The sequence below is a fragment of the Jannaschia sp. M317 genome, from assembly GCF_025141175.1.
In the GTDB taxonomy this organism is placed as follows: Bacteria; Pseudomonadota; Alphaproteobacteria; order Rhodobacterales; family Rhodobacteraceae; genus Jannaschia.
Map to the genome: position 1 here is coordinate 2,901,783 of NZ_CP081155.1, position 55,191 is coordinate 2,956,973.

Below are 55,191 nucleotides of genomic sequence, written 5' to 3' on the forward strand. Positions count from 1 at the left end.
CGTGTCACCCTCCCCCGTTATCCGCTGGCCCCGGAAAATCCCTGGCCCACCCAGAGGGACGCAGCCTTGGCTGCGATCGGGGGTCGCGACGTCATTCTGGCCGGCGACAGCGCGGGTGGCCACCTGGCGCTTGTCACGGCCTTGGCGCGCGGCAGGTCCGGCCAGCCGCCCCGCGGCCTTCTGCTCTTTTCGCCGAACGCCGATCGCAGCGGCCTGAGCGACACGCGGCAGGCAAATGACGCCCTCGATCCGATGGTGGATGATGCCGGGGACGCGCGACTGGCGCGGCTGTGTTTCGGGGACATGGCCAGGGATCATCCCGAAGTTTCCCCGGTGCGCGACGATCTGAGCCTGCTGCCGCCAACCTGGCTGGAGGTCGGCACGCAAGAGGTGTTGTTGGGCGACGCCCGCGCGCTGCACCGTCTGGGCCGTGCCCAGGGCGCGGACGTCCGGATACACGAGGCGGACGACCTGCTGCACATGGCGCAACTCTGGGCCCCGGAATGGTCGGTCGCAGGGGCGTCCCTGGATCGTGCCGCCGCGTTCGCGCGGCAGATTGACGGCTAGCGCAGGCCGCGGCGCGCCAGGTTGACCAACCGACCCGCGCGCCGCGCGGCCCCCGCGCGTCGACGCCCGAGAAACCGCGTGGCCCCTTTCCAAAACAGCACTTTGGCGATCATGCGTAGCATCCGACGTCTCCCGTTGCGGCGATTGATCGACCAACGCCGCAACCGGCGTCCCGGTTCACTCCTCCGGCGGGCTGGGCGTGAACATGTCCTCCTGGCCCGCGTCTTCCTCTTCCGGTGGGGCATCGGGTGGGGGCGTGCTGTCCAAGAGGCCAGCGGCCCGCAGCTCCTTCAAGCCGGGCAGGTCGCGGGGGCTTTCCAGACCGAAGTGATCGAGAAACCCGCGCGTGACGACAAAGGTGATCGGGCGCCCCGGCGTTTCGCGCCGTTTGCCCAGCTTGATCCAGTCGAGTTCCAGCAACTGCTCCACCGTGCCCCGGCTGACGGAGACGCCGCGAATTTCCTCGATCTCGGCGCGGGTAACGGGCTGGTGATAGGCGACGATGGCAAGGGTTTCGATGGCCGCGCGGCTTAGCTTGCGCGTCTCGACCGTCTCGCGCGTCATCAGAAACGCCAGATCCGCCGAGGTTCGGAACGCCCAGGCATCCCCCACACGCTGTAGCTGCACGCCGCGCCCGTCATAGCGTTTCGCCAATTGCTGCAAGGCCGCGGCGGCGTCGCAGCCGTGCGGCAGACGCGCGTGCAGGTCGGCCACCGTGATCGGCTGGGCCGTCGCGAACAGGATGGCTTCGACCATCCGCTCCTGCTCGGCCAGGAGCGGCGCTTCGAACAGGCTGTCGGTTTCGCTTGCCCTCTTCATCCGCGCCTCCGGATACGGATCGGGCCAAAGATGTCATCCTGCCGGATCTCCAGCCCGCCCCCCTTGGCCAATTCGAGGGTCGCGGCAAAGGTCGATGCGGTGGCGGATCGACGGCGCGCCGGATCGGCGTCCCAGCCGTCGGGCAAGAACGCCAGGATGTCGGTCCAATCCAGCGTCGTGCCCATCAGGGGGCGCATCCTCTCCAACGCTTCTTCCATGGTCCAGACGCCGACGCGGTCCATCACGAAGGGTCGGAAATCGTCGCGCGTGCGCAGCCGGGCATAGCCCTGCATCAGATCCAGCAGCGTCGCGGTATAGGTCACACGGCGGGCGCGGGACATGTTCTGCGGCTCGCCCCTGGCAAAGATGTCGCGGCCCAGCTGGTCGCGGGCCATCAGCCGGGCAGCGGCCTTTCGCATGGCTTCCAGCCGTTCCAGCTGAAACGCCAGATGCGCGGCCAGGTCTTCGGCGGACACCTCCTCGGTCGGGTCGGGGGGCAACAGCAGGCGGGATTTCAGAAAGGCGAGCCAGGCCGCCATGACCAGATAGTCGGCGGCCAGTTCGATCCGCAATGCCCGCGCCTTTTCGACGAAGGCCAGGTATTGCCGTGCCAGATGCAACACCGAGATCGTGCGCAAATCGACCTTCTGCGTGCGTGCCAGCGTCAAGAGCAGGTCCAGCGGCCCCTCGAAGCCGTCCACGTCGACGATCAGCGCCTCGGCGGCCAGACGCTCCTCGACCGAGGTGGCGTCGCGCGGCGGCCCTTCGGGGAAGTCATCGGTGGCGGTGTCGGACAAGCTGCGGTCTCCGGGGATGGTCGCGCCACGGTCCGGCGCGGCCCCCAGGATGTCAAGGCACCCGGCCCGCGCCTCAGCCTACGAGGGCAGACAGTTCGGCCCGCGCCGCGTCCAGGTCCATCTCGACCGGGCGGCGGCGATCCTGCAACGCGCGGTCGGCGCGGTCGAGGGCGAGACCCTGCAGGACCGGACAGGTCGCAGCCACGATTTCCATGTCGCGCCCCTCGCCGTTGCAATGCAAGACCACGTCGCAACCCGCCGCAATGGCCCCCGCGCAGCGGCTGGCCATATCGCCCGGCAAGGCCCCCATGGAAATGTCGTCGGTCATCAACAGGCCGTCGAACCCGATCCCGTCGCGGATGACCGCCTGCACAGGCCCAGAGATCGTGCCCGGCAAGGCGTCGATGTCCGAATAGACGACATGCGCGGTCATCCCCAGCGGAAGGTCCGCGAGGCGGCGGAAGACCTCGAAATCGCTGGCCTCCAGATCGGCGCGCGGCGTGTCGACACGTGGCAACGACAGGTGGCTGTCGGCCCCTGCGCGTCCGTGGCCGGGGATATGCTTGACCACCGGCAGGACGCCGCCTTGCAAACACCCTTCGGCGTTGGCGCGGGCGCGTGTTGCCACCTCTTCGACGGTGCGGCCATAGAGACGGTTGAACAGGAACGGATGCGTGCCCTCGCCCGCGATGTCGGCGGTGGGCGTGCAGTTTACGTCGATGCCCACGCCCCGCAGCTCCCGCGCGATGAGGGTGGCGCGCAGGAACATGGCGCGGACAGGATCACGGGCGCGGTCCATCGCCGTCAGGGGCGGCAACCAGTCGGACCAGAACGGCGGGCCCAGGCGCTGCACGCGGCCGCCTTCCTGATCGACCAGGATCGGAGCGTCGCGGCCCACGGCATCGCGCAGGGCCGTGGTCAGCGCGCGCAGCCGGTCGGGCGTGTCGATGTTGCGGGCAAACAGGATAAAGCCCCAAGGGTCGGCGGCGCGGAAAAACGCCGCCTCGTCGGGGGTCAGATCGGGGCCTTCGCAGCCAAGGATGAAGGCCCCGGCCATGTCAGCGAACGGTGACCGGAATGCAGGCCGCATCCTTGGCCAGCAAGGCCGAGCAGAAGCGGCGCGCGTCCGACCCGTCATCAAAGCCCACGACCCGCAGACGCCAGAAATCGCGCCCGCCGGACCGGGCCTTCTGGACCAGGCGCTGCTTGCCATCCATGTAGTCGCGGAAGCGGCCATTCAACCGTTCCCATTCGGACCGCGCGGCGGCCTCGCTGTCGTAGGCCCCCAGCTGCACGACACGGGTGCCGGGGGCGACGCTGGCGGGATCGACGTCCAACGTGCCCCCGGCACGTGCCACCTGTTGCGTCGGGGCCTGTTCGGGGGCGTCGGTCGGCGCGATCACGCGGGCGGGTGCCGCAGCGGCCCGCAGGCCCGCAGGCCGCTGGCTGGGCCGGACCGACCGGGCAACACCGGGGCCGGTCGGGCGCGCGGGGGCGGCGGCGATCTGCGGCTCGGACGGGGTTGCCTCGGGCGTGATGACGGGGGCGTTGACGACAGGTGTGCTGGCGCCCACGATCTCGTCCAGGGGTTCGTGCGCCTCGGCCAGAGCCGCCGCGACCGAGCTCAGATCAACCGGTTCCGGGGCCGCGATGGCGGGCTCTGGGGGGGCGGTGGCGACGACGGCCTGGCGCACCGGATCGACGGGGGCCAGACCCAGGGCCTGACGGCGATCGGCCAGCGACGGGGCCTCCAGATCAACCGGAGAGGGGGCCAGGACGATTTCCTCGGGCGCGGGGGCGGCGGGGCCACCGGACGTGATGTCGGAAATGGCCATGCCCTGAAACGGCGCCTGCAATCCGCCGGGATCCTCGGGCGCGACGCGCATGTCCCCTTCGATGGCCGCGATGACCGGAACGTTCGACATGTCGCGGAAGGTCAGATCGACCGCCCAGACCGCCATGCCGCCCGCCAGACCCAGCGAGGTGATCGCCCCGGCCCAGTTCACCAGACCGAATCCGCGCATCGCCTCTGCCAGGCGATTGGGCGCTTCTACGCCGTAATCGGCACCGTAATAATCCAGATCCGCCATATGCCTGCCCTCCGTCCGGGCGCGGGCGTCGCGCCGGACTGTTGTGTACTGCCCTGATCCGCCGAGGTTTTTCCCCGGTCGCATCGCCTCTGATACCGACTGTGCCGTGTCCGTCTGCCGCGGACGCTCAGCGCATTTCCTGTGCCGGTTCGACCCCAAGGATACCCAATCCCGCCGCAATGACAACGGACACCGCCCGCGCCAAGGCGATCTTGGCGGCAGATGTGTCCTTATCGTCCTGCAGGAAGCGGAGACCCGTCTCGTCGTTGCCCCGGTTCCACAGCGCGTGGAACGCCTGCGCCAGGTCGTAAAGGTAGAACGCGACCCGGTGCGGCTCGTGCCCCTTGGCGGCGATTTCGACCAGACGCGGCCATTCGGCCAGCTTGGCGGCCAACGCCTGTTCGGCGACGTGGTCCAACCGCGTCAGGTCGGCCTGTGCCAGCGCCGCGTCGCTGGTGTCGATCCCGGCATCAACTGCCTTGCGCAGGACCGACATGACCCGCGCGTGGGCGTATTGCACGTAATAGACGGGGTTGTCCTTGGATTGCTCCAGCGCCTTGTCGACCTCGAAATCAAGCGGCGCGTCGTTCTTGCGGGTCAGCATGACGAACCGGGTCACGTCGCGCCCGACCAGTTCGACCACGTCGGCCAGGGTCACAAAGGTCCCTGCCCGCTTGGACATCTTCAACTGCTCGCCGCCGCGCGTCAGCTTGACCAGCTGCGTCAGCTTGATGTCCAGCGGCACCTTGCCATCCGACAGCGCGGCAACAGCCGCCTTCATGCGTTTGACGTAGCCGCCATGATCGGCCCCGAAGACGTCGATCAACGCGTCGAAGCCGCGCAGCGTCTTGTCATAGTGATAGGCGATGTCGGGCGCGAAATAGGTCCAGCCCCCGTCCGATTTCTGGATCGGGCGGTCGACGTCGTCGCCGTAGTCGGTGGATTTGAACAGCGTCTGTTCGCGTGGCTCCCAATCCTCGGGCAGTTTGCCCTTAGGCGGCTCCAACGTACCGCGATAGATCAGGCCCTTGGCGTCCAGCTCTGCGATGGCCGCTTCGATCTTGCCGGTGCCGTACAGCGCCTTTTCGGACGAGAACACGTCCATCTTCACGCCCAACAGGCCCAGATCGCGGCGGATCAGGTCCATCATCGCCTCGGTGGCGAAATTGCGCACCTCTTCCAGCCAGACGTCCTCCGGCTGGTCGATATAGGCCGCGCCGACCTTGGTTTTCAGCGCCTCACCGACCTCGATCAGGTAGTCGCCGGGATAGGTTCCCTCGGGCCAGTCGACCGTCAGATCGTGCGCCTCCAGGTAGCGGTTGTAGACGGAGCGGGCCAGCACATCGACCTGCGCGCCGCCATCGTTGATGTAGTATTCCCGCGTCACCTCGTAACCGGAATAGGCCAGCAGGGACGCCAACGCGTCGCCAAACACCGCACCGCGCGTATGCCCCACGTGCAGCGGGCCGGTCGGGTTGGCCGAGACGTATTCGACGTTGACCTTCTGCCCCTTGCCCATGTCGGAACGGCCGAAGTCTGCACCCTGCGTCAGCACGGCGCCGACGATGTCCTGCCAGACCGACGCGGCCAGCCGGATGTTCAGAAACCCCGGCCCCGCCACCTCGGCAGAGGCGATGCGTGGGTCGGCGGTCAGACGCGGGGCCAGGGCCTCGGCGATGTCGCGGGGTTTCATCCTGGCCGGCTTGGCCAGAACCATCGCCGCATTCGTCGCCATGTCGCCGTGCGCCGGATCGCGCGGCGGTTCCACCGCGACGTTGCCTTGGGCCAGACCGGCGGGGATCACCCCCTCGTCGGCCAGCGCGTCGAGCGCGGAAATCGTGAGGGCGCGAATATCGGCAAAGAGGTTCATGGGGGACCGGTCCGTGTCTGGGGCTGCGGTCCCTTTAGCGCCGGGCTGCGCGGGCCTCAACCCGCGCCGGGTGGCTGTCTCTAACCCTTGTGTTGCATCACAAAGGACGTGGCCAGCGTGCAGCCCTCGGCGTCGATCATGCCGCCCTCTTCCTCCATCATCTTCTGGACGTCCATGTTGACGCGATTCTGGATCTCCGTTTCGGACAGCAGTTCCATGGTCGCGATCACCGCTTCCTTGCCGGGGCCCGACAGGCTAGCGCGCCAGGTGGTGTCGTCAACCTGTTCCCAGGCGACCGGCTGTCCGTCGGGGTTCAGGCCGCTTGCCAGATTGGGGTCGAAGGCCCCGTTCCAGTCGACCTCGAACACGTTGCGCCGACCGATATTCGCAACCATCTGATCGGCCATTGGCTGAAACATCGCGGGGCAGACCTCTGCCATCTGGGCCTCGACGGATCGGACGGTCCAATCCCCGTTTAGGGGCACGATGTCCGCCAGGGCGGGCGTGGTGAGCAGGCAAAGGCACAAGGCAAGGCGGCGCATCGAAATCTCCGGTCGGATGAAAGACATGGCCGCAGTTTCGCACCCCGCCCGCGACCGGGGCAAGGTCAGGTTTTCCTACCCCAGCAGACGCTCGTGTTCCTGCAGGGCAAACCGATCCGTCATGCCCGCGATATAATCGCAGACGATGCGCGCCAGCTCCGTCTCGTTGGCGACCTCGTCGACGTCCTTGCGCCACTGCTTGGGCAGGTGTTCAGGGGCGGCCAGGAACAAGGGAAACAACTCGTCCACCACCTGCGTCACCTGTTTGCGGACCTCGACCACCGCGGGGGCGCGGTACATGCGTTCGAACAGGAATCGGCGGATCACCTTCAGATCGGACCACAGCGCGGGCGTGAACTGCACCATCATCCGCCCCGCATGACGCACGTCCCCGGCCGAGCGCGGCTGCACCTCGGCCAGGTTCGCCTCGGTCACGCGGATCACATCCTCGACCAACACGCCAAAGAACCGGCGCAGCGCCTCGTGCCGACGGCGGTAATAGTTGAGACCGGGATAGACCCGGTCCACCTCGGCAAAGCAGTCGTGCAGAACCGGCAATTCGGCCAGCTCATCGGTCGAAAACAGCTCGGCCCGCAGGCCGTCGTGCAGGTCGTGGTTGTTGTAGGCGATGTCATCGGACAGGGCTGCGACCTGGGCCTCGGCGCTGGCATGGGTGGTCAGTTCCAGATCGTGCCGGGCGTCGTATTCGGCCAGGGCATAGGGCACCGGTGCGCCGACGGGTCCGTTATGTTTCGCAATGCCTTCAAGGGTTTCCCACGTCAGGTTCAGCCCGTCCCATTCCGCATAGTGCCGTTCCAGCCGGGTGACGATGCGGATCGCCTGCGCATTGTGGTCAAAGCCGCCAAAGGGGGCCATCAACCTCTGCAGCGCCTCTTCGCCGGTGTGACCGAACGGCGGGTGGCCCAGATCGTGGGCCAGCGCGACGCCCTCGGTCAGTTCCATGTTCAGGCCCAGATGTTTTGAAATGGTGCGCGCGACTTGCCCGACCTCGATGGAATGGGTCAGGCGGGTGCGAAAATAATCGCCCTCGTGCTCGATGAACACCTGGGTCTTGTGCTTGAGCCGCCGGAACGCGCTGGCGTGGATAATGCGGTCGCGGTCACGCTGAAAAGGAGAGCGGAAGGCGCTCTCTTCCTCCGGGAAAAGGCGCCCGCGGGTGGCGTTGGGGTCGCTGGCATAGGGGACTGTCACGGCGGCTCTCTTGGCAGGCGGGCGTGGCGTCCATATATCGGGGGTGACGGAATTGCACGAGCTTATAGGTAAGCCATGGACCTCTCCCTGCCCCCCCGCGTGACCCCCCGCGCATTTGAACGTCTGGCCGAGATCGGCGCGAACGACGCGGGCAAGGCGCTGCGCGTTGCCGTCGAAGGCGGCGGCTGCTCCGGTTTTCAGTATCAGATCGACCTGGACGAGGTGGCCGAAGGCGACCTGATCCTGGAAGGCGAAGGCCAGAAAGTCGTGGTCGACGAGGTGTCCTTGCCGTTTCTGGAAAACGCCGTGATCGACTTTACCGAAGAATTGGTCGGCTCTCGCTTCACCATCGAAAACCCCAATGCGTCGTCCAGCTGCGGCTGCGGCGTCAGTTTCTCGATGTGATCAGGGGCGGACCCGCGCGTCCGCCCGCACCAACGACACGAACCGCCACCCCAACGCCAACGCGGCTGCGGCCAGTCCGACCGTCAGGCCCAGCCAGATCCCGCTGGGCCCCCAGCTGAAAACGAAGCCCAGCACGTAACTGGCCGGCAGGCCCAGCACCCAGTAGGACACGATGGCCAGAACCATCGGCGCACGCGTGTCCTGCACCCCGCGCAACATGCCCAGGGCCATGACCTGACCCGCATCGACCAGTTGGAACAGCGCGGCCAGCATCAGCAGATGCACCCCCAAGACCAGGATCGCCGGGGCCTGCGGGTCCGCCGAATCCAGAAACAGCGCCACGATCTGCGTGCCCGCCCCCAGATAGAGCGCAGTGGCCACCAGAACCGCGACGGCAGACAAAAGCGACGCGGCAACGGCCGCGCGGATCACGGCGGGCCGGTCCCCGCGCCCCCAGGCATGGCCCACGCGCACCGTCGCGGCAGCCGATAGCCCCATGTGAACCATGAACCCGATCATAGCGACCTGGATGGCGATACCATGGGCCGCCAGGGGCACGGTTCCCAGCCACCCCATCATCAATGCCGTGGCGACGAACAGCCCGCTTTCGGCCAGATGCGTCAGACCGATAGGCCAACCCAGGCGAAAGATCTCTGCAAAGATCGGCCAATCGGACCGGTGCAGGTTTTTCAGCAACTCGAACCGCGCCATGCCCGGCCCATGGGTCGCATAGCGCGCCAGCACCAGCAACGTCAGCGTGTGCACCCCCAAGGACGCGATGGCCGCGCCCTCCAGTCCCAGCTCCGGGAACCCCCAGTTGCCAAAGATCAGCAACCAGTTCAGCCCGCCGTTCAGCGCAGCCGCAGCCAAGGTCGCCCAAAGCACGATGCGCGTGTGTTCCAGCGCGCTGAGATGGCTGCGCAACGTCGCGGTCAACAGCGCCGGGATCATGCCCAGCCCGGCAATCCGCAAATAGGATTGCGCGTCCAGGGCGACCTGAGGGTCCTGCCCTGCCGCGCGCAGCAGCAGGCCGGACCACCAGAATGCGGGCAGCACCAGCGCCCCGAACAGAACCGACAGCCACAATCCCATCCGCGCGACCCGCCGCGCCCGCACCTCGTCCTCGCGGCCGACGGCCTCGGCGGACATGGGCAGGACAGCATAGGCAAAGCCGGAGCCCACAACCATGAAAACAAAGAAGAAAGACGCCCCAAGCGTCACCGCAGCCAAGGCCGGGACGGAATACCAGCCCAGCATCACCGTATCGGTCAGACCGACCAGAACCTGCGCCAGTTGACTGCCCACCAATGGCAGGCCCAGCGTAAGCGTACGGCCGAAATCACGTTGCAAAGGAATGCCCATGCCGCCGCGCTATAACGGCAGGGCGGGCCTGTCCATCGCCGTGTTCAGGCCAGCCGGTCCAGGTCTGCGACCAACTCGTCGGCCAAGGCCCGCGCATCCACACCCGGGCGTTCCGCCGTTGCGCGCAGGCCGGTCAGATCGGCTTGGTAGCGCCGCGCCAGCCGCCGCGGATCGTGATGCCCCGCCACTTCTCCCGCGGCCTGCGCGGCGGCAAACAAGGCGGCAAAACGGGCCTCCATCCCATCCAGGTGGGCGGCAATTCGGTCCGACAGGGCCGGGTTGCGTGTCCCGATTTCAAGCAGACCCTTGACCAGCATACAGGCCTGCGACGGACGATTGCCCGGTTGCGCAAAGCTCAGCAAATGCGCCTTGAGCGCGTCCAGGGGGGTGCCATCGCGCGCCCACCGCGCCAGGGTCGCCGCGCCATCCTGCGCATAACGGTCCAACGTCAGGCCGAACAAGGCATCCTTCGATCCGAACGCCGCGTAGAAACTGCCGGGGCGCATGTCGAGCGCCGCCTCCAGGTCCTTCATCGAGGTGCCGGCCCACCCTTTTTCCCAGAACAGGTCGCGGGCTCGGTCGATCAGGGCATCGCGGTCGTAGGCGGGGGGACGGGGCATGGCATCACATTTACTTGAACAACTGCTCAACATTTATTCTTGAACGATCATTCAATCAAGCCTAACTCCGCTGCAACACAAACAGGAGCTTTCCATGACCGACTTCCCCTCTCACGATCTGACCACCGCGCCCGAGGCCTCCAAGCCGCTGCTTGAGAAATCGCAGGCCGCCTTTGGTCGGTTGCCCGGCCTGCACAAGGTCATGGCCGAAAGCCCGCAACTGCTCGAAGGGTATCAGGTGCTGCACAAGCTGTTCACCGAAACCGGTTTCGACGCGGATGAGTTGACCGTCGTCTGGCAGACAATCAACGTCGAGCATGCCTGCCACTATTGCGTGCCCGCCCATACCGGGATCGCCAAGATGATGAAGGTCGACGATGCCATCTCGGACGCCCTGCGCGACGAGACCGCCCTGCCCGCCCCCAAGCTGGAGGCGCTGCGGACCTTCACGCTGGCCATGGTGCGCGACCGGGGCAACGTGTCCGAAGCTCAGATGCAGGCGTTCTTTGACGCAGGCTACGACCACCGCGCCGTGCTGAACGTGATCCTGGCCTTGGCCCAGAAGGTGATGTCCAACTACACCAACCACGTGGCCGAAACCCCCGTGGATGAGGGGATGCGAAAGTTCGCCTGGACCAAGGCAACCACGTAAAGCCAGCGGTACAAAAGAAAAAAGGGCACCCACGATGGGTGCCCTTTGCGGAACGATCTGGGGCACGCGGGTTTCCCCGCGCCCGAGGCGTCTTGTTCAGCCGACCAGTTCAAGGCCCGAGAAGAAGAAGGCGATTTCTTCGGCGGCCGTCTCCGGCGCGTCGGAGCCGTGGACCGAGTTCTCGCCGATGGACAGCGCGAATTCCTTGCGGATGGTGCCTTCGGCGGCTTCGGCCGGGTTGGTGGCGCCCATGACTTCACGGTTCTTCGCGATGGCGTCTTCGCCTTCCAGAACCTGCACGACGATCGGCTCGGAGATCATGAATTCGGTCAGTTCACCAAAGAAGGGGCGGTCCTTGTGGACACCATAAAAGGCTTCGGCCTGGGCCAGCGTCAGTTGAATGCGCTTGGACGCGACGATACGCAGGCCGGCCTCTTCGAACTTGGCGGCGATCTGACCGGTCAGGTTGCGCTTGGTGGCGTCGGGCTTGATGATCGAGAAGGTGCGTTGAACGGCCATGGGAAACTCCTGAATTGGCATTTGGCCGCGCCCTATCATGGGTGATGCCGGGGGTGAAGCCACCGCATCGGGGGCCAGGCGGGTTTTGTCGGCAGGGGTCCAGCCTGCGCGCCGGTCGAACATCCCCTGTCCCGGACCCTGATCCCGCGCGGCCCCTCGCCGCTGATGCCTGCGCCCGCCTTTCGCGTCACGACGCCCTGGATCGTGACCCGGCGATCCGAGGCAGACGATGCGGCCGATGTCGCGCGGAACCGCACCCGAAACCTGACCAGAGGCTATCTGGTTTCGACCCGCCGCCTGGGCTCTTGCCGACGGGCCGGGAATCAGTCAGGTGGCCCCATGCTTCAGATCACCGATCTCTCCTATTCCGTTGCCGGTCGCCCCCTTATGGTGGACGCCAGCGCCACGATCCCCGACGGCCACAAGGTTGGCCTTGTCGGACGCAATGGCACCGGCAAGACGACGCTGTTCCGTATCATCCGGGGGGAAATTCCCCTGGATGCCGGCGACATCTCCCTTCCGTCCCGTGCCCGCATCGGCGGCGTTGCCCAGGAAGTGCCGTCATCGGAAACGACGGTCCTGCAAACAGTGCTGGATGCCGACACCGAGCGAGCCGAACTCATGGCCGAGGCGGAAACGGCGACCGATCCGACCCGCATCGCCGAGGTGCAGGCGCGGCTGCAGGATATTGACGCCTGGTCCGGTGAAGCCCGCGCGTCGTCCATTCTCAAGGGCCTCGGCTTTGAAGTCGAGGAACAGCAGCGCCCCTGCTCCGCCTATTCGGGCGGTTGGCGGATGCGCGTGGCGCTGGCCGGTGTGCTGTTTGCCCAGCCGGACCTGCTTTTGCTGGATGAACCGACGAACTATCTGGATCTGGAAGGCGCGCTCTGGCTGGAAAGCTATCTGGTCAAATACCCCCATACGGTCATCATCATCAGTCACGACCGGGGCCTGTTGAACCGGTCGGTGGGCGGCATCCTCCACCTGGAGGACAAGGGACTTACCTACTACACCGGCACCTATGACCAATTCGTTAAGGCCCGCGCCGAAAAGCGTGCCGGCCAGGCGGCTCTGGCGGCGAAACAGGCGACGCAGCGGGCGCACCTGCAGGCCTTCGTGGACCGTTTCAAGGCCAAGGCATCCAAGGCGAAACAGGCGCAAAGCCGCGTCAAGATGCTGGAGCGGATGGAGACGATCACCGCCCCCGAAGACGCCGCGCGCGTGGTCTTTACCTTCCCCAAACCGACGCAGTTGAACCCCCCGATCCTGCGGCTTGAGGGGGCCTCGGTCGGCTATGGGGGGCCGGATGTCCTGACCCGGTTGAATGTTCGAATAGATCAAGACGATCGCATCGCCCTGCTGGGGCGAAATGGCGAGGGGAAATCCACCCTTTCCAAGCTATTGTCGGACAAACTTCAGACATCTGACGGCAAGCGCGAAGCGTCTTCCAAGTTGAAGATCGGATACTTCGCCCAGCACCAGGTGGATGAGCTTCATACCGACGAAACACCCTTGGAGCACCTGCGGCGCGAGCGCCCGGACGAGGCCCCGCCCAAGTTGAGGGCGCGGCTTGCGTCCTTTGGTCTGGGGGTCGATCAGGCGGATACTTTGGTGGCCAAATTGTCGGGCGGGCAAAAGGCGCGCCTGTCGCTGCTGCTGGCGACACTGGACGCGCCGCACCTGCTGATCCTGGACGAGCCGACCAACCACCTGGACATCGAGAGCCGGGAGGCGTTGGTGACCGCCTTGACGCGATATGACGGGGCCGTCGTCCTGGTCAGCCACGACATGCACCTGCTGAGCCTGGTCGCGGACCGGCTGTGGCTGGTCAAAGGTGGCAGCGTGGCCCCCTATGAGGGCGACCTGGAAAGCTATCGCAAGCTGCTGTTGCAGGGCGAAGAAAAGCCCGCAAAGACCGAGAAGAAAAAGGAAAAGCCGCCGGTCAGCAGGGATCGCCTGCTGGAGCTGCGAAGCGAAGTCCGCAAGGCCGAGGCCCGCGTCAAGAAGATCGACGAAATGCGCGACAAACTGGCCAAGAAACTGGCGGATCCGACGCTTTATGATGAGGGGCGCGTCGGCGAGCTGGAGACCTGGAACAAGAAATACGCCGAGGTGATGGAGGCCGCGGACCGGGCCGAAACCCTGTGGATGCAGGCGATGGATCAGCTGGAAAAGGCCCAGGCGTAATTGTGCAAATCTGTGCAAATTCGACGTATGATCCATGGGTGACCGAGGTATGATCCGGGTATGACACTCGCCGAAGCCGCCACCGCCTTCGCCGCGCTTTTCGTGGTGATCGACCCGATCGGGCTGGCCCCGATTTTCGTGGCCCTGACCGCGGGCATGTCGGCGCGCGAACGGCGCGCCATCGCGTTCCGGGCCTGCGCGGTGGGCGCGGGCATTCTGATCGTCTTTGCGGTCGCCGGAGAGGCGCTGCTGTCATTCCTTGGCATCTCCATCCCGGCGTTCCGGATCGCGGGCGGTATCCTGCTGTTCCTGACCGCATTGGAAATGCTGTTCGAAAAACGCACCCAGCGCCGCGAAGGACAGGCCGACACCCACAAGACCGATCCATCGGTGTTTCCGCTGGCCATGCCTTTGACGGCTGGTCCGGGGGCCATCGCGACGATGATCCTGTTGACCGACGGGGCCGCGCCCCTGGGCACGGTGCAGGCCATCGGCGTCATGTTGGCGGTGATCGCGGTGGTGCTGGTGCTGTTCCTGATGGCCACACCAATGGAAAAGCTGCTGGGCCCGACGGGCATCAATCTGGTGACGCGCCTGCTGGGCATGTTGCTGGCAGCCCTGTCCGTCCAGTTCGTTCTGGACGGAATGGCGGATCTGCCCGATTGGTAACGCGCGCCGCGCCCCCTATGTGAGAGCCATGGATACCGACAGCACGATGAGACTGATCTATCTGGGCCTTCTGGGCTCGGTCATCGGGTTTTATGTCTTCGTGTCTCATCGGCACCGGATGGGACAGATGCTGCAACAGGCGGCGATCTGGTTCTTTATCTTTGTGGGCTTTGTCGTGGTCTATGGGTTCTGGAACGATATCAGGGACATCGCCCTGCCTGGCCAGTCAGTCGTCGCCGAGGATGGCGCCCTGGTCGTCAGTGTACCGCGCCAACGCGACGGCCATTACCATCTGACCCTGATCGTCAACGGGGCGACGGTGCCGTTCATCGTCGACACGGGCGCGACGGATCTGGTTCTGACCCGGCAGGATGCCGCGCGGGTCGGATTGGATCCTGACACGCTGCGGTATCTGGGGCGGGCGAATACGGCAAACGGGTCCGTCGAAACGGCAGAAGTGCGCCTGGACGAGGTGCAGTTGGGCCAGATCCTAGACCGCAACGTCCCTGCCGTCGTCAACGGCGGCGACATGCGGCAGAGTCTGTTGGGCATGTCCTATCTGCAATCCTTCGGCCGGATCGAGATCGAGAACGACGAATTGCGGCTGATCCGCTAGGCGGATTTCGGACAGGGACGCAGAGCGCACTGTGCGGGCAGCGGCTTGGCCGGTTCGATGATGGGCAGACCCGGCAAAGGTGGCAGATGCGGCACCGGCGCGGCAACTGCGGCCGTGGCGGTCAGGGTCAGTGTCAGGGCGGTCAATGTCAGGCGCATGGTCGAAAAACGTCTGCACGCCCAAGCGGTTCCCTTGCTTTATGTTGGTGCGTCAGACGTTCTTGGTCGCCTTTTCTTCCCATTTGCCCGATTCCTCGGACCAATAGCGCGCACCGACACCCGCGCCGGTCAGCGCGGTCCATTGTCCGCGCGCCAGGCTGACCGCCTCTCCGTCCAGACCGTCGAACAGGATGCAGACACGGGCCAGCGGGGCCACCTCTGCGGGCGAGATCGGCGCACCGTCCAGCAGCATGACGCACGCGGGATCGTTGGGCGCATCGCCGGTGGTCAAAAGGATCGGCTGACGCGCGTCGTGATCGCCGCCCGCCAGCCCATGCGGCAGAAAGCTGTCGGCAGGGCCCTGCCACAGTTTTTCGTCCAACCAGGCCATCCGGCCCGCATCCGTCCCCCGCACCGCCACGCGCCAGCCCTGCGACAGGCAACGTGGCAGCAGGGTGGCAAGGGTTTCCACCACCGACCGGCGGGTCAGGTGGTAGAAATAGACCTCAGCCATTGGGTTCGCACCGGTCGCGGATCAGGCGGTCCAGCGCGCGCACGCCCCAACCGGTCGCGCCCGCGGGCGACAGGTCGGTGCCCTTGGCCACGGAGGCGGTGCCCGCGATGTCGAGGTGGATCCAGGGCGTTCCGTCCTGCACGAAACGCAGCAGGAACTGCGCCGCGGTGATGGACCCCGCGGGGCGGCCGCCGACGTTCTTCATGTCGGCCACGCGGGATTTCAGCTGTTTGTCGTAGGCGGCCCCGAGAGGCATGCGCCAGGCCCCCTCGCGCTCGGCCTGGGCGGCGGCCAGGAAATCGCCCGCCAGCGTGTCGTCGTTGGAAAACACGCCCGCGTTCTCATGGCCAAGGCCGATGATGATCGCCCCGGTCAGGGTGGCCAGATCGACCATGCCCGTGGGTTTGAAACGTTCCTGCGCGTACCACATCACGTCGCACAGCACGAGGCGGCCCTCGGCGTCGGTATTGATGATCTCGACCGTGTCACCCTTCATCGAGGCGACCACGTCGCCCGGGCGGATGGCATTGCCGTCGGGCATGTTTTCAACCAGCCCGACCAGCGCCACGACGTTTGCACGGGCCTTGCGCTTGGCGATGGTGTGCATGGCCCCGGCGACGGTGCCCGCGCCGCCCATGTCCATGGTCATGTCTTCCATGCCGGCAGCCGGTTTCAGGCTGATGCCTCCGGTGTCGAAGACGACGCCCTTGCCGATCAATGCGAATGGCGCCTCGTCGCCGCCCCCGTTCCATTGCATCACGACGACCTTGCTGGGTGAGACGGATCCCTGTCCCACGGCCAGCAGGCAGCGCATGCCCAGTTCGGCCAGCGCCTCCTCCTCCAGGACCTCGACCTCAACCCCCAGATCGCGGAGCTTTTCGAGGCGGTTGGCAAATTCGGTCGTGGTCAGGACGTTGGACGGCTCATTGACCAGGTCGCGGGTCAGGAACACGCCCTCGGCCTGGGCGGCGGCGTCGGTCCAGGCGGCCTGCGCCTCTTCGAACTTGGGCGTCAGCACGGTGATGGGGGCGGCGGCGGGCTTGTCCTCGCCTGTCATGTGGTCGTTGAAGTCGTAGCCGCGCAAGGCAGCCCCCAACGCCAGTTCAGTCACCGATTTCTGTGCGGCGCTGGCGGTCACGGCCAGGGCACGCGTGCCGCGCAGTTTGGCAAGCGCGGCACCCGCCGACATGGCATCCCCACCGCTTGCCTTGCGGTCCAGCCGGACGAGCGCGACGCAAGTCGCCTCCATCCCGACCGGAAAGCCGATTTCCAGCACGCCGCCTTCGGACAGCTTGCCCCAGGCCGGGCTTTCGACGGCGCGGGCGACGGCCCCTTTGGTCAGGCGATTCAACCGCTTGGCCCCGGCGTCCAGCGTCCCCGCTTCGGGGATGAGACAGGCGACGACGCCCTCGACGGTGGCAAGGGTATCAAGGTCGAGATCGGCAAAGGTCACGGGGGCGGGCTGGGTCATCTGCATCTCCGAGGAATAGGGTCGTGGGCGACACTAGTGCGGCGATTGCGGAGTTTCCAGACGGCTTGCCGGGGGTGTCATGCCCGAATGAAGCAGTCCAGCCGGACCGGATGCCCGCCGCGCCGCGCCACCTGACCCGCGTTTCCGCGCGCGCGGACGGCCGTTGACGGCTTTGGGGGTTTGACCCGCCTGCGCCCTCGTCTAGGAAGGGGCATCGCCAGTTCCGGGGGGGATGTTTGGGCACGTTCGACCGATACCTGACAGGCCAGTTGCTGGCGTCCTTCGGATTCTTCAGCCTGGTGCTGGTGGCGGTCTATTGGGTCAACCGCGCCATCGGGCTGTTCGACGATCTGATCGCGGGCGGGGCCAGTGTCGGCCTGTTCCTGCAGTTCACCGCGCTGGCGCTGCCGAATGTGATTTTCGCGGTGCTGCCGATTTCGGCGCTGGTGGCGATTCTTTATGGAATCAACCGCTTGTCCGCCGACAGCGAGATGGTCGTGGCCCAGACGGCGGGCCTGGGGCCCTGGTCGTTGGCCAAACCGGTGATGATCTTCGGGGTGATCGTGGCGCTGATGGTGTCGGTGCTGGGTCACATCCTGGTCCCCGCCTCGCGCACCGCTTTGGCGGAACGCGGCACCGAGCTGAGCCAGGACGTCACCGCGCGGTTCCTCAAGGAAGGCGAATTCCTGCATCCGGGACGCGGCGTCACCGTCTACGTGCGTGAAATCACCGAGGCGGGCGAATTGCTGGGCCTGTTCCTGCAGGATCGCCGGGACGAGGCGACGCGCACCTCCTACACCGCCGAGCGCGCCCTGCTGGTGCGGGCCGACACGGGCACGCGGCTGGTGATGTTCGAGGGCATGGCGCAGACGCTGGACGTACGCGACCGGTCGCTGGTGACGGTGCGGTTCGACGATTTCGCCTATGACCTGGCCGGTCTGACCGGTGCCGCGACCAGCCGCATCCAGGATCCACGCGAGTTGTCGACCGCGGTTCTTTTGCGGGCCGACGCCGAGGCGCGGCGCGTGACCGGCGTGGGGCGCGCCAAGCTGCTGAGCGAGGGGCACCTGCGATTCTCGGAGGCGATCTTTGCCGCCGGACTGCCGTTGCTGGCGCTCGGGTTTCTGATGCTGGGGGGCTATAGCCGTCTGGGTCTCTGGCGACAGATCATGGGCGCTGTGGTTTCGGCTATCCTGCTAAAAATGTTGTCGAATGTGGCGGAATCGGCGGCGCGCGATGATGTGGCCCTGTGGTGGACGCTGTATCTGCCGGCGCTGGCCACCTTGGCGATTGGCGCGGCGTTGACCTTTCGCAGCACGCTTGGGCCGCACCCCTTTCGGCGGGTCACGGCATGACGTTGGCCCGCTATATCGCGCGTCGGTTCCTGTGGCTGGTGTTCATGGTGACGATGGTCTTTACCGGCCTGTTGTTGCCCATCGACCTGATGGAACAGCTGCGCCGCCTGGACGGTCAAGACGCGGGCGTGGGCGACGGGTTTAGGTTGGCGGCCCTGAACCTGCCCGCCGCGCTGTATCAGATTTTGCCGCTGATCGTGATCCTGGCGACGCTGGCGTTGTTCCTGTCGCTGGCGCGGTCGTCGGAGCTGGTGGTGATCCGGGCTGCGGGTCGGTCTGCGATACGGGCGCTGCTGTCCCCGGTGCTGGCGGCGATCCTGCTGGGGGGGCTGGCCCTGTTGATCGTCAATCCGATCGTCGCCACGACACAGGGCGTCTATGAACGGGAAATCGCCCGGTATCGCACGGGCGGCACCTCTTCGGTCATGTCGGTCAGCGAAGAGGGCGTCTGGCTGCGTCAGGGCGACGCCTCGGGGCAGACGGTGATCCGGGCCGCGCGGTCGTCGCTGGGCGGCACGGTTCTGTTCGAGGCGACGTTCCTGTCGTTCGACGCCGATGGCACCCCGGTGGAGCGGATCGACGCCACCCGGGCAGAGCTGTCGGACGGCGACTGGCTGCTGGAAGACGCGAAACGCTGGCCCCTGGGCACGTCCGACAACCCCGAACGGGACGCCCAGGCGGTGCCGGTGGCGACCATCCCGTCCACCCTGACCGAGGATCAGATCCGCGACAGCTTTGGTGTGCCGTCGTCGATCCCGATCTTTCAGTTGCCTGCCTTCATCCGGCAGTTGGACGCGGCCGGGTTCTCGGGGCGAACGCATCGGGTCTGGCTGCACATGGAGCTGGCCAATCCGTTCATGCTGGCCGCGATGGTGATGATCGGCGCGGCTTTCACCATGCGCCATGCGCGCGCCGGTCAATCGGGCACGATGGTCTTGCTGGCGCTGTTGTTCGGGTTCGGCATCTTCTTTTTGCGCAGCTTTGCCCAGACCCTTGGGGAAAACGGTCAATTGCCGGTGGCACTGGCCGCCTGGTCGCCGCCTCTGGCCGCGATCCTGTTGTCGTTGGGCGTGATCCTGCAGTTGGAGGACGGGTGATGCGCGCGCTGATCCTGGCTGGCCTTTTGGCCCTGACCACCCCGGCTGCGGCGCAGGATGCGCTGCCCGTCACGCCTGCCACGCTGGTCGCGGACCGTATCGATTTCGACCAGGGCCAGTTGTCGGCGACCGGCGAGGTGGAGATTTTCGCAGACGGCCGCATCCTGCGCGCCACGCGCATCACCTATCTGCGCGACGAAGACCGGTTGCTGGTCGAGGGGCCTCTGACGCTGATCGACGGACCCGATCAGATCCTGGTCGCGGAGTTCGCAAGCCTGTCGGCCGATCTGCGGGGCAGCGTGCTGCAGGGGGCGCGGCTGGTGCTGGACCAGCGGTTGCAGATCGCCGCAACCGAGGTCGCCCAGGGTCCGGCGGGGCGGTATACCCAGCTGTATCAGACCGTCGCCTCGTCCTGCCCGGTCTGCGACGGGGGCAAGACACCGTTGTGGCAGATCCGGGCCAAGCGCATCATCCACGACAAGCAGGAACGCCAGCTCTATTTCGATCAGGCGCGGTTCGACGTGGCGGGGGTTCCGGTTGCCTGGTTCCCGCGCCTGCGCCTGCCCGATCCGACGCTGGACCGCACGTCGGGCTGGCTCGCCCCGCGCTTTTCATCCGACGACACCCTGGGGACCGGGGTGACGACGCCCTATTTCGTGACGTTGGGGCCGTCGGCTGACCTTACGTTTTCGCCCTTTCTGACCAATACCGACACCCGCAGCCTGGGCGTCCGCTACCGGCAGGCGTTCGAGCGGGGCGACCTGTTGATCGAGGGGGCCCTGTCGGAAGACCGCGTCACCGCCGATCCCTGGCGTGGGTATCTGTTCGCCGAGGGGACATTCGCGCTGAAACGCGGCTACCGGCTTGAGTTCGACCTGGAGACGGTGAGCGATGACACCTACCTTGTCGACTACGACGTCAGCGACAAGGACCGGCTGGACAGCCGTCTGGCCGTCACCAAGGTGGAACGCGACAGCCGCGCCGTGGCCGAAGTCATCCTGTTCGAAAGCCTGCGCACCGGCGAGGACAACCGGTTCCTGCCGACGCGCGTTCTGAATGCGGAACGGCAGCGGCGGTTCGTGCCCGCAGGCCTGGGGGGTCAGGCGATCTGGACCTTGGCGGCCCATGCCCGCGAACGCACCGCGACCCATGTCCCCGCAGGTCAGCCCAGCAATGCGGCGCGCGATGTGGTCCGGGCCTCGGCGGCGCTGGACTGGCGACGCAGCTGGATCACCGATGGCGGATTGGTGGTGACGGGTCTGGGCGGGGTCCATGTGGATGCCTACAACGTCCGGCAGGATACGGCGTTCAGCGACACCGCCTTTGCCCGTGCTGTCCCCTACGGCGGCGTCGAATTCCGCCTGCCGATGACACGCACGACGGCAGGCAACGTCCGGCACGTGCTAGAGCCGGTGGCGCAACTGATCCTGGCCCCGTCGAACCGCCCCGTCACCCCCGACGAAGACAGCCTGACGCCCGAATTCGACGAGGGCAATCTGTTCTCCGCCACCCGCTTTGCCGGGCGCGACACGCGGGAATTGGGGACGCGGGCCAACCTGGGCGTCAGCTATACGCGGTATGACCCGTCGGGTTGGACGGCGGGCGTGCTTGTGGGCCGCGTCGTGCGCGCCCGCGACCTGGGGCAGTTTCGCCCCGGCACGGGCCTGGACGGCGGATCCTCGGATTGGCTGCTGTCCGTGGGGGCCAGCCACGCGGGCGGGTTCGAGGTGATGCAGCGGTCGATCTTTGACGACCAGTTCACCTTTGCCAGGTCCGAGACGATCCTGCGCTGGCAGGGCTCCGGGCACCTGATCGACACACGCTATACCTATCTTGAGGCGGATCCGACGGCCGGGCGCCCGATCGACACGTCGGAATGGTCCTTCGATGCCTCTCTGGATCTGGCCGGCGACTGGACGGGGCGGGCGAACTGGCGGTATGACTTCGTCACGAACGACGCCAGCAACGCGGGGCTTGGCCTGACCTACCGGTCCGACTGCGTGACGGTGGACTTCGACGTGGAGCGGCGCTTCACCTCGACCGCGTCATTGCAACCCTCGACACGCTTTGGCTTGTCGGTGGAACTGGCGGGTTTCGGGGCGGATGACCGGCGCACGCGGGCGCGAAAATGCGGACTATAGGGCTTGGGGGCCGAGCGGCTGATGATCTTTGACATGACACGCGGGGCCCGCATGGCGCTGGCCGCACTGGCCGCTGCCTGCCTGCTGCACGGGGCCCCGGCGCAGGCGCAGGGTCAACCCTTTGCCCCCGCCGCCACGATCAATGGCATGGCGATCACCAACTGGCAGGTGACCCAGCGCGCCCGTTTCCTGGCGCTGCTGAATGCCCCCAATGCCGACCTGCAAAGCGTCCGTGACCTGTTGGTGGACGAAACCCTTCAGGTTCAGACCGCCCGCGCCGCCGGCATCGTCGTCACGCCCGAAGAGCTGGACGCCGGCATGGTCGAATTCATTTCCCGAGGGAGCCTGGAGCCGGAGCAATTCATCGCCGCCCTGGAGGCGCGGGGCGTCGCGGCGGAAACCTACCGCGATTTCGTGCGCAACGGGTTGTACTGGCGCGGCCTCGTGCAACAGCGGTTCGGCCCGCGTGCCCGCCCCTCCGAAGCGGAGATCGAGCGCACGCTGGCCCGCGGCCCCAATTCGGTCCGCGTCCTGATGTCGGAAATCGCCATCCCCCAGACGCCGGAGACGCGCGACGAAGTCCGCGCCCTGGCCGAACGTCTGTCCAACAGCATTTCCGGCCCCGTAGCCTTTCAACAAGCCGCGCGCCAGTATTCGCGCAGCGCATCGCGCGGGCGCGGCGGGCGGATCGACTGGGTGCCTTTGTCCCAACTGCCGCCGCCGCTGGTCAGCCAGGTCCTGGCCCTGGCCCCCGGCGAAGTCTCCGACCCTGTCGACCTGGGCGCTTTCATCGGTCTCTACATGTTGCGCGACCTCGACGAGAGCGGGACCGCCACGCAGGAAGCCTTGGCCATCGACTATGCCGAATACCTGATCCCCGGCGGACGCTCGCCCGAAGCGCTGGCCGAAGCCGCCCGCATCCGCGCGCGCGTGGACGTCTGCGACGACCTTTACGGCGTGGCCAAGGGCCAGCCCGAGGGCGTTCTGACCCGCAGCGTGGCCCAGGTGTCCGACTTGCCCGGTGACCTGCGCACGGAACTGGCCAAGCTGGACGAGGGCGAGGAAACGACCCTGCTGTCGTCGGGCGGGAACCTGCGGTTCGTGATGATGTGTGGCCGCGTGGTCGAACCGCCGGAGGGCGCCTTTGATGCGGTGGGCCAGCAACTGCTCAATCAACGTCTGGAAAGCTATGCCCAGGGCTATCTGGACGAGCTGCGCGCCGATGCCATCATCACCTACGAATAGACCGCCCATCGCGGTCACCTGCGGCGAACCGGCGGGCGTCGGGCCCGAGGTGGTGGCCAAGGCCCGCGCGCTGCTGCCGGATGTGCCGTTCTTCGTGTTGGGCAACCCGGCGCATTTCGAGGGGTTCGGCGTGGACACCCACGTGATCGAGACCCCGGAGGCGGCGCGCGCGGACAGGCTGTGTATCCTGCCGCACGACATCCCCGGCCCCCGCACGCCCGGCCGCCCCGACCCGGCCCAGGCGGCGGGCGTCATTTCGGCCATCGCCCGCGCGGTCGACCTGGCGCAAGGCGGGGCGGCATCGGCGGTCTGCACCGCGCCGATCCACAAGAAGGCACTGAAGGACGGAGCGGCCTTTCCCTACCCCGGCCACACCGAATACCTGGCCGCGCTTGCGGGCGACGCAGAGGTGGTGATGATGCTCGCCTGTCCCGAGCTGCGCGTCGTCCCCGCCACGATCCACATCGCCCTGGACCAGGTGGCCGGCGCGCTGACCCCCGATACGCTGGAAACCTGCCTGCGCGTGACCCATGCGGGCCTGCGCCGGGATTTCGGCATCACCGCCCCCCGGATCGCGGTGGCGGGCCTGAACCCCCACGCGGGCGAAGGCGGCACCATGGGCCAGCAGGAGATCACCTGGATCACCGACCTGATTGCCCGCCTCGCGCCCGAGCTGGGCTGCTTTGGCCCCCTGCCCGCCGACACAATGTTCCACGCAGGCGCGCGCGCAGGCTATGACGCAGCGGTCGCGATGTATCACGATCAGGCACTGATCCCGATCAAGACCATCGATTTCGCGGGCGGGGTGAATGTGACGCTGGGCCTGCCGTTCATCCGTACGTCCCCCGATCACGGCACCGCCTTCGATATCGCCGGACGCGGCCTTGCCGATCCGACCTCCATGGTGGCGGCGCTGCGCATGGCCTGGGACATGGCAGGGCGGCGACGCAGTCAACCTTGAGGTGAGCCCCCGAAACGACCGCCGGGGTGCCTGGACCTGTCCGACGCGTTGATCCCGCATCACGGGCCCCCAAATACTCCAATCCGGGCATCGCCGCGGGCGCGCGGCTGGGATATGGGCAGGGCATGAGCCAGATCGATGACCTTCCCCCGCTGCGCGACGTGATTGAAACCCACGGGCTGCGCGCCAAGAAATCCTTGGGACAGAATTTCCTGCTGGACCTGAACCTGACCGCGCGGATCGCGCGCGTCGGCGGGTCGTTGACCGGCGCGCAGGTGTTGGAGGTGGGCCCTGGCCCTGGCGGTCTGACGCGCGGTCTGCTGGCCGAGGGCGCGGCCAAGGTGCTGGCCATCGAAAAGGATGCGCGCTGCCTGCCTGCCCTGGCCGAAATCGCGGCGGCCTATCCCGGTCAGTTGACCGTGATGAATGCCGACGCCCTGACCGTGGATACGGGTGCGCACCTTGCTGCGCCCTGGCGCGTGGTCGCAAACCTGCCCTACAACGTCGGCACCGAACTGCTGGTGCGCTGGTTGACGCCCGCCAGTTGGCCGCCGCCCTGGGAAAGCCTGACCCTGATGTTTCAGAAAGAGGTCGCAGAGCGGATAACGGCCGCCCCGGGATCAAAGGCCTATGGCCGCCTCGCGGTCCTGGCACAGTGGCGCTGCGACACGCGGATCGCGCTGACCCTGCCGCCCGAGGCCTTCAGCCCGCCACCCAAGGTGCATTCCGCCGTGGTCCATCTGACCGCCCTGCCCGCCCCCCGGTTCGACGCCGAGGCAGATGTGCTGGAACGGGTGGTCGCCAAAGGCTTCAACCAGCGGCGCAAGATGCTGCGCGCCGCCCTCAAGGGGGTGGTCCCGGACCTGGAGGATCGCCTGCTGTCTGCCGGTATCGCGCCAACGGAACGCGCAGAGCAGGTCTCGCTGGAGCAGTGGTGCGCCCTGGCCCGCGCCGTCGCCAGCTAGGCGGGCGCGCAAGGCAAAACACACCATTTCGAGCGTCAGCGTAGGGCGGGGTTCACGCCGCCCCTGCTCACGTCTTGCGATCAGGCCTCTTCGGAGGGCTGCGCGTCGGGGGTGTCGCCTTCGGCCTTGGCCGGGGCCTTCTTGCGGGTGCGGGTCCGCTTGGGCTTGGGTTTCTCGGCCTTGACCTCGCCGTCGTCGGCCCGTGCTTCGGGCGTTTCGACCGGGCCGGTGTCGGTGGCGGGCACGTCGATCACGTCATCGCCGGCCTGTGCGACCGGCTGCTGATCGCGGGGCGCGCGGCGGCGATTGCCGCGACCGCCACTGGGCTGACCTTCGGCTGCACTCTGGGCCGCTTCGGCAGGCTGCTGCGCGGGCGGATCGAATTTGGGCTGGTTGCCGTTGTTCTGGTTGCCGTTGTTCTGGCCACCGTTGTTCTGGTTGCCCGAACCCTGGTTACCCGATGTCTGGCCGCCATTGTTCTGACCAGACTGACCACCATTTCCCTGGTTGCCGCCTTGCTGGCCGCCCTGGTTGTTCTGCTGGTTTTGATTGTGCTGCTGCTGACGCGCTTCCTGCTCTTTCATCGCGGCGGCCAGCATGCGGGTGTAGTGTTCCGCGTGCTGTTGGAAGTTCTCGACGGCAACCCTGTCGCCGGAGAGCTGCGCATCGCGTGCCAGCTGGTTGTACTTATCGATGATCTGCTGAGGCGTGCCGCGCACCTTGCCCTCGGGACCGGAGCTGTCGAAGACCCGATTGACGATATTGCCGCCCTGAGGACGATTGTTGCGGTTTTTGTTCCGCGAACGCGACTTGGAGCTTCTCATGCCTGGGTAGGTTCCGCTTGAATTTTGCCGGGGACCGTGCCCGTTTTCGGAACGGGTCAAAAGGTCCGGGTTTCTTGGGCGTGTCATCCGGGGCGGGGCCGATGCCGCCGTCGTCCGCTGGATGTGGAGCGGTTATGGAAAGGTCCGCGCGGGTTTACAAGATGATTCTTGGTGTTCCGGCCTATTTTCGCCCGGAAACGACACGGTTCTTGCCCGCAAGGTCGTCCAGGACGCGGATTTCCGCCAGACCGGCGGCCTGAAACAGGGCGGTGACGGCCGGTGCCTGTTGGTGGCCGATTTCGACCATGAACCGTCCGCCCGGGGTCAGGTGTTCCGGCGCGTCTCGGGTCAGGATGCGATAGGCGTCCAGACCGTCGCCGCCGGGCGTCAGGGCCAGGTGCGGCTCCCACCTGTGCACCTCGGGGTGCAGATCGGCCATTTCGGTCGCAGTGATATAGGGCGGGTTGGACACGATCAGGTCAAAGGTCCCCTCGATACCGGACAGCCAATCGCCCTGGCGCAGCTCTGCCCGGTTGGGGATGCCCAGCCGGGTGGCATTGCGACGGGCCACGGCCAGCGCCGCCTCGGAGATGTCGGTGCCCAGGCCCGTTGCATCGGGGCGTTCATCCAGCAAGGACAGCAGGATACAGCCCGACCCCGTGCCCAGGTCCAACACGCGGCCAAAGGGTTCGGCCAGCGCCGCCTCGACCAGGGTCTCGGTATCCGGGCGCGGGTCGAGCACATCGCCGTTCACCTCGAAGTCGTGCTTCCAGAACGCCCGGAGGCCCAGGATATGCGACACCGGTTCGCGCAGGCTCCGACGGGCAACGGCTGCGGCCAGGGCGGCCCCCTCGCCCAGGGCGCGGGCCAGTTTCCCTGCATCGTTTGCCGCACCGGGCACGTGCGCCGCGCGCAGGGCCTGCGCCGCTTCTGCTTCGGTCATTGACCCATTTCGGCCAACAGCGCCGCCTGGTGATCGGCGATCAACGCGTCGATCACCTCGTCCAGGTCGCCCTGCATCACCGCATCCAGCTTATACAGTGTCAGATTGATGCGGTGGTCGGTCATCCGCCCCTGCGGGAAGTTGTAGGTCCGAATGCGCTCCGAGCGGTCTCCGCTGCCGACTTGGGCCCGCCGGCTCTCGGAGCGTTCGGCGGCCAGGGCGGCGCGCTGCGCCTCATAGAGACGCGCGCGCAGAACCTGCATGGCGATATCGCGATTGCGGTGCTGGGACTTTTCGGACGACGTCACCACGATCCCCGACGGCAGGTGCGTGATCCGTACCGCCGAATCGGTTGTGTTCACGTGCTGGCCACCGGCGCCCGAGGCGCGCATGGTGTCGATGCGGATGTCGCCTGCGGGGATGTCGATGTCTACGGCCTCTGCCTCTGGCAGCACGGCGACGGTGGCGGCCGAGGTGTGGATGCGACCACCGGATTCCGTAGCCGGCACCCGCTGTACCCGGTGCACGCCGCTTTCGAACTTGAGCCGGGCAAAGACGTTGTCGCCTTCGATCCGCGCGACCAGTTCCTTGACGCCGCCCAGATCGGTTTCCTGCCGCTCGACCATTTCCATCCGCCAGCCGCGCGCCTCTGCGTAGCGGCGATACATGGCTTCCAGGTTTCCCGCGAACAGCGCCGCCTCTTCGCCGCCGGTGCCGGGGCGGATTTCCAGGATGGCTGGGCGGGCGTCGGCGGCATCGCGGGGCAGCAGCGCGATCTGCAGGTCGGCCACGGATTGATCCAGCGCGGCGCGCAACTCCGGCAGCTCCGCTTCGGCCAGTTCGCGCATTTCCGGGTCGTCCAGCATGACTTCGGCCTCGGCCAGCTGCATCTCCAGGGCGCGGTGGGCGCGGACCTGTTCGGCCACGGGCTTTACCTCGGCGTATTCGCGCGTCAGGTCGGCAATCTCAGAGGCATCGGGCCCGGCGTTCAGCCGCGCTTCGAGGAACTCGAAACGGGCGAGGATCTGGTCAAGGCGGTCGGCTGGGATCATCTGCGCGTGATGCGGTGCGAAAGGGCTTTGGTCAAGGGCGACACCTGCGCTAGGCTCGCGTCCGGAGGTGATATCATGAAACGGATCATCCTGTTCCTCTGTCTGTTGGCCTTGCCGGTTGCGGCGGATGTGACGTCGCCCTCGGGCAAAACGGTCGATTGTTACTGCACCGACAGCACCGGTGGACGCGTCGAAATGGGGCAGCGCACCTGCCTGGCCGTCGGCGGACGGCAGTTCATGGCGAAATGCGACATGTCCCTGAATGTCCCGATCTGGCGCGATACAGGCGAAAGCTGTCTGACCGGCTGATCTGCCCTATGGGCGAACGTAGCGCGTCAACGCGCGGTAATCCTTGCGCGGGCCCGTCACGCGCCAGCGCACCGACCAGTGCGGCCAAAGCCGGAAGTCGTACATCAAGCGGTAATCGTCTGGCGGGCAATCGTGGTGCGCGCGCACCTGTGACCCGGCAGCAATGTGATGAAAAAACCGCCCGTCGCCAAAGCGCACGTCAATCCCGGCCGCCTGCGCCTGCCAGATCGTTTCGCGCCGCGCCTCGAAGGTGACGTCCCCCTGCCGCAGCCGACCGGTTTCCAGCGACCGCCACCGGTCGCCCTCGGCCGTCCAGACGGCCCGCCCTTCGAAGCGCACCCGCGTGCCGTCCGCATGGCGGATTGCCCGCAAAACGCGCCAGTCACCTGCCAGGTCCGCCAGCTTCACAGGACCGCCGCCCCCACGGCCCAGACCGCGTGGCCAACGAAGACGAGCACACCGCAGAACACGGCGAAACTGCCCAGATCCTTGGCATTCTTGGCAAAATCGCTGATTTCAGGCGAGGTGCGGTCGATGATCAGCTCGATCGCGGTGTTCAAGGCCTCGATCCCCAGCGTCGTCAGGAACAGCGCCCCCATCACCGCCCAGTGTCCGGCGGTCACCCCCGCGACAGCAAAGATCGCGACCGTGACCGCAAACATGAAGACCTGCAGCCGCGCCGCCCGCTGGGTCAGCAGGAATCGCCCGCCCGCCAGCGAATAGCCGAGCGCACCGAAGGTATGCGCTACCGGATTGCGCGTGCCCTTGGGCGGTGGTGTCGCACCCGTCATCGCAGGCCGTGCCCGAATTGCCCCAAAGTCATCTTCGCACGTCCCATTCCTTGCAGCCGCCGTGCCCGCACCCTAAGACGCGCGCGAACTGCCTGAAAGGTCTGCCCACATGATCCCGCGCTATTCCCGCCCCGAGATGGTGTCCATCTGGTCCCCCGAGACCAAGTTCCGCATCTGGTACGAGATCGAGGCCCACGCCTGCGACGCCATGGCCGATCTGGGCGTCATCCCGCGCGAGAATGCCGAAGCCGTGTGGAAGGCGAAGGACGTCGAATTCGATGTGGCCCGCATCGACGAAATCGAGGCCGTCACCAAGCACGACGTCATTGCCTTTCTGACCCATCTGGCCGAACACGTCGGCTCTGACGAGGCGCGGTTCGTGCACCAGGGCATGACCTCTTCGGATGTGCTGGACACCTGCACCAACGTCCAGCTGACGCGTGCCGCCGACATTCTGATCACCGACCTGGAGGGGTTGCTGGCCGCGCTGAAACGGCGCGCGCTGGAACACAAGGACACGGTCCGCGTGGGCCGCAGCCACGGCATCCACGCCGAACCCACCACCATGGGCCTGACCTTCGCGCGGTTCTACGCCGAGATGGACCGCAACCTGACCCGGATGCGCACTGCCCGCGACGAAATCGCCACCGGGGCCATTTCCGGCGCGGTCGGCACCTTTGCCAACGTCGATCCGCGGGTCGAGGAACATGTCTGCGAAAAGCTGGGCCTGACGCCAGAGCCGATCAGCACCCAGGTCATCCCCCGCGACCGCCACGCCGCCTTCTTCGCCTGCCTGGGCGTCATCGCCAGCAGCATCGAGAACCTCGCCACAGAGATCCGCCACATGCAGCGCACCGAGGTGCTTGAGGGGGCGGAGTTCTTCTCGATGGGGCAGAAAGGGTCGTCGGCGATGCCGCACAAGAAGAACCCGGTTCTGACGGAAAACCTGACCGGTCTGGCCCGCATGGTGCGCGCCGCCGTGATCCCCGCGATGGAAAACGTGGCGCTTTGGCACGAACGCGACATCTCGCATTCGTCGGTCGAGCGGATGATCGGGCCGGATGCCACGATCACGCTGGACTTCGCGCTGGCGCGCTTGACGAGCGTCGTCGACAAGATGCTGATCTTCCCGGACAACATGCTGGACAACATGAACAAGTTTCCGGGCCTGGTCATGTCGCAGCGTGTTCTGCTGGCCCTGACGCAGGCCGGTGTCAGCCGCGAAGATGCCTATGTCATGGTGCAGCGCAACGCCCTGAAGGTCTGGGAAGAGCGGACCGATTTCAAGGCGGAGCTGCTGGCCGACGCGGACGTGGTCGCGGCGCTTGGTGCAGAGGCCATCGAAGAGAAATTCGACATGGGCTACCACACCAAGCACGTGGACACGATTTTCAAGCGCGTCTTCGGGGCCTGACCCCGGATCAGTTGCCGTCGGCGGTGCTCTCGACAGCCTGAGCAGCCCCCTCGACGGCCTGAGCGGCGCCTTCGACGGCCTCGGCGGCGCCGCCCTGGATCGTGACCGTCGTGGTGTCGCCACCGGTGTCGGCCACGCCATTGTAGACCAGCATCCAGATGACGAGCCCGGCAATCAACGCGCCCAGGATCAGCCACAGGGCAGAGCTGCCGCTGCGGTTGGTTTCACGGACGTAGACGGTTTCCTTGGCGGTGGTCTGGGGATCGGTGTTCGCGGCCATCTCGGCCTCCTGTATGCTGGGCGTGTTCGGGGTCTGAACGTCACCGGACGCCTGCCGGTTCCCCCACCCCGCCTGCCGCGCGGCAGAGGATCGCGCAGCACGGGGCGCGACACTTCGCGCTTTGTGCCTGCGGCCATCCACGCTACCGTTACGTCACCCACAACACGAACGGAGACGACGATGACCAAGACGAAAACGATCCTCGCCGCCGCCGCGCTGATGCTCGCGCCCGGTCTTGCTGCTGCCTACGAATGCAACTGGAGCAAGGGTGAACAGGTGACGATGTCCTGCGCACCAGGCACCAGCTGGAACGCCGCCTCGGGCACCTGCACCCCCGAAGCCACCGGCTGATCGAACCTGCGACCGGCCCCGGCAGGTCCGGGGCCGGAGCTATCTGCCGTTCACAAGACCCCAGGCGCGCAGCCCCGTGATCACGTCCCGCAGCGCGCTGCCTTTTTCCGTCAAACTGTAATCCACCCGAGGGGGCACAACGGCGTGCACCTTGCGGTGAACGATGCCGTCTGCCTCCAACTCGCGCAATTGCTTGGTCAGGCTCCGCTGGGTAACCGGCCCGACACGTCGCGACAGTTCATTGAAACGTAACGTGTTTTCCATGAGGTGATAGATGATCAGCCCCTTCCACTTGCCGGCGATCTGCTCCAATGCGCCCTCGACCGGGCAGCCTGCATTCGCGTTGTAATTCTCGAACCGAGGGGTCGGGCCAGAGGTTTCCTTGGTATCCATTTGATCCCTATATGCCAAAAAGGTGCGTACTTGCGGCCTTGCAACTGTGCCTTCTATGCCGGTCTCCATGCCGCGGGTCAAACCCGACGGCAGGGATTTGGTTACAAAGGAACACCCCCATGAAAGCTGTTGGCTACGCCGAAATCGGCGCCATCGACCGCCCCGACGCCCTGATCGATTTCGAGGCCCCGCGCCCGACCGCCGCCCCTCGTGACATCCTGGTCCAGGTCGAGGCCGTTTCGGTCAATCCGGTCGATACCCTGATCCGCCGCACCCGCCCGCCCGAGAACGGCGCACCCGCCATCCTGGGCTGGGACGCGGTTGGCGTCGTGGTCGAGGCGGGGCCGGAGGTCACCCTGTTTCGCCCCGGCGACCGCGTCTGGTACGCGGGTGCCATCGACCGCCCCGGTGCCAACGCGGAATTCCACACCGTCGACGAGCGGATCGCCGCCCTGGCCCCGACCAGCATCCCCGTCGATGCCGCCGCAGCCCTGCCGCTGACCACCCTGACGGCCTATGAGATGCTGTTTGACCGGCTGCGCGTCACCACCCCCGTTCCCGGGGCCGCCAGCGCCGTGGTCATCATCGGCGGCGCGGGCGGCGTCGGGTCCATCGCGATTCAGCTGTTGCGCGCGCTGACGGACCTGACGGTGATCGCCACGGCGTCCCGCCCGGAAACGAAGGACTGGGTGACGCAGTTGGGCGCGCATCATGTTGTCGACCACGGCGCCCCGCTGGCCCCACAGATCGAGGCGTTGGGCCTGGGTCAGCCGGGGCATGTGTTTTCCACCAACGACAGCGGCGCCTATGTGGCCGACATCGCCGACTTCATCGCGCCCCAGGGACATTTCGGCCTGATCGACAGCCCGGAAGCACTCGACATCATGCCCCTGATGACCAAAAGCATCGCCACCCACTGGGAGCTGATGTACACCCGATCGTTGTTCCAGACGGCGGACATGCAGCGGCAGCATGACATCCTGACCGAGGTGGCGGGCCTGATCGACAGCGGGCGCATCCGGACAACCGCGACCGAGACCATGGGCCGGATCACCGCCGACACGCTGATCCGCGCGCACCGCGTTCTGGAAAGCCGCCGCGCGCGCGGCAAGCTGGTGCTGGCAGGGTTCTAGTCGCCGGCTTTGACCGGGCGGCCCGCGACATAGACCTGCGCGACCGCCCGGTCATCCCCCATCATGATGGTCGGGAACACCGCCTCCCAGATGTCGCCGGCCCGCGTGGACCGCTGCGCGATGGCGGGGGTAGAGGCCAGGTTCAGCACCACCAGATCGGCCGCGCTGCCTGCGGCCAGGGTTCCCACCTCATCCTGCGCCTGCAGGGCGCGCGCGCTGCCTTCGGTTGCCAGCCACAGCAGCTGCGCGGGATGCAGCGCCTGACCGCGCAACTGCGCCACCTCATAGGCCGCCGCCATGGTGCGCAGCATTGAAAACGACGATCCGCCTCCGGTGTCCGTCGCCAACCCGACCCGCACCGTTCCGGTCAGCCCCATGTCGAACAGGCCCGATCCGATAAAGGTGTTGGACGTCGGGCAATGCACCAGGGCCGCGCCGACCTCGGCCAGGCGATCCCGTTCCCGTGGCTCCAGGTGAATGGCATGACCATAAAGACCGTTCGCGCCAAGCAATCCATGCGCCTCGTAGGTATCCAGATAGTCGCGCGCCTGCGGGAACAGATCCCGCACCCAGGCGATTTCATCGAGCTGTTCGGACAGATGGGTCTGCATCAGGCACTCCGGGTGCTCTGCCCAAAGCGCCCCCAGGGCCGACAGCTGATCCGGTGTCGACGTGGGCGAAAACCGGGGCGTGATCACATAGCGCGCCCGGCCCTTGCCATGCCATCGGAGCAGCAAGGCGCGGCTGTCGTCATAGGCGGACTGCGGATCGTCGCGCAGGGTGGCGGGCGCGTTGCGATCCATACATGTCTTGCCCGCCCAGACCGCCATGCCCCGCGCCTGAGCCGCCTCGAACAGCGCGTCCACGCTGCCGGGGTGAATGGTGCAGTAACTGGCCACCGAGGTCGTGCCGCAGGCCAGCACCAGATCCAGGTAACGCCCGGCGATTTCCGAGGCATAGGCGGTATCACCGAATCGCGATTCCTCTGGAAAGGTATAGGTGTTCAGCCAGTCGATCAGCCGCTTGCCCCAGGATGCGATCATCGCTGTCTGCGGATAATGCACATGGGCATCGACAAACCCCGGCAGGATCAGGCCGTCGCCATGGTCGATCTCGGTCGCGCCGGGATGGGCGGTGCGCATCGTGTCGACGGCCCCCTGCCCCAGGATGCGGCCGCCGTCGATGGCGACGGCCCCACGGGCGTCGTGGGTGGCGGCCTGAGTGGGCGGCACGGCAAAGGGATCGGCGGCGAAAGGCAGGATCTGCCCGAGGATGAGCGTGGTCATGCCTCTGGTTAGACTGCCCTGCAAATCGGCGCTACCCCTCTGGCAAGGCGCGCGTTAGGACAGGGCAACCGCCGATCGGAGGCCTGCAATGACCGACCCCCTCACCGACCAGAGCGCTACGGAAGCCGACCCCCGCGAAGAAGAGTGGGAGGACGAGATCGAGCTGGACGAAGCGCGACTTTCCGCCGTTCGCGACGCGCTTTACGACCGCGACCGCACCGCGCTCGACGACCTGCTGGAGCCGCTGCACGGCGCCGACATCGCCGACCTGCTGGAGCAGATCAGCGGCAGTGAACGGATCACCCTGATCGAACTGTGGCAGGGTCAGATCGACGGCGAAATCCTGTCGGAGCTGGACGAAAGCCTGCGCGAGGAAATCCTGGAGGCCCTGCCCGCCGAGGATGTGGCCGAAGCCGTCCGCGAACTTGACACCGACGACGTCGTCGATCTGGTCGAAAACCTCGAAGACACCGACCAGGCCGATGCCATCATGGACGCGCTGGACGATGTCGACCGGGTCGCGGTCGAACAGGCACTGTCTTACCCCGAATATTCCGCCGGTCGCCTGATGCAGCGCGAGGTCGTCGTGGCCCCGTCGTTCTGGACCGTCGGCCAGGCCATCGATTTTCTGCGCAGCGCGGAAGAATTGCCGGAACAGTTCTACCACGTGATCCTGACCGATCCCCGGATGCGCCCCGTGGGTCATGTGACCCTGGGCAAGATCCTGTCGCATTCCCGCGACACCCCGTTGTCGGACATCGAGGAAGACGCATTCCGCACATTCGAGGTCACCGACCCCGAAGAAGACGTGGCCTACGCCTTCAACCAGTATCACCTGATTTCTGCTGCCGTGGTCGATCATAACGACCGTCTGATGGGCGTGATCACCATCGACGACGCCATTCGCATCCTGGACGAAGAGGCGGAGGAAGACATCCTGCGCCTGGCCGGTGTCGACGCAGAAGAGGCGATTTCGAACCGGACCCGGGACGTCGTGCGCCGCCGCTTCCCCTGGCTGGCCGTGAACCTGGTGACGTCGATCCTGGCCTCGCTGGTGATCGCGCAGTTCGACGCGGTCATCACACAGATCGTGGCCCTGGCCGTCCTGATGCCCATCGTGGCATCGATGGGCGGCAACGCCGGCACCCAGTCCCTGACCGTCGCGGTGCGCGCCATGGCCACCCGCGACCTGACCCGGGCGAACGTCTGGCGCGTCATAAGGCGAGAGGTCGCGGCAGGGGCGATCAACGGCGTGATCTTTGCCGTCGTGATGGGCGTCGTGGGCGTGGTCTGGTTCGGGTCCCCGATGCTGGGCGTGGTCATCGCGGTCGCGATGGTCATCAACCTGATCGTCGCGGGCCTGGCCGGGGTCGGCATCCCCGTTCTTCTCGACAAGGTCGGCATCGACCCGGCCCTGGCCTCGGGTGCCTTCGTGACGACGGTGACCGATGTGGTCGGCTTCTTCGCCTTCCTGGGCCTGGCCGCGCTCTGGCTGCTGTGACCCTTGGCGAAATCTGACGCGGTGACCCGGTTGGCGGGTCGCCGGGCGGTCTGGCCCCGATGCGCTTTCCCGGCGGTGCCCGCGCGGTCCGGCCTCAGGCCCGGTCGCGCTGATGCAGCCGCGTCTGGCGCAATGTCTCGACCAGCATGGCGGTCAGCAGGCCAAAGATCAGCAAGCCGTTGGTCGCCGCCAGCCCGCCCAGCAGGCGCCACCCCTCGGGCAACAAGACATCGCCGTAGCCCAGCGTCGTAAACACGACCAAGGCGAAATAGACAGCCGATTCAACCGTTTCAAACAACCCGAGCGCCAGGAAGGTCAGCGCCCAGATCCAGACGGCCACCGTGATCATCAAAGCCGACCACAACATGGTCAGCCCCAGGGCCAGCGTCAGTTTCGGCCCGTAGGGCGGGCGCGACAGCCAGCCTTGCGCCCGGTCCAGAAAGACCTCCAACGCCCACCAGGCCGGGGCCACGACCAGTGATGTCAGCACGATCAGGGTGCCGCCCAGCAGGATCTGGATCAGCACCTCAGGCCGCCGCGTCCAGCAGGGCCTGCGCCGCCCCGCGCGCCGCCTCGGTCACCGTGTCGCCGGCCAGCATTCGCGCGATCTCGTCCACGCGGTCGGCCTGTGCCACGGGCACCACGGTCGAGGTCGTGACCTCGCCCGTGACCCGCTTTTCCACCCGCCAGTGGTGCGCGCCCAAGGCGGCGACCTGCGGCGAATGGGTGACGACCAGGACCTGTCCGCCCGCGGCCAGCGCCTTTAGCCGCCGCCCGACGGCATCCGCCGTGGCCCCGCCGACGCCGCGGTCGATCTCGTCGAAGATCAACGTCATGGACCGGTCGCCCCCGGTCAGGCAAACCTTGAGGGCCAACAGGAACCGCGACAGCTCCCCGCCAGATGCGATCTTGTTGAGCGCCCCCGACGGCGCGCCGGGGTTGGTGGCCACCTCAAAGGCAACCTCGTCCACCCCCTCTGGTCCGGGCGTGCCCGACCCGACCAGCGTGGTAAAGGTCGCGCGGTCCATCTTCAACGGGGCCAGTTCCGCCATCATCGCGCGGTCCAGCCGTTCCGACGCGTCCTGCCGCAAGGCGGTCAGCGCGGCGGCGGCGGCGTCATATTCGGCCTCGGCGGTGCTGACGGCGCGGCGCAGGTCGGCCAGGTTCCCCTCGGAGGCGTCCAGCAGGTCCAGCCGCGCCCGCAGGTCGGCGGCAAAGGCCGGCAATTCGTCCGGTGCCACCCCGTGTTTGCGCGCCGCCGCGCGGATCGCGAATAACCGCTCTTCGGTTTCTTCCAGTTCGGACGGATCGAAGGACAGCGCATCAAGACAGGCCTCGACCCCCTGCTGCGCCTCGCCCAATTCCACCATCGCCCGCGACAGGGCGTCCAGCGCAGGGGCCAGCACATCCCCCGCCGCCTCGACCGCGCCGTCCAGCCAGCGGACCGCGTCCAGCATCTGTCCTTCGGCGCCGTTGGGCGACAGGGCCTCGGCGGCGCGGGCCACATCGTCGCGGATCTTCGAGGCCGATTGCATCAACCGCCGCCGCGTATCCAGCGCCGCATCCTCGCCCGGCTCGGGGGAAAGCTTGTCCAACTCCTCCGTGGCGTAGCGCAGAAAATCTTCCTCCGCCTGCGTCTCCTCCAACCGGGCCTCGGCGGTGCGCAACGCCTTGCGGGCCTGCGCCAAGGTACCCCAGGCACTGCGAGCCGACCGCGTGTCCGCGCCCGCAAAGGCATCCAGCAGGGCGCGATGCCCCCGCACGTCCAACAGGCCCCGATCGTCGTGCTGGCCGTGTAGCTCCAACAGGGTGTCGGACAGCGCGCGCAACACCTCGCCCGTGACCCGGATCCCGTTGACCCAGGCCGTCTTGCGCCCGTCGCGGGTGTTGACCCGACGCAACAACAGTTCGCCGTCTTCGACCGCGATCTCATGCTCGGCCAACACGGCGCGGGCGGCATGCCCCTTGGGCAGATCAAAGACCGCCGTCACCTCGCCCTGCCTGGCCCCCTGCCGCACCAGTTCCGCCCGGCCCCGCCAACCCAGGACAAACCCCAGACTGTCCAGCAAGATCGACTTGCCCGCCCCGGTTTCCCCGGTCAGCACGTTCAACCCCGCCCCGAACTCCAGCGAGAGGCGGTCGATGATAAGCATGTCGCGAATGTCGAGAGAACGAAGCATGGCACTCAGTTAATCCGAGCCGACGGGATTGGCGAGGGGGCGTAGGGCGGGGTTCACGCCGCCCCGGTCCGGCATGAAACGCAGGGGCGAAGGCGGCGTGAAACCCCGCCCTACTACAGCCAACGGCCCCGGATCGTCCGATCGTAGATGCCCCGCAACCAGCCCCCGCCGCGGGCCTCCAGCGACAGGCCTTGACCGGTCAACTGGCGGAAGGCGTCATCGTAGAACGGCGACGACTGGAAGTTGTAGCCCAGGATCGCCCCCGCCGTCTGCGCCTCGTCGGTCAGGCCCAGCGACAGATAGGCCTCAACCAGGCGCAGCAAGGCTTCGGGCGTGTGGGTGGTGGTCTGGAATTCCTCTACCACGGCCCGGAACCGGTTGATCGCAGCCGCGTAATGCCCCCGTTTCAGGTAATAGCGCCCAATCTCCATTTCCTTGGCCGCCAGGTGGTCGAAGGCCAGGTCGAATTTCAAAATGGCGGACCGGGCATATTCACTGTCAGGATAGCGTTCGATCACCGTGCGCAGGTTCTGCAACGCCTGGAACGTCAGCCCCTGATCACGCCCGACCTGGTCGATCTGGTCGTAATAGGACAGGGCCAGCAGATACTGCGCATAGGCCGCATCTTCGTCCGCCGGATAGAAATCGATGAACCGCTGCGCCGCTGCGCGCGCGTTCTCGTAGTCGCGATCCTCGTGGTAGGCAAAGGCCTGCATGATCAGGCCCCGGCGCGCCCATTCGGAGAAGGGATAAAGCCGCTCGACCTCGGAAAACAGCTGCGCGGCGTCATCCGGGTCGCCCGCGGCCAGCTGCCGCTCCGCCTCCTGATAGATCACTTCGGGGGCGGTGTCTTCCAGCCGGACCTCCTCATCGGCGGCACATGCCCCGAGGATGGCCACAAGGGCCAGCGCCGTCAGTGGTTTGGCGATCCGGAGTGGCTGCCGCACTGTCATGAAGTCGTCCCCTGCCCCTTTTGCCCCGCGGGGCTTGCCGTCCTTATAGTCAGCACGGTTCGGGGTGTGAAGCGCCGCGCGCACCGCAGGCGGTCACAGATGGGCGAAACGGTCATGCTCCAGCCCGGCGCCGGGCAGCAGGTGGCATTCCGACGGGGTCAGCGTGCGAATGCGATAGGCCAGCGGGTCGGCAAACAACGCGTGCAACAGCTTGTTGGTCATCGCATGACCCGACCGCACGCCGGTGTACCGGCCCAGGATCGGGGCCCCGGCCAATGCCAGATCACCCAAAGCGTCCAGCATCTTGTGACGCACCGCCTCGTCGCTGTGGCGCAGCCCCTCGGGGTTCACGACGCGCGCGCCGTCGACCACGACCGCATTGGACAGCGAACCGCCCAGGGCCTTGCCCGCTGCATGCATCGCATCGACGTCCTGCTGGCGGCAAAAGGTGCGGCTGTCGCACAATTCGCGCACAAAGGTGCCGTTGGACAGGCGCAGAACCTTGCGTTGCTGGCCGATGGCCGCGTCGTCGAAATCAATGGAAAAGTCGATCTCCAACTCTCCGGCGGGTTCCAGCACCGCCGTACGGTCGCCATCATGCACCGCTACGCGGCGCAGCACTTCGATGGCATGGACGGGCGCATCCAGACGACGCACACCGGTTTTCAGGATCGCGCGCACGAAATCAGCCGCCGACCCGTCAAGGATCGGAACCTCGGGCCCATCGACCTCCACCATGGCGTTCAGCACGCCACAGCCCGCAAGGGCGGCCATGACATGTTCGACGGTGGACACCGAAACGCCCGCCTCGTTCACCAACAGGGTGCACAGCGGCGAGGTTTGCACCGAATCATGACGCGCCGGGATCATCGCATTGCCTGCGATGTCGGTGCGACGGAACCAGATGCCGTGATGCGCGCCCGCCGGATGAATCGCCAAACGCGCCGGTGCGCCGGAATGAAGGCCGACGCCAGACAGGCGGATCACGGATTTGACGGTCGTCTGCATCGCGGCGCTTCCTTTCAATGGATCCTGAGGGGGATCCCTTGAGTGTCAGATACGGAGCGACCGCAGGCGATACAATTCAAGCGTGGTTACGGGCTGAAACAGGGCTGGCAGGACTATGGCGAAAATCCGCCTATTCTGGGGCAGTCGTTGATTATCGTCGAAACGTCAGCCCCTTACGACTCGCGCAGACCCGCCGACCCTGGATGCGACGGCGCGTTTCGTGACATGAAAAACTGCCTGCCTGGTGGCGAAACATGAAAACGGCGGCCGAAATGGGCCGCCGTTTTCCGTCTTGGGTTCGACACTATCGGTCAGTTGGCCTGACGCCGCAGGAACGCGGGGATCTCGATCCGCTCATCTTCCATGTCGGGCTGGGCCTGCGGCGCAGCGGCCTTTGGGGCAGGTGCTGCGGGCTGAACCGGCGCGTGATCGGCGGAACCGGTCATGCGGTTGATCAACGATCCGATCCCGAACCGTGCCTGTCCGTCGGCCACCGGGGCGGCAGGACGGCTGGCACCCGGTGCGGCCTGACGGTCGCCGCGATGCACGGCTGCGCGCAGCCGGTCCATCGCCTCGGGGGTCGGGCCGCTGTTCGGACGCGGGGCAGTAAAGGATGCCTGCGCGGGTGCTGCAAAGGCAGCGGGTGCCGGGGTCGGCGCGGGCGCATAGGCCGGGGGCGGCAAATCGTCGGCGGGCGCGCTGCGCTGACCAAAGAAATCGTCGGCGGCGCTTTCTTCTTCGGCTTCGGCCACGGTTTCTGCATCGAAGAAGCTGGGCTCGGCGGGGGCTTCGACCACCTCCGGCTCGGGCGTGACTTCTTCGGCGGCGGTCAGCGGCAGGGGGGCTGCAACCTGTTCGGCCCTATGCGCGGCGGCAACGGCGTTCTGCGTTTCGACCGGGGCGGTCACCTCCGACAGGCGGCGGCGCGGCGCGGGCATTTCCAGTTGCGAGGACGAGGCGTCGATACCCGTGGCAACCACGGACACGCGCATGGTGCCTTCCATCGACGGGTCCAGGGTGGAACCGACGATGATGTTGGCGTCGTCGTCGACTTCCTGACGGATGCGGTTCGCCGCTTCGTCCATCTCGAACAGGGTCAGGTCGTAGCCGCCGGTGATGTTGATCAGGACGCCCTTGGCCCCCTTCAGCGACAGCTCGTCCAGCAGCGGGTTGGCGATGGCCTTTTCGGCGGCTTCGACGGCGCGCTCTTCGCCCACGGCCTCGCCGGTGCCCATCATGGCCTTGCCCATCTCGTCCATGACGGACCGGACGTCGGCAAAGTCCAGGTTGATCATGCCCGGACGGACCATCAGGTCGGTCACCCCTTTGACGCCCTGATACAGCACGTCATCGGCCAGGCTGAACGCCTCGGTAAAGGTGGTCTTTTCGTTGGCCAGCCGGAACAGGTTCTGGTTGGGAATGATGATCAGCGTGTCGACGACCTTCTGCAGGGCTTCGACGCCCTCTTCGGCCTGACGCATCCGCTTGGTGCCTTCGAACTGGAACGGCTTGGTTACGACACCAACGGTCAGAATGCCCAATTCACGGGCGGCCTGCGCGATGATCGGCGCGGCCCCCGTTCCGGTCCCGCCGCCCATGCCGGCGGTGATAAAGCACATATGCGCCCCGGCCAGCTGGTCCACGATTTCTTCGATGGTCTCTTCGGCGGCAGAGGCCCCGACCTGCGGGCGCGCGCCTGCGCCCAGACCCTCGGTGACGCGCACGCCCAGCTGGATGCGGGCCTGAGCGTTGTTCTGCGCCAGCGCCTGGGCGTCGGTGTTCGCCACGACGAACTCCACACCCTCCAGATCCTTCTGGATCATGTTGTTGACAGCGTTACCCCCTGCCCCGCCAACACCGAAAACGGTGATGCGCGGACGCAGGTCGAGTTCGGCGGAGCCGCCGGGCATGGTGAGGTTCAATGTCATCTGCTTGTCCACCTGTACTTTGCGGCCCTGCCTCAGGCCCTTGGTCTCGCGGTTCTGTGCCGCCTTATTTGCGCCTTACTTTAACGGAGTCGTCGGAGTCCGTCACCCCAAAATCGAATCGCCTTACCAATTGTCGCGAAACCAGCGCACTGCGCGGCGGAAAGGCGCGCCGGTGGCCCGTTCGGGCACCGCGTCGAAGTCCCAGAATTCGTCCTGCGGCTCGGCCCCTTGCATGCACAGACCGACGCAGGCGGCAAAGGCCGGACCCTTGGCCGCCTCGGGCAGGCCGTGCACCCGCAAGGGCCTGCCCAACCGCACCTGGTTGCCCAGAATGCGCGCCGCCATCCCGTCCAGACCGGGGATCTGCGACGCCCCGCCGGTCAGAACGATGCGCTGCGACGGCAGATCGCCAAAGCCCGCGGCATCCAGCCGGGCGCGGACCTCTTCGAGGATCTCTTCGACGCGGGGCTTGATGATTCCGATCAACTCGGTGCGCGTGGCGGTGCGGCGGTCGTGGTGCCAGTCGCCAGTGTCGCCTTCCAGGGTGATGACCTCCCGGTCGTCCATGCTGGTGGCATAGACCCCACCATAACGGGTCTTGATCATCTCGGCCATCTGGGCGGGAATACCCAGACCCTGACTGATGTCCGATGTCACCTGCTCGCCGCCCAACCGGACGGTATCTGCGAAAACCATGTGCTTGCGCATGAAGATCGAGATGCCGGTGGTGCCGCCGCCCATGTCGATACAGGCGGCCCCCAGCTCTTTCTCGTCCTCGACCAGGGCAGAGGACGCGGCGGCATAGGGCGCGGACGCCAGGCCCGCCAGTTCCAGATCGCAGCGATGGATGCAGGTCAGCAGGTTCTCGACCGCATGGGCCTCGACCGACAACAGGTGCATGTCCGCGCGCAGCATCTCTCCGGTCTGGCCGCGCGGGTCGCGCAGGGTGGTGCGGTGGTCGATGCCGAAATTGACCGGCTGCGCGTGCAGAACCTCGCGCCCCGCCCCGATGTCGGGCGTCTCGACCGAGGCCAGAACCCGGCCCACGTCGTGCACGCTGCAGGGGCCGTTCTCCAACATGATCTCGCCAGACAGGCCATAGCTGCCGGGCCGCCCGCCCGAGAAACAGGCGATGACGTGATCGACCCGCACGCCCGCCATTTTTTGCGCGCCCTGCACCGCGGTACGGATGGCGCGCTCGGTCTCGGGCATGGCGTCCACTTCGCCCATGCGGATGCCGCGCGACCGGGTGGTGGTGGCGCCGATGACGCGGAAATTGGACTGCCCCGCCATATGGCCCACGCCTTCGCCCTGGGGGGTGTTTTCCTCGAACCGCAGGACCAGGCAGGCCGTTTTGTACGTGCCCACATCAAGGATCGCGATCACTCCGCGTTGCAGCGCGGCCTGACGTTTCCGGCGCATGGCGCGCTGGGCCTGGAACAAACGGCTCATTGGTCCTCCTGGTAGCTTAGACGTTCAAGATCCTGCAGCCGCTTCAGCTCGCTCCGCGCGGGCTGCGACAGGCGCAGGGTGGGTCGGTCGGCAAGGCGCAGGTCGACGACGCGCACGTCGCGCGACAACACGTCCTTGGCCGCATGCAGCGCCAGCGCGCGGTCCAGCGCGGCGGCGGGGGCCGTTTCCGGCAGCAGGATGCGCTGGCCATCGGTCAGGATCACATCCCACCGCCGGTTGCCCATCCGTGTCAGGCCGACAATCCGGTCCGCAACCGGCAGTGCCGCCTCATAAAGCGCCAGCGCCTCCCCCACGGCGGCATCCGCCCCCTCGCCCGAGATCAGCGGCAGCGCGCCAGCCCGCTGAATATCGTCCAGACGCGCGACGTGGTGCCCGGTGGGATCCAGAACGGTGACCGAGCCTTCATGCAGCCAGGCGACCGCGGGTGTCCGTTCCGTCACCTTCAGCAACAGGACACCGCCCGGCTTGATGCGCACTTCGGCGCGCTCCACCGGGTCCAGCTGCTCCAGCTTCTGGCGCAGCGCGTCGATATCCAGCGCGAACTGCGACAGCGGCAGATCGACGGGCAACACCTCCTGGATGTCTTCCTGCAACTGCCCCGAGGCCCCCTCGATCCGCAACAGGGACACCATGAATTCCGGCCGGTCCTGCACGGCCCGGACGGCGCTGTCCCAGGTATCGACGATGGTCGCGATCCGCGCCGGGTCGTTGATGTACCAGGTGAACAGAAACACAAAGCTGAACGACGGGATGCCGGTGCGCACCAAGGCCCGGAACAGCGGCGTCAACCACAGCCGTTGCAGGCGGTAATCCCACTTCGACGGGGCCGGATCGGCCTTGGGCGGCGCGCTCAGCGGTTGCACGAGGCGTCCTCCACCAATCGCGCACAGAGCTGGCCAAAGGTGATACCCGCATGCGCCGCCTGTTCCGGCGTCAGCGAGGTGGGCGTCATGCCGGGCTGCGTGTTCGTCTCCAACAGGATCAGCCCGTCGACCCCGCGCGCCACATCCCAGCGGAAATCCGTGCGGCTGATCGACCGGCACCCCAAGGCGGCATGTGCGCGCAGGGCGTAATCCTGACAGGCGGCAAAGATCTCGGCGGGGACATCCGCCGGCAAGACGTGCCGCGACCCGCCCGCCGCATATTTCGCCTCGTAGTCATACCAGCCATCGGTCAGGATTTCGGTGACGGTCAATGCGCTGTCACCCAGCACGGTACAGGTCAGCTCCCGCCCCGGCGCATAGGTTTCAACCATCACCTGCTGCGGCATCGTCTCGGCCAGGTGCGGCGGCGTGTTCGCCCCCTCGGCCACGATGTAGATCCCGACGGAGGAGCCTTCGTTGACCGGCTTCACCACATAGGGCGGCGGCAGCACATGGGCCGACATGGCCGCATCCCTGGACACGATCCGGCTTTCGACGATGGGCAGGCCGTGGGCGCGGTAGATGTCCTTGGTCCGGCCCTTGTCCATCGCCGTGGCCGAGGCCAGCACGCCCGAATGCGTATAAGGAATGCGCAGCCATTCCAGCAGGCCCTGCACGCAGCCGTCCTCACCCCAACGCCCATGCAGCGCGTTGAACACGACGTCTGGCTGCAACCGCTGCAATTCGGCCACGACCTCTGTTCCCGCGTCCAGCAAGGACACGCGATAACCTTCGCCGCGCAATACCTCTGCACAGCCCTGACCGGTCGACAGCGAGACCTCCCGCTCCGACGATGGGCCGCCCAAAAGGACGACGACATGAGTGGATGCCCTGCCCGACATTCCAAAATCCTGCGCCTCGCCGGGTCACTGCTGTGCCTCGGCTTGTTGTTATGCCCCCGGCCCTCTCGGGCGACCTCTGACGGGTCTGCGGGGTGGCGGGGCTAGCCCTCGCCTGCGGGCTCACCGACCCGCTTGATTTCCCATTGTAGCGATATTCCGCTGGTCGCGTGAACCCTCTTTCTGACCTCTTCGCCCAATCCTTCCAGATCGGCCGCCGTGGCCCCGCCCTGATTGACCAGGAAATTCGAGTGTTTGGGCGACATGATCGCCCCGCCACGGGTGGCGCCGCGCATGCCCGCGTCGTCGATCACCTTCCAGGCCTTCAGGTCGTGCACATCGTCCGCCCGCCCCGTGGACGAGAACCCCGCCGGGTTGCGAAACGTGCTGCCCGCGCTGCGGTCCTTGGTCGGTTGCGTCGCGTCGCGCTTGGCCAACTGGTCCGCCATCCGTGCCTCCAACGCCTCCGGCTCGCCCGCGTCCGTGCGGAAGGTGGCGCGCGTGATGACCGCGCCCTCGGGGATCGCGCTCGACCGATAGGCCATCGCCAGGTCCGCGGCGGGGATCGTCACCACCGCACCGTCGCGTAACACCGCCTGCACCTCGATCAGATGGTCCGCCACATAGCTGCCATAGCAGCCCGCGTTCATCGCCACCGCGCCGCCGATGCTGCCGGGGATGGTCCGCAGGAACGTCAGGTCGCGCCCCGCCTGCGCCGCGCGGCGCGCTACATGGGCGTCCAGCGCGGCGGCCCCCGCCACCACCCGGTCCCCCTCGACCGAGATCCCGTTGAACCCCCGCCCCAACCGGATCACGACGGCGCGCAAGCCCCCGTCCCGCACGATCAGGTTCGACCCCACCCCCATCGGGAACACCGCGACCTCCGGCGTCAAGGCCGCCAGAAACCCCGCCAGATCCTCCAGATCCGCCGGCTGAAACAAAGCATCCGCCGGCCCGCCCACACGCAGCCAGGTCAGATCGGAGAGATCCCGGTTCTCGGTCAGGGTGCCACGCACGTCAGGATAGGTCATGCGGGCGGAGGTAGAGGGCGGGGCCGGGTTGGGCAAGGGTCAGAAGAGCGCGAGGATTACCTTAACCGCCGCAGCAACCTTCTCGGAATGGAGCGCCGTATAGACAACGCCGGAACTTGCAGCGATCACCCCGACGTTCGTGGATATCCGAGCCATCCGCCCCGAGACATCCTCGATCTCTTTCAAGGTGCCCTTGAACCGCCGCCAGTTCCCAATGATCCAGACCTGCAGGATGACGGAGCCAATCCGCTTCAAGGCACCCTGCCGGATCGGGGCTGGCGTCTGTGCGTCCGTAGCGAGCTGGGCGAGTTCCGGCAGTTCTTCGGCCAACGTTCCCTCGGACGCGTCCGCAACCACCTCTGCCGCGTCCCCGAGCAGGGCCACCTGCGCCGGGTCGTCGATCAGGCTGGCAATCACCGGTGCCTCTCCCCGGCTCTCGACCACCTCGGGTTCGTCTTCCAGCGATCGTTCGACTTCCAGAAGCGTGCCTTGGAGAATACCGACGAACGCGTCTTCCTCGGCGGTTGGGCAAACACCGCTTCGGACATTGACCATGTTCGTAAGACGCGCGGCACGGGCGTTGTTGTGAACGACCACAACGCCCTCGGAATGGTTCTCCACCGCTCGCCGTATCCAGAGCAATTCCATGCGCAGCGTTCCACGCATGTTGTCCAGACTGTCGGCAACCGCGAGCACCTCGCGCAACTTTGCCACGCCGGAAGCCAGGCGGCGACCGTTCTCAGCAGGAATGTCCGACTGAAAGAACCGCTCCGTCTCGAGGTTCTGTTCAACCACGATCCCGTCAGACGTGTCGCGCAACGCGTCGAAAACAGCCGACGTGCCAAGCCGCCCACGCCGCCAGATCTCCCCGATCACCGGTAGCGCCTCGGATGGCCCCGCATCCCAGATTTTCGGGTCAATCAGCGCGATGTCTCGCATCATGTCGAGGTCCAGCGCGCGGCCCTTGGGGTCGAGGACGTGCTCATACCATTCGATGACCGGCGACCAATCGTCTTGGGCCGCCTCCAAACGCGCGCGACCTGCCTCCCAAACTTCTGCAAGCGGGTTGTCGTCTGGCCAAAGCGGAACCGCCGCAAGGTTTTCCATGGCAGAGGATTCCGCTGAGTCTCTCTTTAAGGCCGAGGCGAAGGCGACGAAGGAACTGGTGGCGGCCTTTGCTGCAAAAGAGACGGACTTGCCGACGGACGAAGCAGAAAGTGTGCAGGCTATTGAAGCAGCGTCAGAGGCATCTGCGGCGGCGGCATCGGCCGCGTCAACGCCGTCTGCTGCGTCCGCTGCATCTGCGGCCGTCCTATATGCGAAGGAGGCGGCAGACGCGATAGTCTCGGTCTCCACATCAAGCGCGACCGAAGAAATCGTCAGGGGTCTATAAATGGAGAGAACGGACAAATCTGATTTGTGACGCTTATCGCTTTCAAGCGGAAGACGCCCAGCGACAAACGGAAATACCCGCGCCGCCGCGCGAAACGCGATCGTCACCGCGATCCGCCGCGCGCGCTCCTCCGCCTCCGGCGTGTCGCGGGGCAGCGCCTCCAGCCAGGCCTCCAAATTCTCCGGGGTATCGATGGGATCTCTATCCGTCATCCCCGCAACCTGACGCGCACGTCAGGTCAAGGCAACCCGCTAGCGTCCTGCCCGCGCTCGCACCCACCGCCACGCGTAGCGGACCGGCCAGCGCAGAACGACCCCCATCGTCAAGACCCCGACGCCCGCCCAGAGCCAGTCCATCGACACCCCCAGCCAGATCACCAGCGGCACGCCCAGGGCGATCAGCCCGTAGGCGGCAGGCCAACTTTGGCGGGCGGTCAGGGTCAGCATCAGGACCCAGGCGAGAACCACCCAGAGGCAGAGCGCGATCAGCGCCATGGCGGGCCTCCGGGGTCAGCACGCAGGCGCAACGCGACCGCCCGAAGACTTCCCCCAAAACGTGAAACCCGGTCCCCGGATCTGCCCCAAAACGTGAATTTCCGGGTCACTCGGCCAGACGAGCGGGCAGCGCGTTGGCCCATGCCGAAATCGTGCCCGCGCCCAGACAAACCACGATGTCCCCCTCCCGCGCCTGTTCACGGACCAGGCGGATCAGGTCCTCCTCGTCGGTCACGGCGCGCGCATGGCGGTGGCCGGTGCGGATCAGGCCCGCCACCAGATCGTCACGTCCGGCCCCCTCGATCGGGTCCTCTCCGGCGGCAAAAATATCTGCGATTCCAACGACATCGGCGTCTGCAAAGCAGCCGCAGAAATCATCGAACAGGGAATGCAGACGCGAATACCGGTGCGGCTGATGCACGGCGATCACCCGGCCTGTGTCCCCGATGCTCTGCCGCGCAGCCTTCAGAACGGCTGCGATTTCAACGGGATGGTGGCCGTAGTCGTCGATGATCGGCACACCGTTCCATTCGCCCACCTTGGTAAACCGACGGTTCACGCCCCCGAATGACGCAAGCCCTTCGCGGATCACATCCTTGGGCACGCCCAGGTGCCGGGCCACGGCGACGGCGGACAAGGCATTGGAAACGTTATGATCTCCGGGCATGGGCAGAGAGCACCCCTCGATCACGTCGTCTTCGGTCTGAAGCTGGATGTCGAAATGCGCCACCCCCGCCTCATACCGCAGGCCAACCGCACGCACGTCGGCCTGGGCGTTGAACCCGAAAGTCGTTATTCTACGGTCGGTTACACGCCCGACCAGGGCGCGCACCTCGGGGTGATCGGTGCAACAGATCGCGAGGCCGTAGAACGGCAGCCCACCGATGAAGTCGTCGAAACCCCGGCGCAGGTTTTCGATCGTGCCCCAATGCTCCATATGCTCGGGATCGATGTTGGTGACGATGGCAACGGTGGCGGGCAAGCGATTGAAAGTGCCGTCACTTTCGTCGGCTTCCACCACCATCCATTCGCCCTGCCCCATCCGCGCGTTGGAGCCGTAGGCGTGGATGATGCCGCCATTGATGACGGTCGGGTCCAGCTTGCCCGCATCCAGCAGCGCCGCGACCATGGTGGTCGTCGTGGTCTTGCCGTGGGTTCCCGCGACCGCGACGTTGGATTTCAGGCGCATCAGTTCGGCCAGCATCTCGGCGCGGCGCACCACCGGCAGGCCTTGGGCGCGCGCGGCGTCAAGTTCGGGATTGCCCGGTTTGATGGCCGAAGAGATCACGATGACCTCTGCCCCCTCCAGGTTTTCGGCGGCCTGCCCCTCAAAGATGCGCGCGCCAAGGCCGGCCAGGCGGTCGGTTATCCTGGAGGTCTTGGCGTCAGAGCCCTGGACGGAATATCCATACGACATAAGGACTTCGGCAATACCGGACATGCCGATACCGCCGATTCCGACAAAGTGGATGGGGCCCATCTGGCTGGGAAGTTTGGTGGCATTCATCTGGTCTGGCTCACGTATTGCACAAGGTCGGCGAGGCGCTCGGCGGCATCGGGCACGGCGACGGACATCGCCGCACGACACATCTGCTGGGCGCCCTTGGGGTTGGTCAGGATCAAATGCACCTGCTCGGCCAAGGTTTCCGGGGTCAGGCGTTTTTCCGGGATCATGATCGCCGCGCCCACCTCGGTCAGCATGCGCGCGTTCGCCGTCTGATGGTCCCCGGCGGCCACGGCGTAAGGGATCAGGATCGAGGGGCGCCCGACGACCGAGATATCCGCAACGGTCGAAGCCCCCGAGCGAGAGATGACAAGCTGCGCATCCGCCATCCGGTTCGGAATGTCGTCGAAAAAGGGCTGCACGTCCGCGTCCATGCCTGCCCCTTCGTAGAAAGCGGAGACGCGGTCATGATCCTCGGGGCGGGCCTGATGGGCGACGCGCAGTTGCGCGCGGATGTCCTGCGGCAGACGCGACAGCGCCTCGGGCACCACGTCGGACAGGATGCGCGCACCCTGACTGCCGCCGATCACCAGGATCGACATCGGGTAGTCGCCGGGCGGGATGTAGGGCGCTTCGGCACGGGCCAGCACGGCGCCGCGGACGGGGTTGCCGGTGTGGGCACCCTCGACCCCGTCGGGCAGGTTGGTGGGCCAGATCCCGCAGGCAAAGGCGTCGACACGACTGGCAAAGACCTGATTGACGCGGCCCGGCACGCCGTTCTGTTCATGGATGATCCGGGGCAATTTCAGCAGCACCGCCGCCGCGAGCGCCGGGATCGACGGGTAGCCGCCAAAGCCCGCCACAAGGGTTGGACGCTCGGCCCGGAACCCGCGCAGCGCGCGCAGCACGCCCCCCGTCAGCTTGACCGGCACGCCAATCTTGGCCGCAAGCCCGCCACGCGCGAAGGTGGCAGAGGGGACGATCTCGATCTCGACATCCTCGGGGAAGCCGTCCGCATAGCGCGCGCCCCTGTCGTCGGTCGACAGCTTGACCCGCCAGCCACGCGCAAGCATTTCCTCGGCCAGGCTTTGGGCCGGGAACATATGTCCACCGGTGCCGCCCGCCGCGATGACGATCAGGGGTTGGGTCATCGGAATCCGTTCGACAGAAGGTGGTCGCCAATCTCGGCCTGCGGGCGAACGCGGGTGAAACACAAAAGCATCCCCATCAGCAAGCCCATGGCGATCAACGACGAACCGCCGTAGCTGACGAACGGCAGGGTCATGCCCTTGGCAGGCAGGATGCGGACCGCGACGCCCAGATTGATGAAGGCCTGGCTGGCCAGCAGAACGGTCAGACCGGTCCCGGCCAGTCGGATGAAGACGTCGCGTTCGATGCACAGCCGCATCAGGCAGCGGAAGGTGATCGTCGCGAACAGCCCGATGATGCAAAGCACGAGGATCATGCCGTATTCCTCGGCGGCGACAGCGATGATGAAATCGGTATGCGCGTCCGGCAGGGTCCATTTGACCCGGCCCTCGTTGACGCCGGTGCCCAGAAATCCACCCTCGCGGATAGCGTCGATGGCATAGCCCATCTGCGTGCGGGGATCGACCTCGGGCGAGAGGAAGCCGTCGATGCGGCGGGCGAAGTGCTCGGAATTGTTGTAGGCGATGACGCCCACTCCACCCACAGCCAGGATCACGCCGGTCAGCAGGATGATCGGGGCCCCCGCCACGAAATAGACGGCGGACCAGGCCACCACAGTCAGCATGGCCTGACCGAAATCAGGCTGCATGGCGAGAAAGCCGATGATGACGGTCAGCACCGCAAAGCTGATGGATTTTCCCGGCGGGCCATTCGGCTCCGTGCCGGCGGCCATCAGCCAGGCGGTTACCACCACGAACAGCGGCTTGAGAAATTCGGACGGCTGCACCGAGGCAAAGCCCAGCGAATACCACCGCGTCGCCCCCTTGCCGAAATCGGTGCCCAGCACCGGCAACAGCATCACGGCCACGGCCGCCGCGATGAATCCCAGGACACCCAGACGGCGCACCAGATTGGGAGACATCATCGAGACGACCAGCATCACGCCAAAGGCCATCGCGCCGAAGATCGCTTGTTTTTCCACGTAGTAGAACGCGGGCAAACCGTTGCGTTCCGCCAATGGGACCGACGCGGCGAGACCCAGAACAATGCCGATCGCGAACAAGAGCACGACCGCGAACAGCACGACCTTGTCCAGCGTCCGCCACCATCGTGAAAGGATCGCCTCGCCCGGAAGGACGATCACGGCGCCATGCGCAATCTCTGTCATTGGTCTGCCTGTAGTTCGTGACTGCCCGCCCGGTTTTCCGAGTCTCGGGCGTCAGTGTAGCGCGCAGGGGCGAATCAGGCCAGAGGCTTTGCACCCAGGCGGCGGGGATGCGCCGCCCCGGACGCCACGGCAAGGCCGCCAGCGCCTGATGCGGGGCCAGCACCCGGTGTTCTCGGCCGCCCGTGATGGGGCCCTAGACGAGACGTTTTTCGAAACTGACGCGGGTGTCCGTCACCTCGGTCCGAGAGAACCCAAGATGCGGATAGAGCGTGAGGTTTGCGGATATCCTGGGCGACGTGTGCAGCCGGAGGTGGGTCAAGCCCATGGCGCGGGCCCGCGCCTCACTATGCGCCATCAAGCACCGGCCAAGCCCCTGCCCCGCGGCAGCGACGGCAATGTTCTCGATCAGAAGGGCGGTGCCCTGGGGACGGCTGACCACGAACCCCGCGACGACGGGGCCTGCATGGATCAGGTCCACGGCACCCGCCGCGATATCCTGGGCGAACGCGTCGGCGGTCGGGATCGGGCGACGACCGACCAGGGGCACGAAGGGCGCATAGGCCGTCTCGGCGCAGATGAGGAGCGCGGGGATGTCCGCCGGTGTCGCGGCGGTCGGGATCACCCCAGGACGCCGCGGATCTTGGCCTTGGCCTCTTCGGGGTCGGCCTGGAACGGGATGAGATCGACGACTGCGCCATCCTCGTTCAGGACAAAGACGGACGCGTAGTGATCCATCGTATAGTCGCCCTCGCCCAGGGCGCGTTTCTGGAAATAGACGCGCCAGGATTTGGCCATGGCCCAGACATCCTCGGGCGCGCCCGTGATGCCAAGGATCCGGTCGGACTGCGGCTCCAGATAGTCGCGCAGAAAGGCGGGGGTGTCCCGTTCCGGGTCGATGGTCACAAAGAAGACGCCCATGTCATCGGGCGCGACCGCCAGGTCCGAAAGCCAGGTTTCCATGTCGTACACCGTCGTCGGGCAAACCTCGGGGCAATGGGTGAAGCCAAAGAACAAGAGACTTGGGCGGCCCTGGAACGCGGCCTCCGTGATCGTCGCACCGGTGTGATCCGTCAGGGTAAACGGATCCCCCAAAGCGGTGGCCGTGACAGGGAGTGTCCGGCTGTCGGTCAGCTGGCGCAGGGTGATCCCCGCGCCGAGCGCGATCAGCGCCACGCACAACCCCAGCAGGACCGTCAGACCACGACGTCCCATCGGATCAGTGCCCGTGATCGGCGTGGCCGCCGTGATCGTGGTCCTTGCCGTGATCCATGGCCCCTGCTTCGACTGCGGAACGGATCTCGGACAGGGTCAGAACCGGGAAATCGAGGGTGACAGGAGCCGCCGTCTCGAAGGTCAGGGTCACCGCGTGCGTATCGCCAGCCGCAAGGGGGGCCCGGAGCCCCATGAGCATGATGTGCAGGCCGCCCGGTGCCAGGGTCACGACCTCGCCGGCCGGAAGCGGAATGCCCCCGTCGACCTCGGACATCTTCATCACGCCTTCGGACATTTCCATCTGGTGCAACTGAACCATGCCCGCGACATCGCCTGCAATGGCGGCCGAGATCAGGGTATCATCCGTCTCGCCCACGTTGTGGATCGTCACGAACCCACCTGCGACCGGCGCATTGGGCGGCGTGGCCCGCAGCATCGGACCTTCGATGTGCAGGTCACCGGATGCGACCATATCGGCCCAAAGGGGGGCGGTCAGGGCAGCGGCGGCAAAGGCCGCAAGGCTGACGACGGCGAGCAGGTTGCGCATGGGGGCTCCGGGAAAGAAAGATCTACGGGGCCGATGTGGCACTCCCGCGCCCCGGGGTGAACCGGGGCGCGGTGTCGCAGGCATCACTTTGCCGAGAGGGTCAGTTGCCGTAGGCCACCGACGGCAGCCAGGTCGTCAACGCCGGGAACCAGAACACGATGGCCAGGCCCGTCAGCTGAAGCAGCACAAAGGGGATCACGCCGCGATAGATATGGGCCAGCGTCACGCCCGGCGGGCAGACCCCCTTGAGGTAGAAGAGCGCGAATCCCACCGGTGGCGTCAGGAAACTGGTCTGCAACGTCACCGCCACGAGGATCGCGAACCAGACCACCGCCGGGTCCTGCACCTGGTCAAAGCCGGGAACCGCCAGGGCCAGACCCTGAATGATCGGCAGCATCAGCGGCATGATGATGATGGTGATCTCGATCCAGTCCAGCAGGAATCCCAGCAGAAACACGATGAACAGGATGAACAGTACGATCATGTAAGGGTTATCAAAGGCCCCCAGGACGTGGTTCTGCACGATCTCGTCCCCGCCATAGCGGCGCAGGACCAGCGCGAAGAAGTTCGCCGCAAGGAAGATACCGACGATGTAACCCGCGGTATTGAGGGTCGAACGCCCCACCTCCTTGATGACCTTGAAGCTGAGCTTGCCGTTCAGGAACGCCAGCACCGTGGCCCCGAACGCCCCCAGGCCGGAGGCCTCGGTCGGGGTGGCAATGCCCGCAAAGATCGACCCCAGAACCAGCAGGATCAGGAACATCGGCGGCACCACGGCCAGCAGCACCTCCTTGACGACAGGCCAGCCGACTTCGTCGGTCTTTTCGGGGGGCGGCATGGAGCCGGGGGAAATCAGGCCGTAGATTACGATGAACGCGATATAGAGGGCACCCAGGATCAGCCCCGGGAACAGCGCCCCCATGAACAGGTCACCCAGCGAGATTGCCAACTGGTCCGACATGATCACCAGCATGATCGACGGCGGGATCAGGATACCCAGCGTGCCCGCACTGGCGATCGTGCCGGTGGCGATGGGCTTGGAGTAGTTCTGCTTCATCATTGCCGGCAGGGCCATGACCCCCAACAGCGTGACAGATGCGCCGATGACGCCGGTGGAGGCGGCGAGGATGATGCCGATCAGCATGACCGTCAGCGACAGCCCGCCCTTGAGCCCGCCGAACAGCTTTTGCATCGCGTGCATCATCCGCTGCGCCACGCCGGACTGGTCCAGCATCAGGCCCATGTAGATGAACATGGGCAGCGCCACGAGCACGGGGTTCTTGACGATATTGCCGAACAGGCGCCCCGAAAGGACCGACAGTTTCTGATAGTCGATGCCGGTGCGGTCGAATTCGATCACGTCGCGAAACGCTCCGCGGAACGGATCAAGGAAGATTTCGGCAAACAGGGCAAAGATCAGCGACACGCCGACCAGGGCCATGGCCACCGGAATGCCGCGGAACAGCATCCAGATGAAGGTCAGGAACATCACCAGCACGACCAGTTCGTTCAGGGTCATGATGGGGGCAATGGCTTCGAGCAGGAACATCAGGCCGCGTCCTCGGATTTGTCACGCAGCGCATAAGCGACCGCGATGATGATGACGGTGACGATGAGGGCGGAAGCCACGGTGAATTTCATTTCTTCCGGGCCGATCTCGAAGGTGTCGAAGAACCAGTGGCGGGTCGCCTCGCGCGCCGTCGTGGCCTCGGTCGTCATCAGCACGATGCCCAGGACCAGATAATAGATGGCAAGGTTCACCACGAAGGCAATCGACGGGAAGGCGTAGAGCAGTTTGCGCCACCAAAGCGGGTTGGTGATCTTTGCAAGGTTGCGCGTATAGGCGAACCAGATCGCCGCCGCGATGAACAGGAAACTGACGTTCATGAACACCTTGAGCAGATAAAGACGGTGGAGCCCGTTCGGGCTGTCCGACCCTTCGCCCGCCTTTACCGACGAAATCGCATAATCCAGTGTCGTGTCCCAACACAGGATGATGAACGGCAGGAACAGCCAGACCAGCGCGAAAATGTCGATCTTGCGCTGTTTGGGGGCCGGGTAGTTGTCGTAGAAGATGTCGACGCGCACGTGGCTGTTGGTCGTGACCGCATAGCCCACACCGATCAGAACGGCCGCGCCGTAAAGCCACCATTGCAGATCGTCGAGCCAGGCCTGGTTGTTGCCTGTGCCGCGCAGGATGACCTGCGCGCAAATCGCGATCATCAGGATCGGGAAGAGCCAGGCAAAGACGTTGGAGATCTGGACGATGGCCCGGTCGCCGGCATTATGCTCGGCCCGACCGACTTCGCCCGGATCGGAAATCGCGACGATAGGCGTG

Annotated in this window: 57 protein-coding genes (2 of these 57 running past the window's edge); 17 read left to right on the forward strand and 40 right to left on the reverse strand. The window is 66.3% G+C overall.

Annotated elements, in window-relative coordinates; all coding sequences use genetic code 11:
• A protein-coding gene (locus K3551_RS14785) for an alpha/beta hydrolase (protein WP_259914898.1) crosses the window boundary here: on the forward strand, positions 1-567 show its 3' portion. The gene continues 285 nt to the left of window position 1, outside the view; 567 of the gene's 852 nt are visible here — the last part of the coding sequence; the start codon falls outside the window, past its left edge; the stop codon is at positions 565-567.
• Positions 568-744: 177 nt separating this feature from the next.
• Here the strand turns inward: K3551_RS14785 and scpB are convergent, their stop codons facing one another.
• From scpB to K3551_RS14820, 7 genes are all read right to left on the reverse strand, one after another.
• The gene (scpB, locus tag K3551_RS14790) at positions 745-1,386 is read right to left on the reverse strand and encodes an SMC-Scp complex subunit ScpB (RefSeq protein WP_259914899.1); all 642 of its coding nucleotides are present in this window, start codon (positions 1,384-1,386) and stop codon (positions 745-747) included.
• Positions 1,383-2,183, reverse strand: a complete 801-nt coding sequence (locus tag K3551_RS14795) for a segregation and condensation protein A (RefSeq protein ID WP_409197381.1) — start codon at positions 2,181-2,183, stop codon at positions 1,383-1,385. The genes scpB and K3551_RS14795 overlap by 4 nt, the downstream gene beginning before the upstream one ends.
• A gap of 73 nt (positions 2,184-2,256) precedes the next feature.
• Positions 2,257-3,240, reverse strand: a complete 984-nt coding sequence (locus tag K3551_RS14800; RefSeq protein WP_259914902.1) for a glycoside hydrolase family 3 N-terminal domain-containing protein — start codon at positions 3,238-3,240, stop codon at positions 2,257-2,259.
• Position 3,241: 1 nt separating this feature from the next.
• Positions 3,242-4,273, reverse strand: coding sequence for an SPOR domain-containing protein (locus K3551_RS14805; RefSeq protein ID WP_259914904.1), 1,032 nt, complete (start codon positions 4,271-4,273; stop codon positions 3,242-3,244).
• A gap of 127 nt (positions 4,274-4,400) precedes the next feature.
• Positions 4,401-6,143 (reverse strand): arginine--tRNA ligase, encoded by a 1,743-nt coding sequence (gene argS / locus K3551_RS14810; protein ID WP_259914906.1) that lies wholly within the window; start codon positions 6,141-6,143, stop codon positions 4,401-4,403.
• Positions 6,144-6,223: 80 nt separating this feature from the next.
• Positions 6,224-6,685 carry a hypothetical protein gene (locus K3551_RS14815; protein ID WP_259914908.1) on the reverse strand — a complete coding sequence of 154 codons (462 nt, stop codon included), beginning with the start codon at positions 6,683-6,685 and terminating at the stop codon, positions 6,224-6,226.
• Positions 6,686-6,760: 75 nt separating this feature from the next.
• Complete coding sequence (locus K3551_RS14820; protein WP_259914911.1) at positions 6,761-7,897, reverse strand: deoxyguanosinetriphosphate triphosphohydrolase; 1,137 nt, start codon at positions 7,895-7,897, stop codon at positions 6,761-6,763.
• A gap of 75 nt (positions 7,898-7,972) precedes the next feature.
• On the opposite strand from K3551_RS14820, the gene K3551_RS14825 reads away from it, so the two are divergent.
• Positions 7,973-8,302 carry an iron-sulfur cluster assembly accessory protein gene (locus K3551_RS14825; RefSeq protein ID WP_259914914.1) on the forward strand — a complete coding sequence of 110 codons (330 nt, stop codon included), beginning with the start codon at positions 7,973-7,975 and terminating at the stop codon, positions 8,300-8,302.
• Here K3551_RS14825 and K3551_RS14830 read toward each other — a convergent pair whose 3' ends face one another.
• Complete coding sequence (locus K3551_RS14830) at positions 8,303-9,664, reverse strand: MATE family efflux transporter (RefSeq protein WP_259914916.1); 1,362 nt, start codon at positions 9,662-9,664, stop codon at positions 8,303-8,305.
• 44 nt (positions 9,665-9,708) lie between these two features.
• Positions 9,709-10,284: a TetR/AcrR family transcriptional regulator gene (locus K3551_RS14835; RefSeq protein ID WP_259914918.1), complete on the reverse strand. Its 576-nt coding sequence runs from the start codon at positions 10,282-10,284 to the stop codon at positions 9,709-9,711.
• Positions 10,285-10,378: 94 nt separating this feature from the next.
• Between K3551_RS14835 and K3551_RS14840 the strand changes: the two genes are divergently transcribed.
• On the forward strand, positions 10,379-10,936 hold the full coding sequence (locus K3551_RS14840; RefSeq protein ID WP_259914920.1) for a carboxymuconolactone decarboxylase family protein: 558 nt from the start codon (positions 10,379-10,381) through the stop codon (positions 10,934-10,936).
• A 96-nt stretch (positions 10,937-11,032) separates the two neighbouring features.
• On the opposite strand, the gene ndk is transcribed toward K3551_RS14840, so the two are convergent.
• A complete protein-coding gene (gene ndk, locus K3551_RS14845) occupies positions 11,033-11,455 on the reverse strand; it encodes a nucleoside-diphosphate kinase (protein ID WP_259914922.1) in 423 nt (140 codons plus the stop codon).
• 339 nt (positions 11,456-11,794) lie between these two features.
• Here ndk and K3551_RS14850 point away from each other — a divergent pair, with 339 nt between their 5' ends.
• The 3 genes from K3551_RS14850 to K3551_RS14860 are packed head-to-tail and all read left to right on the forward strand — an operon-like array spanning position 11,795 to position 14,927.
• Entirely contained in the window at positions 11,795-13,642 is a 1,848-nt protein-coding gene (locus K3551_RS14850; protein WP_259914924.1) for an ABC-F family ATP-binding cassette domain-containing protein, read from the forward strand.
• Positions 13,643-13,702: 60 nt separating this feature from the next.
• On the forward strand, positions 13,703-14,311 hold the full coding sequence (locus K3551_RS14855) for a MarC family protein (protein WP_259914926.1): 609 nt from the start codon (positions 13,703-13,705) through the stop codon (positions 14,309-14,311).
• Between the two features lie 28 nt (positions 14,312-14,339).
• Positions 14,340-14,927 (forward strand): TIGR02281 family clan AA aspartic protease, encoded by a 588-nt coding sequence (locus K3551_RS14860; RefSeq protein WP_259914928.1) that lies wholly within the window; start codon positions 14,340-14,342, stop codon positions 14,925-14,927.
• On the opposite strand, the gene K3551_RS14865 is transcribed toward K3551_RS14860, so the two are convergent.
• The 3 genes from K3551_RS14865 to K3551_RS14875 are packed head-to-tail and all read right to left on the reverse strand — an operon-like array spanning position 14,924 to position 17,070.
• A complete protein-coding gene (locus K3551_RS14865; protein WP_259914930.1) occupies positions 14,924-15,085 on the reverse strand; it encodes a hypothetical protein in 162 nt (53 codons plus the stop codon). The two genes, K3551_RS14860 and K3551_RS14865, sit on opposite strands and share 4 nt — an antisense overlap.
• A 52-nt stretch (positions 15,086-15,137) precedes the next feature.
• On the reverse strand, positions 15,138-15,599 hold the full coding sequence (locus tag K3551_RS14870; RefSeq protein ID WP_259914963.1) for a DNA polymerase III subunit chi: 462 nt from the start codon (positions 15,597-15,599) through the stop codon (positions 15,138-15,140).
• Positions 15,592-17,070 carry a leucyl aminopeptidase gene (locus K3551_RS14875; RefSeq protein WP_259914977.1) on the reverse strand — a complete coding sequence of 493 codons (1,479 nt, stop codon included), beginning with the start codon at positions 17,068-17,070 and terminating at the stop codon, positions 15,592-15,594. The genes K3551_RS14870 and K3551_RS14875 overlap by 8 nt, the downstream gene beginning before the upstream one ends.
• Positions 17,071-17,306: 236 nt before the next feature.
• Between K3551_RS14875 and lptF the strand changes: the two genes are divergently transcribed.
• The 6 genes from lptF to rsmA all read left to right on the forward strand — a co-directional run bounded on the left by lptF (position 17,307) and on the right by rsmA (position 24,834).
• A complete protein-coding gene (gene lptF, locus K3551_RS14880) occupies positions 17,307-18,425 on the forward strand; it encodes an LPS export ABC transporter permease LptF (RefSeq protein ID WP_259914982.1) in 1,119 nt (372 codons plus the stop codon).
• The gene (lptG, locus tag K3551_RS14885; protein WP_259914985.1) at positions 18,422-19,522 is read left to right on the forward strand and encodes an LPS export ABC transporter permease LptG; all 1,101 of its coding nucleotides are present in this window, start codon (positions 18,422-18,424) and stop codon (positions 19,520-19,522) included. The genes lptF and lptG overlap by 4 nt, the downstream gene beginning before the upstream one ends.
• On the forward strand, positions 19,522-21,663 hold the full coding sequence (locus K3551_RS14890; protein ID WP_259914988.1) for an LPS-assembly protein LptD: 2,142 nt from the start codon (positions 19,522-19,524) through the stop codon (positions 21,661-21,663). Before lptG ends, K3551_RS14890 begins: the two co-directional genes overlap by 1 nt.
• 21 nt (positions 21,664-21,684) lie before the next feature.
• Complete coding sequence (locus K3551_RS14895; protein WP_259914991.1) at positions 21,685-22,908, forward strand: peptidylprolyl isomerase; 1,224 nt, start codon at positions 21,685-21,687, stop codon at positions 22,906-22,908.
• On the forward strand, positions 22,886-23,869 hold the full coding sequence (gene pdxA, locus K3551_RS14900) for a 4-hydroxythreonine-4-phosphate dehydrogenase PdxA (RefSeq protein WP_259914993.1): 984 nt from the start codon (positions 22,886-22,888) through the stop codon (positions 23,867-23,869). Before K3551_RS14895 ends, pdxA begins: the two co-directional genes overlap by 23 nt.
• Positions 23,870-23,994: 125 nt before the next feature.
• Entirely contained in the window at positions 23,995-24,834 is an 840-nt protein-coding gene (gene rsmA, locus K3551_RS14905; RefSeq protein ID WP_259914994.1) for a 16S rRNA (adenine(1518)-N(6)/adenine(1519)-N(6))-dimethyltransferase RsmA, read from the forward strand.
• An 80-nt stretch (positions 24,835-24,914) separates the two neighbouring features.
• Here rsmA and K3551_RS14910 read toward each other — a convergent pair whose 3' ends face one another.
• The 3 genes from K3551_RS14910 to prfA all read right to left on the reverse strand — a co-directional run bounded on the left by K3551_RS14910 (position 24,915) and on the right by prfA (position 27,653).
• On the reverse strand, positions 24,915-25,718 hold the full coding sequence (locus K3551_RS14910; RefSeq protein WP_259914997.1) for a DUF4167 domain-containing protein: 804 nt from the start codon (positions 25,716-25,718) through the stop codon (positions 24,915-24,917).
• A gap of 121 nt (positions 25,719-25,839) precedes the next feature.
• Entirely contained in the window at positions 25,840-26,601 is a 762-nt protein-coding gene (gene prmC, locus K3551_RS14915) for a peptide chain release factor N(5)-glutamine methyltransferase (protein WP_259914999.1), read from the reverse strand.
• Positions 26,598-27,653, reverse strand: a complete 1,056-nt coding sequence (prfA, locus tag K3551_RS14920; RefSeq protein ID WP_259915003.1) for a peptide chain release factor 1 — start codon at positions 27,651-27,653, stop codon at positions 26,598-26,600. The genes prmC and prfA overlap by 4 nt, the downstream gene beginning before the upstream one ends.
• Before the next feature lie 75 nt (positions 27,654-27,728).
• Between prfA and K3551_RS14925 the strand changes: the two genes are divergently transcribed.
• Entirely contained in the window at positions 27,729-27,962 is a 234-nt protein-coding gene (locus K3551_RS14925) for a hypothetical protein (protein WP_259915006.1), read from the forward strand.
• 6 nt (positions 27,963-27,968) lie between these two features.
• Here the strand turns inward: K3551_RS14925 and K3551_RS14930 are convergent, their stop codons facing one another.
• A complete protein-coding gene (locus K3551_RS14930) occupies positions 27,969-28,370 on the reverse strand; it encodes a DUF6314 family protein (protein WP_259915008.1) in 402 nt (133 codons plus the stop codon).
• Positions 28,367-28,753 (reverse strand): diacylglycerol kinase, encoded by a 387-nt coding sequence (locus tag K3551_RS14935; protein ID WP_259915010.1) that lies wholly within the window; start codon positions 28,751-28,753, stop codon positions 28,367-28,369. The genes K3551_RS14930 and K3551_RS14935 overlap by 4 nt, the downstream gene beginning before the upstream one ends.
• Positions 28,754-28,862: 109 nt before the next feature.
• Between K3551_RS14935 and purB the strand changes: the two genes are divergently transcribed.
• Positions 28,863-30,167 carry an adenylosuccinate lyase gene (gene purB, locus K3551_RS14940; protein ID WP_259915013.1) on the forward strand — a complete coding sequence of 435 codons (1,305 nt, stop codon included), beginning with the start codon at positions 28,863-28,865 and terminating at the stop codon, positions 30,165-30,167.
• A 7-nt stretch (positions 30,168-30,174) separates the two neighbouring features.
• On the opposite strand, the gene K3551_RS14945 is transcribed toward purB, so the two are convergent.
• Complete coding sequence (locus tag K3551_RS14945) at positions 30,175-30,447, reverse strand: hypothetical protein (RefSeq protein ID WP_259915016.1); 273 nt, start codon at positions 30,445-30,447, stop codon at positions 30,175-30,177.
• Positions 30,448-30,627: 180 nt separating this feature from the next.
• Here K3551_RS14945 and K3551_RS14950 point away from each other — a divergent pair, with 180 nt between their 5' ends.
• Complete coding sequence (locus K3551_RS14950) at positions 30,628-30,798, forward strand: adenylosuccinate lyase (protein ID WP_259915019.1); 171 nt, start codon at positions 30,628-30,630, stop codon at positions 30,796-30,798.
• Between the two features lie 39 nt (positions 30,799-30,837).
• Here the strand turns inward: K3551_RS14950 and K3551_RS14955 are convergent, their stop codons facing one another.
• Entirely contained in the window at positions 30,838-31,191 is a 354-nt protein-coding gene (locus tag K3551_RS14955) for a helix-turn-helix domain-containing protein (protein WP_259915022.1), read from the reverse strand.
• A gap of 119 nt (positions 31,192-31,310) precedes the next feature.
• Between K3551_RS14955 and K3551_RS14960 the strand changes: the two genes are divergently transcribed.
• Positions 31,311-32,324, forward strand: a complete 1,014-nt coding sequence (locus tag K3551_RS14960; RefSeq protein WP_259915025.1) for a zinc-binding alcohol dehydrogenase family protein — start codon at positions 31,311-31,313, stop codon at positions 32,322-32,324.
• Here K3551_RS14960 and guaD read toward each other — a convergent pair.
• Positions 32,321-33,610, reverse strand: a complete 1,290-nt coding sequence (gene guaD / locus K3551_RS14965) for a guanine deaminase (protein ID WP_259915028.1) — start codon at positions 33,608-33,610, stop codon at positions 32,321-32,323. The two genes, K3551_RS14960 and guaD, sit on opposite strands and share 4 nt — an antisense overlap.
• A gap of 88 nt (positions 33,611-33,698) precedes the next feature.
• Between guaD and mgtE the strand changes: the two genes are divergently transcribed.
• A complete protein-coding gene (gene mgtE / locus K3551_RS14970) occupies positions 33,699-35,111 on the forward strand; it encodes a magnesium transporter (protein WP_259915033.1) in 1,413 nt (470 codons plus the stop codon).
• 94 nt (positions 35,112-35,205) lie between these two features.
• Here the strand turns inward: mgtE and K3551_RS14975 are convergent, their stop codons facing one another.
• The 19 genes from K3551_RS14975 to K3551_RS15065 all read right to left on the reverse strand — a co-directional run.
• A complete protein-coding gene (locus tag K3551_RS14975) occupies positions 35,206-35,637 on the reverse strand; it encodes a potassium channel family protein (RefSeq protein WP_259915045.1) in 432 nt (143 codons plus the stop codon).
• 1 nt (position 35,638) lies between these two features.
• On the reverse strand, positions 35,639-37,291 hold the full coding sequence (recN, locus tag K3551_RS14980; protein WP_259915049.1) for a DNA repair protein RecN: 1,653 nt from the start codon (positions 37,289-37,291) through the stop codon (positions 35,639-35,641).
• 113 nt (positions 37,292-37,404) lie between these two features.
• Positions 37,405-38,244 carry an outer membrane protein assembly factor BamD gene (locus K3551_RS14985; RefSeq protein WP_259915052.1) on the reverse strand — a complete coding sequence of 280 codons (840 nt, stop codon included), beginning with the start codon at positions 38,242-38,244 and terminating at the stop codon, positions 37,405-37,407.
• A gap of 93 nt (positions 38,245-38,337) precedes the next feature.
• Positions 38,338-39,252 (reverse strand): UDP-3-O-acyl-N-acetylglucosamine deacetylase, encoded by a 915-nt coding sequence (gene lpxC / locus K3551_RS14990; RefSeq protein ID WP_259915055.1) that lies wholly within the window; start codon positions 39,250-39,252, stop codon positions 38,338-38,340.
• A 311-nt stretch (positions 39,253-39,563) separates the two neighbouring features.
• The gene (gene ftsZ / locus K3551_RS14995) at positions 39,564-41,180 is read right to left on the reverse strand and encodes a cell division protein FtsZ (RefSeq protein WP_259915063.1); all 1,617 of its coding nucleotides are present in this window, start codon (positions 41,178-41,180) and stop codon (positions 39,564-39,566) included.
• A gap of 123 nt (positions 41,181-41,303) precedes the next feature.
• The gene (gene ftsA / locus K3551_RS15000; RefSeq protein WP_259915066.1) at positions 41,304-42,632 is read right to left on the reverse strand and encodes a cell division protein FtsA; all 1,329 of its coding nucleotides are present in this window, start codon (positions 42,630-42,632) and stop codon (positions 41,304-41,306) included.
• Positions 42,629-43,516, reverse strand: coding sequence for a cell division protein FtsQ/DivIB (locus tag K3551_RS15005; protein WP_259915068.1), 888 nt, complete (start codon positions 43,514-43,516; stop codon positions 42,629-42,631). Before K3551_RS15005 ends, ftsA begins: the two co-directional genes overlap by 4 nt.
• The gene (locus tag K3551_RS15010) at positions 43,504-44,418 is read right to left on the reverse strand and encodes a D-alanine--D-alanine ligase (RefSeq protein ID WP_259915070.1); all 915 of its coding nucleotides are present in this window, start codon (positions 44,416-44,418) and stop codon (positions 43,504-43,506) included. Before K3551_RS15010 ends, K3551_RS15005 begins: the two co-directional genes overlap by 13 nt.
• 101 nt (positions 44,419-44,519) lie before the next feature.
• Positions 44,520-45,446 (reverse strand): UDP-N-acetylmuramate dehydrogenase, encoded by a 927-nt coding sequence (murB, locus tag K3551_RS15015; RefSeq protein ID WP_259915072.1) that lies wholly within the window; start codon positions 45,444-45,446, stop codon positions 44,520-44,522.
• Positions 45,447-45,485: 39 nt separating this feature from the next.
• Entirely contained in the window at positions 45,486-47,051 is a 1,566-nt protein-coding gene (locus K3551_RS15020; protein ID WP_259915074.1) for a hypothetical protein, read from the reverse strand.
• Between the two features lie 39 nt (positions 47,052-47,090).
• The gene (locus K3551_RS15025) at positions 47,091-47,333 is read right to left on the reverse strand and encodes a DUF2484 family protein (RefSeq protein ID WP_259915076.1); all 243 of its coding nucleotides are present in this window, start codon (positions 47,331-47,333) and stop codon (positions 47,091-47,093) included.
• Positions 47,334-47,439: 106 nt separating this feature from the next.
• On the reverse strand, positions 47,440-48,840 hold the full coding sequence (gene murC, locus K3551_RS15030) for a UDP-N-acetylmuramate--L-alanine ligase (RefSeq protein WP_259915079.1): 1,401 nt from the start codon (positions 48,838-48,840) through the stop codon (positions 47,440-47,442).
• Positions 48,837-49,928 carry an undecaprenyldiphospho-muramoylpentapeptide beta-N-acetylglucosaminyltransferase gene (gene murG, locus K3551_RS15035; protein ID WP_259915082.1) on the reverse strand — a complete coding sequence of 364 codons (1,092 nt, stop codon included), beginning with the start codon at positions 49,926-49,928 and terminating at the stop codon, positions 48,837-48,839. The genes murC and murG overlap by 4 nt, the downstream gene beginning before the upstream one ends.
• Positions 49,925-51,094 (reverse strand): putative peptidoglycan glycosyltransferase FtsW, encoded by a 1,170-nt coding sequence (locus K3551_RS15040; RefSeq protein ID WP_259915084.1) that lies wholly within the window; start codon positions 51,092-51,094, stop codon positions 49,925-49,927. Before K3551_RS15040 ends, murG begins: the two co-directional genes overlap by 4 nt.
• 193 nt (positions 51,095-51,287) lie before the next feature.
• Positions 51,288-51,716: a GNAT family N-acetyltransferase gene (locus tag K3551_RS15045; protein ID WP_259915086.1), complete on the reverse strand. Its 429-nt coding sequence runs from the start codon at positions 51,714-51,716 to the stop codon at positions 51,288-51,290.
• A complete protein-coding gene (locus tag K3551_RS15050) occupies positions 51,713-52,306 on the reverse strand; it encodes an SCO family protein (RefSeq protein ID WP_259915088.1) in 594 nt (197 codons plus the stop codon). The genes K3551_RS15045 and K3551_RS15050 overlap by 4 nt, the downstream gene beginning before the upstream one ends.
• Positions 52,307-52,310: 4 nt before the next feature.
• The gene (locus K3551_RS15055) at positions 52,311-52,853 is read right to left on the reverse strand and encodes a copper chaperone PCu(A)C (protein ID WP_259915090.1); all 543 of its coding nucleotides are present in this window, start codon (positions 52,851-52,853) and stop codon (positions 52,311-52,313) included.
• A 100-nt stretch (positions 52,854-52,953) separates the two neighbouring features.
• Complete coding sequence (locus K3551_RS15060; RefSeq protein ID WP_259915092.1) at positions 52,954-54,402, reverse strand: TRAP transporter large permease subunit; 1,449 nt, start codon at positions 54,400-54,402, stop codon at positions 52,954-52,956.
• On the reverse strand, positions 54,402-55,191 hold the 3' portion of the coding sequence (locus K3551_RS15065) for a TRAP transporter small permease subunit (RefSeq protein WP_259915095.1). 47 nt of this gene lie beyond the right edge of the window; the window shows 790 of its 837 coding nt (coding positions 48-837); its start codon lies off the right edge, out of view; it ends in the stop codon at positions 54,402-54,404. The genes K3551_RS15060 and K3551_RS15065 overlap by 1 nt, the downstream gene beginning before the upstream one ends.

Coding starts and splice junctions, on each gene's coding strand:
- scpB (WP_259914899.1), bottom strand. CDS start 1,386: ATGAAGAGGGCAAGCGAAACCGACAGCCTGTTCGAAGCGCCGCTCCTG.
- K3551_RS14800 (WP_259914902.1), bottom strand. CDS start 3,240: ATGGCCGGGGCCTTCATCCTTGGCTGCGAAGGCCCCGATCTGACCCCC.
- K3551_RS14805 (WP_259914904.1), bottom strand. CDS start 4,273: ATGGCGGATCTGGATTATTACGGTGCCGATTACGGCGTAGAAGCGCCC.
- argS (WP_259914906.1), bottom strand. CDS start 6,143: ATGAACCTCTTTGCCGATATTCGCGCCCTCACGATTTCCGCGCTCGAC.
- K3551_RS14815 (WP_259914908.1), bottom strand. CDS start 6,685: ATGCGCCGCCTTGCCTTGTGCCTTTGCCTGCTCACCACGCCCGCCCTG.
- K3551_RS14825 (WP_259914914.1), top strand. CDS start 7,973: ATGGACCTCTCCCTGCCCCCCCGCGTGACCCCCCGCGCATTTGAACGT.
- K3551_RS14830 (WP_259914916.1), bottom strand. CDS start 9,664: ATGGGCATTCCTTTGCAACGTGATTTCGGCCGTACGCTTACGCTGGGC.
- K3551_RS14835 (WP_259914918.1), bottom strand. CDS start 10,284: ATGCCCCGTCCCCCCGCCTACGACCGCGATGCCCTGATCGACCGAGCC.
- K3551_RS14840 (WP_259914920.1), top strand. CDS start 10,379: ATGACCGACTTCCCCTCTCACGATCTGACCACCGCGCCCGAGGCCTCC.
- ndk (WP_259914922.1), bottom strand. CDS start 11,455: ATGGCCGTTCAACGCACCTTCTCGATCATCAAGCCCGACGCCACCAAG.
- K3551_RS14850 (WP_259914924.1), top strand. CDS start 11,795: ATGCTTCAGATCACCGATCTCTCCTATTCCGTTGCCGGTCGCCCCCTT.
- K3551_RS14855 (WP_259914926.1), top strand. CDS start 13,703: ATGACACTCGCCGAAGCCGCCACCGCCTTCGCCGCGCTTTTCGTGGTG.
- K3551_RS14860 (WP_259914928.1), top strand. CDS start 14,340: ATGGATACCGACAGCACGATGAGACTGATCTATCTGGGCCTTCTGGGC.
- K3551_RS14865 (WP_259914930.1), bottom strand. CDS start 15,085: ATGCGCCTGACATTGACCGCCCTGACACTGACCCTGACCGCCACGGCC.
- K3551_RS14870 (WP_259914963.1), bottom strand. CDS start 15,599: ATGGCTGAGGTCTATTTCTACCACCTGACCCGCCGGTCGGTGGTGGAA.
- K3551_RS14875 (WP_259914977.1), bottom strand. CDS start 17,070: ATGACCCAGCCCGCCCCCGTGACCTTTGCCGATCTCGACCTTGATACC.
- lptG (WP_259914985.1), top strand. CDS start 18,422: ATGACGTTGGCCCGCTATATCGCGCGTCGGTTCCTGTGGCTGGTGTTC.
- K3551_RS14890 (WP_259914988.1), top strand. CDS start 19,522: ATGCGCGCGCTGATCCTGGCTGGCCTTTTGGCCCTGACCACCCCGGCT.
- K3551_RS14895 (WP_259914991.1), top strand. CDS start 21,685: ATGATCTTTGACATGACACGCGGGGCCCGCATGGCGCTGGCCGCACTG.
- pdxA (WP_259914993.1), top strand. CDS start 22,886: ATGCCATCATCACCTACGAATAGACCGCCCATCGCGGTCACCTGCGGC.
- rsmA (WP_259914994.1), top strand. CDS start 23,995: ATGAGCCAGATCGATGACCTTCCCCCGCTGCGCGACGTGATTGAAACC.
- prmC (WP_259914999.1), bottom strand. CDS start 26,601: ATGACCGAAGCAGAAGCGGCGCAGGCCCTGCGCGCGGCGCACGTGCCC.
- prfA (WP_259915003.1), bottom strand. CDS start 27,653: ATGATCCCAGCCGACCGCCTTGACCAGATCCTCGCCCGTTTCGAGTTC.
- K3551_RS14925 (WP_259915006.1), top strand. CDS start 27,729: ATGAAACGGATCATCCTGTTCCTCTGTCTGTTGGCCTTGCCGGTTGCG.
- K3551_RS14935 (WP_259915010.1), bottom strand. CDS start 28,753: ATGACGGGTGCGACACCACCGCCCAAGGGCACGCGCAATCCGGTAGCG.
- purB (WP_259915013.1), top strand. CDS start 28,863: ATGATCCCGCGCTATTCCCGCCCCGAGATGGTGTCCATCTGGTCCCCC.
- K3551_RS14945 (WP_259915016.1), bottom strand. CDS start 30,447: ATGGCCGCGAACACCGATCCCCAGACCACCGCCAAGGAAACCGTCTAC.
- K3551_RS14950 (WP_259915019.1), top strand. CDS start 30,628: ATGACCAAGACGAAAACGATCCTCGCCGCCGCCGCGCTGATGCTCGCG.
- K3551_RS14955 (WP_259915022.1), bottom strand. CDS start 31,191: ATGGATACCAAGGAAACCTCTGGCCCGACCCCTCGGTTCGAGAATTAC.
- K3551_RS14960 (WP_259915025.1), top strand. CDS start 31,311: ATGAAAGCTGTTGGCTACGCCGAAATCGGCGCCATCGACCGCCCCGAC.
- guaD (WP_259915028.1), bottom strand. CDS start 33,610: ATGACCACGCTCATCCTCGGGCAGATCCTGCCTTTCGCCGCCGATCCC.
- mgtE (WP_259915033.1), top strand. CDS start 33,699: ATGACCGACCCCCTCACCGACCAGAGCGCTACGGAAGCCGACCCCCGC.
- recN (WP_259915049.1), bottom strand. CDS start 37,291: ATGCTTCGTTCTCTCGACATTCGCGACATGCTTATCATCGACCGCCTC.
- K3551_RS14985 (WP_259915052.1), bottom strand. CDS start 38,244: ATGACAGTGCGGCAGCCACTCCGGATCGCCAAACCACTGACGGCGCTG.
- lpxC (WP_259915055.1), bottom strand. CDS start 39,252: ATGCAGACGACCGTCAAATCCGTGATCCGCCTGTCTGGCGTCGGCCTT.
- ftsZ (WP_259915063.1), bottom strand. CDS start 41,180: ATGACATTGAACCTCACCATGCCCGGCGGCTCCGCCGAACTCGACCTG.
- ftsA (WP_259915066.1), bottom strand. CDS start 42,632: ATGAGCCGTTTGTTCCAGGCCCAGCGCGCCATGCGCCGGAAACGTCAG.
- K3551_RS15010 (WP_259915070.1), bottom strand. CDS start 44,418: ATGTCGGGCAGGGCATCCACTCATGTCGTCGTCCTTTTGGGCGGCCCA.
- murB (WP_259915072.1), bottom strand. CDS start 45,446: ATGACCTATCCTGACGTGCGTGGCACCCTGACCGAGAACCGGGATCTC.
- K3551_RS15020 (WP_259915074.1), bottom strand. CDS start 47,051: ATGACGGATAGAGATCCCATCGATACCCCGGAGAATTTGGAGGCCTGG.
- K3551_RS15025 (WP_259915076.1), bottom strand. CDS start 47,333: ATGGCGCTGATCGCGCTCTGCCTCTGGGTGGTTCTCGCCTGGGTCCTG.
- murC (WP_259915079.1), bottom strand. CDS start 48,840: ATGAATGCCACCAAACTTCCCAGCCAGATGGGCCCCATCCACTTTGTC.
- murG (WP_259915082.1), bottom strand. CDS start 49,928: ATGACCCAACCCCTGATCGTCATCGCGGCGGGCGGCACCGGTGGACAT.
- K3551_RS15040 (WP_259915084.1), bottom strand. CDS start 51,094: ATGACAGAGATTGCGCATGGCGCCGTGATCGTCCTTCCGGGCGAGGCG.
- K3551_RS15050 (WP_259915088.1), bottom strand. CDS start 52,306: ATGGGACGTCGTGGTCTGACGGTCCTGCTGGGGTTGTGCGTGGCGCTG.
- K3551_RS15055 (WP_259915090.1), bottom strand. CDS start 52,853: ATGCGCAACCTGCTCGCCGTCGTCAGCCTTGCGGCCTTTGCCGCCGCT.
- K3551_RS15060 (WP_259915092.1), bottom strand. CDS start 54,402: ATGTTCCTGCTCGAAGCCATTGCCCCCATCATGACCCTGAACGAACTG.